Here is a 57,671-nt window from a genome sequence, read left to right on the forward strand (position 1 = left end):
ACATTGTTGATCAGTTCCGACAGATTTTGACTGCTGAGATGAATGTTGGACAGAAAATGGCTGAATTCCTCAGGCAAATCAGCATATCTCCGGGCTTTGCTCAACAATACCTGACTGAAGCCACTGATGGCATTCAGGGGGGTCCGGATTTCATGGCTCATATTGGCCAGAAACTGGGTTTTGGCAAGGCTGGAGGCTTCAGCCTGTTCCTTGGCTGAGAGTAACTTTCTGTTGGTTTCGAGCAATTGCTTTGTGCGGATGACCACTTCGGCTTCCAGGTTTTCACGATAGAGTTCCAGTTGCTGATCCCGGAATTGAATCTGGAAGAGCATCTCGTTGAAATGCTCAATGAGAACGCCGATTTCATCCTGACCGATCGGTGTGGCCCGAAGGGAGTAGTCCCGTTCTTCAGACACTGTTTTTGCAACCTCCGCCAGATTCAACAGTGGTTGTGAAATTCTTTTTTGTAGAAAAAAAGATAGCCAATATGCCGCAATCACTGACAACACAGTGGTTCCACCCGCAATGACAAGGTATTGCCTCAGGTTTTGATACAGGTGGGTCATATCGGCCTGTATAAAGATGGTCCCAATCCGGCTATTTTCAAAAAAAATGTTTCGATACAACAGGATGGCGTTGTCCTCAAACCACCAGGATTCTGGTTGAATTTCCGGCACAGGCATATAGGTCAGAAAATACGATGCAAAGGGTTGGTTTTGCTGGTCAAACAGAACTGAGCCTCTGATGTGAGGATCATCCTTGAGGGATTCCAGTATTTCATGCGCAATGTCCTTGTTTCCGGACATCAGTGCGGTTTTCGCGTTATTGGCGATCACATCGGCAAGGGTTGTGAGTTCACTGCTTTTCAATTCTCTGAAAGAGTGGATTTCATAGATGGACACGGCAACCATGGCCAGAATCAGTGCCAGAAACGTGGTTGAAACAATGACTATGGTTAATTTGTGCTGGATGGAAATATCATCAAATTTCTGCATGCCGATTTTGTCCTGTCATGGCCATAGTCGTTATTTCGCCGGTTTTCAGACGGTGGTCGATAAAGAAGATGCGCGAATCATCAAGGATAAATACTCTTTCGAAGAGGGTAGCATCGGGTTAGGTCCCGATGAAATTCCACATTTGCCTGATTATTATAAAATTTCCAAACCGAGGATTGTCAGATCATCTTCATATCTGCCAGTGGTCGAATGTTCACGTCCAATGCCATAGAGTTGCTCAATGATTTGCTCTACGGGTTTCTCGATATGAGGCAAAAGTTTGTTTCTGATTTGATAAGGGTGAAGCATTTCATTTTTATGATTGAGCGTTTCAGTCAGCGCGTCCGTGAACATGATAAACTTGTCTCCGGGAACCATCTGAATGGTTTGTTCCTCATATTCCGCAAGAGGGTAACTGAACGTTCCGACGACAGTCCCGTGTGTTTTCAGAAACTCAATCTTGCCCTGTTGCGGGCGTATCCATAAGTTTGCGGGCGTTCCGGCATTGGTGTAAGTCAGCGTGTTGCCGGAGGGATCCAGCAATGCGTAGGTCATGCAGGCAAACTTATGATTTTTCAGTTTTTCCTTGATGTAACTGTTCGTCAACGAGATGGCTCTGGCGGTTGATTCTCCGGATTGGCGCGCATAGGAAAAAGTGAACAGAAAGGTAAAGGCCAGTAACGACGCGGAAATTCCATGTCCCATGACATCGCCAATCACCAGGCCGACCTTTTGGTCATCCATCTGAAAAACATCATAAAAATCGCCGCCAATCAGATCTGTGGTTTCATATTTATGGGCAAAGTGGATGTTGGGAATTTGAGGAAATTCCTGGGGCAAAATCACCTTCTGGGTTTCACGAGCCAGTTGCAGTTCCTCCAGCATTCGGCTTTGCTGGCTGTGAATTTGTGCATGAGATAACTCAAGTTCCCTGAATTTTTCTTCCAGTATGAGTCGGGTCTGATTGAGTTCATTTTCATGCCGCATCCGCCGGAGTGTTTCTTCTTCCAGTTCAATAATCGTTTTTTTCAGTTCTACAGTACGCTGATCCACCATCTGTTCCAGGTTGATGCGGTTCCAGTGAGCTGTCAGCAACGCCTGGATCCTGGCCAGCAGGACAGCGCTATGGATGGGTTTGTTGACAAAATCTGACGCGCCAATGCTGAAACTTTGAGCAACCAGTTGTTCGCTGATGTCTCCGGTCAGCATGATGACAGGTATCTTTCCAAATTGAGGATGTCGCTTAAGATCCTGTAGCAAATTGAGTCCGCTGACACCCGGCATGTGGATGTCCAGCAGGATCAGATCAAACTGGTCTGATTGCAGAATCGGAAACAAAAACTCGGAACGGACAATAAATTTAGGAATGTAGTCATGATCTTTCAGCAAGGTGACCAGAAACTCCACCGTTTGCCGATCATCATCGACTACCAGAATTTTAGCTTTTTGAGGGGACATAGAGGCCTTTTTAATCCAGAACAGGAAGAAATGTTGAAACAAGGGTCTGAATTTTATTTGAGTCTCCAGCAAACACGGCGTCCTTCAACTCCAGTACGAAAGCCTTTGAAAGGCCTTTTTCAGAAGACAGATAGTGGTCAATTCGTCCAATGGATTCAAGCAGTGTTGCACCATCATACACAGGAATCTGCAAGAGATGATTCAGTTCCATACGTAGCTTCTGTTTGATTTCTAACGGCAGTGTGCCCTCCTGTTTCAGTGATTCCTGTTCAATGTCTGATCGTTTGAGATATTTTGCCAGTACAGGCATCAGCATGGCGTGATCTACCGGTTTGATCAGATAATCGTTGATTCCGGCTTCAAGTGCGGATTTTTGCTGTTCCACGAACGCATGGGCCGATATTGCCACGACAGGAATCCGCTGAAACTGGGGATATTGTCGGATAATACGGGTGGCCTCCAAGCCATCCATACCGGGCATCTGCATGTCCATCAAAATCAGATCAGGAATTTCCTGTCTTACTGCGGAAATTGCTTCGTGTCCGTTTTTTGCCAGCACAGGCTCAATTCCAAGATCACGAAAAAGCACCATCATCATTTCCTGGTTCATGAGGTTGTCTTCCACCAGCAGGACTTTGTTATCACTGGAAAAATGGAGGTCTGAAAATGAATTTTCAGAGGCCTTCATATCAAAAGCGCCCTTGGTCAGTGGCAGAAACACTGAAAAAGTTGAGCCTTTACCCACCTGGCTTTCCACTTGAATTTCACCGCCCAGCAAATCGACCAGCACTCTTGTGATGGAAAGTCCAAGCCCCGTTCCCTGAAAATCATCGGGTATGTCATGAATCTGCTCAAAATTTTCAAAAATGAGTTCCAGTTTTTCTTCAGGAATCCCTATTCCCTGATCCACGACCTGAAAGATGAGCCAGTCCATGTTGCAACTCACCACCAGCATCACAGATTTTCCTTCAGGAGTGAATTTCAGCGCATTGCTGAGCAAATTCATGAGTATCTGATTGAGTTTGGTGCGGTCGGTGATGATCACAGACGGCAGATCGGGCGCGATTTCATAGGTGAATTCAATGCCCTTCTGCAACGCGGTGGCCTTGTTGATGTGATAGATCCCCTGAATCAGCAATTTCAGATTCAACGGACCTGTCAGGATTTCCAGTTTACCAGCCTCAATTTTTGCCAGATCCAGAATGTTATTGATCAATTCGGACAGGTTTTGTCCACTGGTCCGGATGTTTTCCATGTATTGTAAAATCTCTCCGGGCAAGTCATATTCTTTCGCTTTTTTGAGCACAATTCCGCCGAATCCGATGATCGCGTTCAGTGGCGTTCGGATTTCATGGCTCATGTTGGCCAGAAACTGTGTTTTGGCGTGGTTGGCTGTTTCCGCATGATCTTTGGCTTGTTGAAGTTTTGCGGTCATTTCATGCAGTTGCCGATTCAATATCTCAAACTGCCGGGCTTTGTGAGTGATCAGGGAAAGCTTGTCGCTGAGCACAACCGCAAAAATTCGGTAAAACAGGCTTTCCAGTGTATCTACAGCAAGATTGGTGTATTCCTGAATATCTCTGACCTGAATGCTGAACAGGTCTACCGGGGTCTGGGCAACTACGGTATTCACGGAAGGGCGGGTTGAGATCACCGCCATTTCTCCAAAAATATCCCCTTTTCTGCGCAGATGCATGAGCAATTCACCCAGCGAATAGACACTCACCACACCTCGATTGAGCAGGAAAATACGATCATTCAAGGAGCCTTCTTCCATCAGCACCGTGCCCGCTGGGTATTTCTCGAGCCTGGAAAGCGGGACAATCTGTGCAAGAAAGTCTTCAGGAAGGTTATTGAACAACCTGGATTCCTGAAGATATTTGAGAACTTCCAGGTTTTCCTGAATGAGTTTATCGGATTTATCAGGCATCATAGGCACTCACAGAATTGCTAAAGTTATCCAGAGGGTAAACATGAAATGGAATCATATTTCCGTACGCAAGCAGGTTTTCAGGATTGACATCAATTGACTGGATTCTAACGGTTTGGTCAAATAGTAATCGGCACCGCTAAGCATGGCTTGTCGTTGCTGATCTGTGAAGGCATCTGCCGAAAGGCCAATGATCGGAATTGTGATGAACATATCCATGGCACGAATTTTTTGAATGGCCTCCAGACCATCCATCACAGGCATGTGCATATCCATCAGGATAACATCGGGTAATATTCCTGAATGGGAAAGTTCATGCAGTTTTTGGATTCCGGTCTGTCCATTATCAGCAAGTACGATTTCCAAACCGATTTCCTCAAACAGTGCTTTGATCACTTCCTGGTTCATCAGATTGTCTTCACACACAAGAATACAGTTATCTTTCGCAAACGGGACATCCCAAATTACATCCGCCTCAATCGTATGCTCCGGGACATCTGCGGGAATGAATGGTATCCGCAGGACAAAGGTGCTTCCACCACCGGGAGTATCTTCCAGTTGAATATTGCCATTCAACAACCGTGTGATTTTTTCCACAATGGTCAATCCAAGGCCTGATCCGCCAAACTTGCGGGTGATGGTTCCATCGGCCTGTTCAAAAGGCAGAAAAATCGTTTGTTTTTTTTCATCCGGGATCCCCATCCCCTGATCAATAACGTGGAATATCAGCCATCCTTCATTGACTTTTGTTGTCAGACAGACTCGTTTTCCATCAGAGGTGAATTTGATCGCATTGCCCAGCAAATTGATCAGAATCTGGCGTAATTTACCTCGATCGGAATGAATATATACTGGAAAGTCCGGATCAATCAGGTTTTCATACCGTAAGTGTTTTTCACTGGCCTGTAGATGATGCAGTCCAAAAATTTCGTTGATCAGCGCCTTCACGTTGAAGGCTTCAGATTGAATCTCCATTTTACCGGATTCAATTTTGGTCAGATCCAGAATGTTGTTGACCAGTTCAGTCAGACCGATACCCGCTCGATAAATATTATCCAGATAATGCTGAACTTTCCCGGACAGGCCCAGGCTGTCTTTTTGTTTCAACAGGATACTGCTGAAACCATTGATTGAATTCAGCGGAGTTCGGATTTCATGACTCATGTTGGCCAGAAAAATACTTTTTGCCGCATTGGCTTTTTCAGCGTTTTCTTTTTCGGAAAGTAATTTCTGATGGGTGAGTTGATGCTGGGAAACTTCTGTAAGCAATGCTTTTGTCCGTGATTCTATCTGTTTTTCCAGGTTTTCATTGAAACTCTTGAGTTGCAAAGAACTCTGATGCAATTGTTTAGACAATGTTTCGACTTTCACAAAACTGGAGGAAAATTTCTGTGAAAGCAAATGAGCCTGACTGAGAATCAGAAAAAAAACACCCACAGGTCCCAGATACATGGTGTGAATGATTTGATTTGCATGGAGAGTGTCCTGAAGGAACGCCAGAAAAGCGGCCAGAAACCCCATAAAAAAAATGAAGGAACCCTCCTCTCGCTTGCGGATAATTCCGAGCATGAGCTTGATATAATAGATTCCCGCAACCAGTACGATCATTTCAAACAGCAATGGCCCCCATGAATAGAGAACTGGAGGCATCAGGATAATGCTGGCAGTAAAAACAATGGAAATCCCGTAACACCATTTAATGATCCGGGATTGGGGATGTTCTGGAAAAACAGAATGGAAAAAACTGAGAAATAATGGAAATGAAAAATACATGGATACATATTCCATAGACAGTTGCAGTTCCCATGGAATGTCTGGAAACATCATGGTGATATAGCGTTCTCCGGTGGAAATGTTGCGTATTGCCACCACCAGACAGAAAATTGCGAAATACAGTGCTGATTTATCCTTTCTGCGCATGTAAAATAGTCCAAAGTGATACATGAACATGATCACCAGTGCTCCCAGCAGAAACAGATGAAGCGCAATGTTCATTTCCCGGGCGTTGTTTATCTGAGAAGAAACACCCAGTTCCAGTTGTTCCCAGAGTCCACCCTTGCGGTAATGAAAGTTGGAGACATGAATCACGATCTCCAGTTGTGACGAAGATTCAGGAATATGAATAACATGAGGGCGAAAATCAGGTGTTGAATTCTTTTCTGAAAGCCCCGGGGATCCATTACCTGTCAGAAAGTTTTGATTCACGAACAGGGAATAAGCGGTAGACGCGTTCATCAGTTTGAACGATAAATCAGGATAGGAATGTCCCAACAGAATCACCAGACGGTAAGTCGCGTATCCTGTTCCACCTACAGTATTTCCGGAAATCCTGTGGTCATTCCATACGCCTGGAACTTTCATCATTCCAGTTCTTTCCGGAGGGGATCTCCGGTGGAAATCTTCAGGCATGATGAACTGTTCATAATAAAATTCCCAGTCTCCATCCAGATTGATATTTCCCTGGTTTTCCAGATCCCAGTCCCTCAGATCAAGCACACCATTCACAGCAACAGGATGAGGCGAGACGGTTCCCTGTATCTGGGCAAACGCAGACAACGACAGTATCGTGAAAAAATGGCAGAAAAGGAAAAATACATGGAAAAATAATTTCATGATCCAAATGAATGAGAAGGTTACCCTGCGAAACTCACTAAAATGATCTGAATCTCCGTGAGTCTGTATCATCTGGCAGGAAATTCATCAACTATAGTTGCTGATATTTTATCATGGAACGCGTCAATAACGGTGAGAACCTGATCGGGTGTGATGTCCGTCATGCATTGCAAGGGTGGAGTCAGCTTACAGTGGCCTTTACCCGTTTTGCTACAGGGACGGCAGGGCAGTTGAGATTCAATCAACCGGCTTTGCAGTAAAAAGGGCGCAAAGCCAAATTCCCGGACGGTTGGGCCGAAAATGAGCATTGCCGGAGTTCCTACCGCTTCCGCCATGTGTCCCAGGGACGTGTCATTGCTGACGAGAAACCGGGCATGTCGCAATAAAGCGGCTGTTGCCAACGGCGATAGCTTCCCGGAAAGATTGATCACCTGTTCGCCGAAATGAGCTTCCAGTTTTTCTGCTTCAGGTTCTCCCGGGCCACCGATCAACACAATCCTGTCCTGGCGCATGAGGAGATTCCGAATCAGTTCCTGAAAATATGCCAGCGGCCATTGTTTCAAGGGAAACGATGCTGATGGTCCGGCACAAACAAACGTGCCTGTCCGCAGACCATGTTGCCGCATCAGCTCCTGAATGGTTTGACGATCCTTGTCTGACGGATAAAGTTCGGTATGACTGGCCAGGCGTGATCCCGTTTCACGTTGAAGCGGTTGCAAATAATATTCACGTTGGGAAAGGGCGTTTTTGAGCAGGTTGATTCGGGCATGGACCAGCAGGTTCCGTTTCAGGTTCCGTTTGGGAAATCGCCAGACTGTGACATCATGTTTTGTGCCGAAACCCCTCAAATTCCAGCAGATCCAGCGACTGCGAAGAGAGCCATGCAGATCATAAATCAGATCAAATTGTTGTTGTTTCAGGCGTTGAATGAGTTGCTGTAGCTCTGACCAGGATTCTTTGCGTGGATGAAACAGGTAGTCATCAATGTAGGGGTTGTTGCACAGGATTTCGCCAAAGCCCCGGGAGGTGAGCAATGTGACATGGCATTCAGGCGCAATTTTTTTAATTTCACGAAACACCGGAGTTGTCAGGACAAGGTCTCCGAGTGAGCTGAAGCGAATGACAAGAATTCTTGCAGGAAATGAGGAGGCTCTGTTTTTCATAAAATTTGCATTAACTCCAGCCATAGTGGTTGCCATAGTCAAACATGGCAAATTATTCACCTCAACTCAGGTACCATCATGGATATACGACATCTTCCGCTCCATCCGCTGCCCGGAAAAAGTTCTGTGACCTCAAGCTGGCAAAATCTTTCTGAAAATATGGGACAGGGGTTAAGCCTTGATCAAATCAAACAGTTTCGCAACGACTTTGAAAAGGAATCCACTGCGCTTCATCAACTGGACACCGGAGAACATCAGGCCTTGCTGGTCACCATGTATGAAGGCACAGAAAAACTGCTGAATAAAAATATCAGTCCCTTTGAAGTGACGTCCTATCTGGAAAATCTGAAATCAAATGCCAGGGAACTCCACCAGCAGGGCGTTTCCATTCATGAATTCAGACACTCACTCAACTGGCGTTCCCAAAGCACCCTTGCCGACATGATTCATAAAACTTGAATTCATGCCTGCTGTAAATAATTTGGTGATGAAATCCTGTGATCCGCCACGATGTCATCCCCGTGAAAACGGGGATCCAGGAGTGCGCCGATGGATTCCGTGTCAAGCACGGAATGACACCGCGCGATGGCTTGAATCGGTTGCCGTCACCAGAAAATTTACAGCAACAATTCATGCGCCACTGATAGACATTTTTTCCACCTTGAATGCCGGTGCAAGAATAGAACTGCGGTCATCAATTTCATCGGCAATCATGTGGATATTTCGTAGCATGTCCATGAAAGTGCTGGCGATGGTGAATTCATTGACCGGTTCCGCCAGTTTTCCATTACGAATCCAGATTCCCTGCGCCCCCCTTGAATAATCTCCTGTGGTCAGGTTGGCCCCCTGACCTGACATGAAAGTCAGGTACAATCCATCTTTCACACTTTCAATCAGTTCCTGTTCTGTCACATTGCCCGGTCGCAACAGCAGATTGGAGATTCCGCTGGCATGGCCGGTGGTGGTCATTCCCATTTTTTTTGCGGAATACGTGGACAGCATGTAATTTTTCAGGGTGCCTTCCTCAATCAGCACCAGCGGTTTGGCTTTAACACCCTCACTGTCAAAATAACGGCTCCCGAGTTTTTCAGGCATCAGTGGATCATCCATCAGATAAATTTCTGAACTCGCAATGGATTCATTGAGCTTGTCCGCCAGAAAAGAATGTTTCCGGAACACATTTTCTCCCATGAGCGCGCCCGCCAGATTGCCAATGAAACTGCGTGCCATTTCGGGGCTGAAAACCACTGGAACTTCCGTGCTCTTTGGCTTGACCGCTCCGATTTTTCGCAAAACCCGTTCACGGGTGATTTCCGCGATTTTGTCGAGAGAATCCAGTTTGTGATAGCGGCGATTGCAACTGTACCAGCCATCGGTCTGTTTCCGTGCGGTATTGATTCCCGCGGGATCATGGTCTTCCACAAAGGCCGAGATGCCGATATTGAAGATGTTTTTGGTGTTTCCATCCGCAAAACCGTTACTGTCCGCATAGACCGAATGAGAGATACTGTCGGTGTAATAGGATTGTTCGGAATTGAGACGCGCATCCAGTTTCAGCACTTTCTGTTCGAGTTCCATCGCCTGCCTGATTTTTTCTGAGGCCTCATACGACTCATAAGCAGGATCCACAAAATCCAGATTGCCTTCCGCACGACCCTGGAGTTCTGGATCAGGCAGGCAGTAAAACGGATCTTCGCCCATAAAGGGCAATGATCCGAGGGTGTCAATGATCAACGGTTTCAAGACCTCAATTCTTAAATCATTGGATGAAACGGAGGATCGTTTCTGGTCTTTTGCGACAATGACATGGACGCCGGTTGAGCGTGCGTCTTTCAGCAATTCGATTTTTTGTTCCCTGATTTCAACCTGAAACGACACCGCGCTGCCCAGCGTTACGGTCACCTGTTCCGCACCCTGTTTTCTTGAAAACTCAATAATTTCCCGTGCCAGTTCCTTATATTCCGCAATCACATGCCTCCTACTGTAAGCTCTGAAATCAATACTGTTGGCAACCCGACACCTACCGGAACACTCTGTCCGTCTTTTCCGCAGGTCCAGATGCCTTCACTGAACGCGAAATCATTTCCGACCATTGTTACCCGTGACATGGCGTCAGGACCATTTCCGATCAGAGTAAAATTTTTGATGGGGTAGGTCATTTTCCCGTCTTCCACCATGTACGCGATGGTGGGAACAAACACAAAATCTCCATTGGAAATATCGACCTGCCCGCCATTGAACGATTCACAATAAATCCCGCGTTTGACGGAAGCAATGATGTCCTGCGGTTCAGATTCGCCATTTGCCAGATAGGTCACAGTCATGCGTGGCAACGGATAGTGCGCATAGGATTCACGCCGACCGTTGCCGGTTGCGGGTGTGTTGAAATGAGCTGAACTGATGCGATCATGCATGTATCCCCGCAATATGCCTTTTTCAATCAGCACGTTTTCTCCGGGCAAATTGCCTTCATCGTCCATATTGATCGCGCCTCTGTCAAACGGAATGATTCCCGCGTCATAAATGTTACACAATTCAGAGGCTACTTTTTCACCAAGACGGCCACTATAGGCCGAGGTGCCTTTGCGGTTAAAATCAGCTTCCAGCGGATGTCCGACCGCCTCATGCAACAGAATACCTGATTGTGCGGGACCTAAAATCACGGGCATCATTCCGGAAGGGGCCTGTTTGGCGCTCAACAGCAACAGTGCTTTTGAGGCGGCGTCACGGGCGATCAATGTTGCATGATCTGCCTCTTCCAGAAACTCTGTGCCATAGCGTCCACCGACTCCGGCACTGGCGGACTGGATATGTTTGTCTTCCTGGGCCACACAATGGACATTCAACCGGAACATCGGCCTGGAATCACGGACAATCAAGCCTTCAGACGTTGCGATCTGGATCAATCTCAGGGTGTCAGACACGGATGCCGTCACTTTGATAATCCGTGGGTCATGATCATGGGCAATTTCTTCGGTGCGTTGAATCAGTTTGATCTTCCGGGTGAGGTCCATGTCTGTCACTGAATGAACCACCGGATAATAATTGTGTGGAATTTTTTCATTGAAGCGAAAGGCGTTCGCCAGGTTGACAGCACCGCCGGAAGCAATGGCGGCGGCGGAACGCGCGGCCTCCAGCATCGGTTTGATATCCAGCGATTCACTGTAGGCATAGCCGGTCTGATCGCCTTTCAGCACACGGATTCCAACCCCTGTGATCACGGCTCTGGAAGAATTTTTAATGATTCGTTCTTCCATGACGACTGAATTACGGAAGGTATACTCAAAATACAAATCAGCGTAATCACCACCATTTCTCAAGGCCTCTGACAGAACACGGCGCATCACAGCGTCATCAACTCCCATCTGTTTTTCAAAAATTCCTGATGGAGAATAGGACATTAACGGGTTTTGTGATAACAACGCTTCATTGGACGCCATGACTGGTCTCCTGAAAAAAGGTCTGTTAAACGTTGGTGGAACTAGATAGTTTTTCCGCATGATCAAGAAATTCAATCATGCAGTCGGCGGAACGTGAATAAGCGCCAGTTTCGCCGAGTACATGGCGAATCTCCTCAAGACTTCCAATCATAGTTTGCCGGTAATCCCGGTCTTCCAGCAGTTGGACCACCTCATGGAACACGGCCTCGGCTTTGAGATCGTTCTGAAGCAATTCCTCAACAATTTTGCGGCCGGCAAGAATGTTGACCATGCCAATAAATTGGATTTTAGCGAGTTTTTTGGCAATCCAGAAACTCAGGGCGGAAACCTTGTAAACAATCACAAACGGAATCCTGGCCAATCCTGTCTGAAGTGTGGCTGTTCCAGAACAAACGACCGCCGCGTCCGCGCTATAAATACATTCCAGAAATTTTCCCGGAAGCACGCTTACCGGTAAAGACTTGTTTTCGAGATATTGCTCAATCAGGGAAACTGGCAGTGTCTCAGAAACCGGGAGCAGGAACCGGACCTGACGGAACCGTTGATGCAACAGAACCATGGCCTCTGCCAACACAGGCATGATTCGGGTGATTTCACCGGGACGGCTTCCCGGCGCAATGGTGATCAGTGGTGAGTTTCCACTGGCATGGAACGGTTCCCTGAACTGTTGCACCTGATCCTGTGGGATCCCTTCATCCAGCAGGGGATGACCGACAAAGGTGACATTCATGCCCAGTTTCCGGTAAATTGGTTCTTCGAAAGGAAACAAAACCACCATCTTGTCAACCACCTGCACAATTGTTTTGAGGCGGCCTGCTCTCCAGGCCCAAACCTGGGGACTGTTAAAGAAAATGACAGGAATGCCGATATGTTTGATATGTCCCGCCAGTTTTAAATTAAACCCGGGATAATCGATAAGAATGGCCGCCTCCGGTTTTTCGAAGGACAAGGACTGTTTCAGTTGTTTGAGAATACGGAACATGCGGGGCAGATGCCGCAAGACTTCAATCAGTCCATGGACCTGAAGTTGATTGATCGGCACAATGGATCGAAATCCGGCCTGGATCATTTTGGGACCGCCCACACCATAAAATTCCAGTTGAGGCTGTCGTTGTTTCAATTCACGAATCAGAGCGGCTCCATGCGAATCGCCGGAGGCTTCACCCGCAACCATAAACAGTTTCATAAAACCTTGATCAGTGTGATGTCATGAATGCTTCAGATCCGGAAATGAGCTTGAAACAACTGGATGAATTGCTCTCACATGAACTGGAAAGATTGATGGAGTCTCCGGAAATCCGGATTCCTGAACAATTCCGTCATGAAGCCCGGATATTTCAAAAACATGGTGTTTTATGGGCAGAAACCCTGGAGCAGGACCGCAAGTTGTACAGCCGGTTTTTTCAGGAACATCCCCCGGTTTACCTCAGTGAGCTGCGTCAACAGGCCGAAACCCGCAAACAACTGGATCCGGTCATGGTGGATCAGCATTTGAGATTTTACCTCAAACAAAAAAAACAGGATACCTATCAAAATCATCTCCTGTATCTGGCAAATCTTTGTCTGCGTCTGGCTAGAAATGTCAGGAATTCACAACAGCAGATCAACTGGGTATTCAGGAGTGTTGATTTTTTAAGAATGTATCAACAGTGTGATCATAAAGCGATTGATATTAAGGTTTCCGCTTTAATAGTCCATATTTTTTCTGTGTTTCCGGAAAAATACAGTGAAAAATTTGATAATGAACAAAAAATTCATCAGGAGTTACGTTATCTTTATCACCGACAACAGCGTCTATCTCATACAGGTGCCACCCAGAACGACCAACCGGTCGCGCGTTTCCGGCTGGGACAACACTATCTGAAACAAAAATGTTTTTATGATGCGTTTGTTCATTTTTCATTTGTGTTGGATTACCTGGAACAGAGACCACCGGCTCATTCACGAGGGATATTCAGTAAAATGAGAGCGCATTCCGCACTCGGCCATTTATTCCAGGAAATGATTCACTTCACGCAACCTGGCAATGCCACACTCCTGAAGCATTTCGTAGACCGCTATAACCGGGATTTCTCAAATGAGGGCGAATGGGCAATCACGCCCTTCAAACGAAACGATGTGGTCGCGATGCGAAAAACAAAGGAAGATCTGGTCAGAATGGCCAATCATCATTTTCAGCAGATTGAAGGCACCGGCCAGCACATGAAAAAGGGCGGTATCCTCATCACGGATGCGGTGCTGAAATTTTTAGACGATTTTCGCTATCCGGCAGATGTGGTGCGTGCCATGAGGCAGTCCCGAAAAGAACAGTTTTTGTCAAGAAATCAGTTTCAGTCTGTCATGGAAAGTTCTTTGTCACAAAGCCTGTCCGAAGAATTGGTGAAGGAACTTTGGACGCTGCTGTTGAAAGACAGAGACAATCAAACGTCATTGTCATATCTCAAACTGAAGCATCATCCACACTGGAAGCCGCTTTATTCGGACGCATTGCATCAAATTGCCAGAAATTATGAACGAATGGGAGCCGGAGACCGGGCCTTGGCGTATGCGAAACAGGCGTGTCAGGTTTTGCCCGACAGTAAAGAAAAATATGTTCTGGAACAAAAACGATTGTTACTGACGTATATCAAACAACTCTGCCATGATCAGGAATTGATCTTTCGCCATCATACTGGCTGGAAGCGTTTCAAGGAAGGAACAGACGCGTTTATTGAAATCACCAGTATCAATGAACACCTTCAACAACAGACCAACTGACCCCAACCTTATCCTGCTTGCTCTCTAAAAACTTTTCTGCCAGAATGGTGACAGCTTTTTATAAAGCACTAATCATATCCGAGCCGATTGCTCGGGTTACGTCCCGGTTCCTTCCCGGGGACGTAACCCCGAGCGGCCATTAACAGTCCTCCCGAGTCTTTGGGATTTTATTTTTTGCAATGCTATTGAGGAACCATGACTGACGAGGAACTCAAGGAACTGGTGGCCAGTCTGGCCATTGCCCAACAGGAAACAGATCGCCAACTTAAAGAAAAATTTGGTGAAACAGATCGCCAACTCAAAGAAAAATTTGGTGAAACAGATCGCCAACTCAAGGAATTATCCAAAAATATTGGTGGTTTGAGCAACAAATTTGGCACCTTTACCGAAGCCATGGCGTTTCCTTCCATGTCCAGAATCATGGAAGAACAGTTTGGCATGGATACCTTCACAACAAGGTTGAAACGCAAAAAAGCTGGAGAACACGCTGAAGTGGATGCCATTGCCTACACCAACGGCAAAGTCAATGAACTGTATGTCATCGAAGTTAAAAGCGCGCTGGATAAGCGCGAGGTGAAACAGGTGATCAAAACCCTGAAACGCTTTCGTGAGTTTTTTCCTGAATTCGCAGAAAAAACCATTAAGGGCGTGGTGGCGTATGTGGACGCGCAGGAATCCGCCAAGGATGCTGTTTTGAAAGCTGGTTTGTTTCTGGCCGCTATCCACGATGGCCTGTTTTCCATGGAAACCCCTGCCGATTTCAAACCGCAACTTTTCTGAGGATCATAATTGATGAAGTAAAGCATCATTCTTCAATCTGGTAATTTTCCAGGGCCTGCTCCAATCGAGTACGGTAAACTTCAATGAGTTCTTCCTGTTTTTCCTCACTCACCTCACCTTCCAGCAGATGAATGGAATGAACCGCATAGGTTGCTCCTGCCATATTGATGGCGGAGGCAATCAACGCGGGGCTGTAACTTTCCTGAAGCTGATTGGCCAGTTCAATAAAGGCGTTGGTCAGATGGTCATGAATTTTGGCGATTTGCTGATGTTCTGGAGTCCATGTAGTCATAAAAAATTGCTAAAAAATATTTAAAAAACAGGCACCGTTCAAAAGTAGTTGACACTTTGCTGTCGTTCCAGCGCAGACAGATATCCAGTCCATCTCACCGGCAAAGGACTGGATACCTGCCTGCGCTGGTATGACATTGAAGGGCAAATTGTAAGGCACGACAAAAGAATAAGTTGTAAAAGATGGAACGGTTACGAACGTCCCGTTCGTAACCAGAAAGTTTTCCATGTTATTTTTTGTGCGTTCCCAAGTTAGAACTGCGTGGTTGATTTTCAAGATTTCTCGCCTTCGGCTCGAAAAAATCTCTTTTGCACACGGTAGCCCCGGAACGTAACCCGTGGCTATCATTCCCGGTACTGCCTTGTATGGTTTTCCCCGATCATTGGCAAAACGATGACCATAGTCAAACGGTGAGGTGCCTGCGTCTCATCGGGAATCGTTCCATAATGCACCTCCGGTGCCATTTCACAGACCAGCGGAATGCCCTCAGAGGAAGGATTGGGAGGAGCCTCACTGGTGGTAGGGAACCAGCGTCAACGTTTCCCTTTCACAAGCGTAACGAAAACATCATGGCTGGGTCTGAACCGCCGGGGAATATTCAAAACACAGTAATGTAATGTCATCATCCCAAGGAGTATTGGGGGACCATTTTTTGAGATGGGATATCAAGTGTTCACTGAGTTCCTGAAGGGAAGAATTCTGGTGTTGTTTGAGAAATCTGATGAGGCGTCGCCTTCCAAATTGTTCGGTTTGGAGATTTTGCCATTCGGTGATGCCATCCGTATACAGAAAAATTCGATCGCCTGGCATCAGATGATCGGATTCTTCCTGATAATCAAAGGCTGGATTGTCAAACATTCCCAAAGGAAGCCCGCCTGTTTTCATACTTCTTTCCGGAGAGCCATCTGCCGGCAGAAGAATCAATCCGGGATGTCCGGCATTACATGTCTGCAATCGACCCTCCGGGAAAATTCGCAGATAGATTCCTGTCACGGCTTTTTCGGCCTTTGTTTTTTTAAATAACAACCTGTTCAGGAGTTGGAGCGTTTTGTTTGTGGAGAGGTGAGGAGAAATACTGTCTAGTCCGATTTGGGTTATCATGGTCATGAAGGCGGCAGAAATTCCATGACCGGTAGCATCTCCGATAAAAACATTCACGGCACCATCCCGGTTTATGGAAAAATCATAGAGATCCCCTGAAACCTCTCTTGATGGGAGATATAGGGAATAAAAATTCAGAAAGGATACCTGTGGAAAGGAGGGCAGTACTGCTTTTTGAAATTCAGCCGCCAGATGCAGTTCGGCTTCCATCAATTGAGTTTTTTGTTCAAGCTGTTTCTGGAGAAGTTTGCGGTTGGTGATATCGCGACTCACACCGATGATTTCCACATCTCCAAGCGAATTGCGAACAATATTTGTGGTCACTTCAGTATTGACGATGGAGCCATCTTTACACGGTTGATCTACTTCTGTTGAGGTGATGTGACTTTTCAAATTTCTGGTCAGAAATTTAGTCATCCCCTCACGTAACGTAGTTTCTACGACCTTCTGTGATTCTGGAGTCAGTGCCTCATTTACGGGTTGAACCATGATTTCTTCCGGAGTGTATCCTCTTAATTTTTTTACGGAAGGGCTGACATAGGTGAACTGTCCCTTATAGGGATCCATCGTCCAGATGACGTCAGCCGCATTTTCAGAAATAAGCCGATAACGTGCCTCACTCTGCTGTAGAGCTTCTTCCACCTGCTTGCGCCTGGTGATATCATGGGTAACACTGATAATATGGGGATTCCCTTGCAAATTAATGATTCTGGCGGACATGATTCCGATGAAATGACTGCCATCTTTGCTTTGGAACTGGAACTCCAGATTTTGAATTTTCCCTTTGTCTTTCAAGGTTTCAACCGTCTTCTGCCGATCTTTTGGATTCTTCCAGATATTCAACTCCAGGGCTGTTTTGCCAATCACCTCAGACCGCGAAAATCCAAACAATGCGGAGAATCCATCATTGACACTTAAAATATAGCCATCATCCAGACGTGTCACCAGGACGGAATCGGGGTTGGTATTGAAAAACAGTTCCAACTCTTCCTTGGATTCCTGAATTTCCGCAGTCAATCGTTGATTGACCATTAAAATAAAACCAAAGATCCATAGGGTACTGGTGATCAAGGTTACCATAAAGGTGGTGACCTGAACTTCTGAATCACTAAAGAGGCCACCGTTTACACCGCCCATCAGAGGTGTTATGGCCCGCAAGCTAAATAATCCCCCATTGATCAAAAACACTACGATGAGGAACCGGGCAGACGTTGTGAAAGAATTTTTTTTGTAAAGCCACAGGCTTCTGACAATCAGAAAGCAAACCAGGGCTATCGCAACGGATATGTTGATGCGGCGAATCGTTAAATCATTTTGGATGTAGGTGAAATAAATTGTGATCAGGATCGCCAGAGTAAAGAACAGAAGGAGGGGCCGACATTGCTCTCTCTGATCCATAAATCGAAGGAATCCTGTATGGATAAACAGAAAGCCCCCCAGGAACAGGATGTTATTTGAAACTATCGCAATCAAACCAAAGTTAGGGTGATGGCGCAAGAGATTGAAGACAAAACCCACTGATAACAGGGTCTGCCCTAGCGCCAACCAGCCAGTTCCCTGATGGGTTTTATTGATCCGATATTGGGCGACAAGGACAAGAACCTGCAAGATATTGATAATGCCATGGATAAACGCAAGAGTTGGAAGGTCAATAGGCATAAGCATGTTTATCCTGAAATCCCTGTATTAATGACGGAATAGCCACTGATAGTGGTCCAGATAAGTTTTGTCCAATGGCCTGATTTTTACAGGGTAGCCATTCATCCGTAAAACAGGGAAGAGATGAGATGTGAGAAATGAGATCCCGGAGTCCGGATCTTTCCCTCATTTCTTTCGTAAGTGTCAAGAGACTTTACCGATAATCCTGTAGAACGTATCAGACGACTAGTGATTCTTTTGCCGTTCCAAAGGCTCAGTGTTTTCCGGGAGGTTCAGAAAACCGGGATTGAGTTGAGGATACTTATAGGTCACTATGACTTCCGCACCTTCCTGGGGAATGGCGGTTCCAAAAAATGTGATCGTTCTGCTTGCGAAATTATATAAAAAGCCGTTTTCACCACTCAAGGGAAGTATTTCAACACCATTGACGGTGACCTGGATGCGGGAATAGGGAACATCCTTTTCGGTTAATTGATAACGTCCGCCTCGTGCCTGCTGGATAATGATATCCAGTGTTGCGCCATAATCAGCCTGGCATATGTTGCCATAGGTTCCACCTGTTTTATTGACCAGCTTTTTATAGTCTTCACTGCCTGAAGCATTTCCCCCCGTCCCCGAACAACCTGTGTCAGGATCTGCCACAATCGCATGTGCCAGATAACCATTGTCGACAAACAAATTTGACTCAAAATTGAAGGCGGCATTCGAACCGTAGGATGAATACTGATCTCGTTCATCGCTGATAAAAATCACGGATAGCGTAGCGCCTGACCGTGGATATCCTGCCGTTACCACAGTCCCCCCGGCTAATAGCGATTTCTCGGCAAAGTATAGTCCGGACTCGATTCCCGAGCCGTCAATACCAACTTTAACCGCTGTCTCAAAACTGGCTTTATCCTTGGTGAAACCTGTTCCGCGCAGAATGTCTCCATCCAAATCAATTTCTGAAGCGGCTTTGTATGTTGGACCCGTAGTGATCACACCGATCATGAAATCCAGTCCGGCATTGGCCAGCTTGGTGAAAAAATTAGTGGCATTGTTGGCCACGGCCACTTGTTCTTCGTTCATGCTTCCGGAGTTATCAACAACCATGAGAAAATCCGCTTTCTGAATCCGTTCTCCAGCAGTGAAGATATTCCGGGTTGTCTTCAATGTGATTCCATAATTAATGATATTTGTAAAATTGACGGCTCCATTGATCAGGCCCTGATAAACGTCATAATTTGTGGTTGGAACAACCGCCGCGGCAAGGAGTACGTCGGCGGCGTTGCGATAAAGCAGCGAGACTTGCAAGCGGAAGGCTTGAGTGGCAGAACCATTCACGACAGTGCCGGAAACCTGAAAGTTTTTTATGCCCAGAGATTCCAGAATTTTGAGGACAAGTTCATGACCGGTTGTGGCTGTGGCCAGAGGAACCGAGTAGTTTCCATTCACGGCACCGCCAGTTGTTTTACCAGCGCTTGATGTGGCTACAGCGACAGCGAGGATGCTTTCTCCCGAGGTGATCCCCAAAGACTGTTGCAGTGTCGGGATGATCAGATCCATGGCTCCACTGGCAGTTGTCGCGGCAGTCGCACTCATATCCAGGGTTGTGACAAAACCATGAACATGCCCGCTGGTATCCTGAAACAGGGCACCATCCACAGTGTCGCTTACAATCGAAAGCCGGGTTATGTTTTCCGGAATCAGATAGGTGCTACCATCCTTCATGCTTATTTTAAATGCGTGGTCAGAACTGGTTGTGGTTGTTGTCGAATTTGAGTCACTGCTTGAATCCGAACAGGATGGAATTCCTGACCAAAGGACAAATAAACAAATCAGAAATGCTGATGAGCGAAAAAATCTGCGATAATTTTTATATTTTCCGGGCATAACAGACCTGTGGTGGATTTTTAAAATCGTTTAAACACGGCGATGGGGCTTCCCCCTGTAGCGGATTTATAGACATCAAAATAAGAATCTTCTCCAAGGGTGTAGAACGAATAGAAACCTGAGCCTGACAACCCCGGTAAATCGCTGATTTTGCCATTGCATCCGTTCAGGGAATTGTCACCTCTGAATTCCAGATAGACTTCCAGACGGGTTCCCTTCATTTTTGAATGAAACACACCGGAAATCACTTCCCATGTTCCCCTGTTTTCGTCAGTCACGTTGCCACGATTGTAGATATCAAAGGTGCCGGTCGGATCATAGTGATGCGTAATATTGCAACCATAGTCCACTTCATAACCGGAAGTTTGTTGCCAGTTTCCAGGTAGAATATCCAAGCCATCCTGCCTGGAGGTTTCTGCTGAATCCCGCTCAGAACATCCGGTTAGCATCATGATGAAAATAACAGACAAGAACAGATATTTCATGAAACCTCATGCATGATTCAAAGAATGAAACAGTCATATATCATGGAATGGTACCTTGCCATTCTCATAATCTTTTGAAGTTTTTTACATATTGGAAAGCTCTTCGCAAGAGATGGATGTGAAGAAATTATGAAATAATTAAATAAATCATTTTTTAGGGTTCCTATCTTTAATATTGCAAGGTCATAATGGCTTTGCTAGAGCTATATTCTGACCTCATGAAATTGTTAACGTCTGGAGCAATCGAAAAATGGAATCTGAAATCAGAGAACTGGTAGAGGCTTTTGTCGTAGAGAGCCGCGAAATGATGGAAACCCTTGAACCCATTCTGATCGGTTTGACATCTGTAACTTCCACGGAAGAAATTGAATCGGGAATCAACAATGTATTCCGCTTGTTTCATACCATCAAAGGGGGGGCCGGCTTTCTCAATCTGAAATATATTGAGCGTCTCACCCATCGTTCAGAAAATATTCTGCAGGTCTTGCGCAAGGAACCCCGGAAATTTAATCCTGATTATGTGGATACACTCACAGAATCCTGCGATCTGATGCATAAGATGCTGGATCAGACGGAACAGCAATATTCCGATCAGGGATTTGAAGATGAAGTTGGCACACTCATTCAACATCTTGAACAAATTTATGCGGGACTGCAGGACGAAAAAATCATACAGGTTGCTACAGGAATTCCTCAAAAAACAAAACCAGCGCCTAAAGAGCCTGTTGCTCAGCAGGTTCCAGCGACGCAACCCCAAAAAAACCAAGTCCCACCCGCACCAAAACAAGCTGTTGTTCAACCAATCGCCGGGACTCAACCTCAACAGCCACAAATAAAGTCCTCAACGCAGGCGGACCTGCCACCTGAATGGATCGATATCGGCAGTGCTGACATTTCCATCACACCAGAAATGATGGCCAGTTTTATTCAGGAAGGTGAAGAACAACTTCAGTCACTTGAAGATATCCTCATGGTCATGAAACAGATTCCAGGGGATACGGCAGAACATGAATTCATTGAAACAGCGTTTCGCAATGTTCATACGCTGAAAGGAAACGCGGGATTTCTAAATGTACAACCGATTGAATCATCCAGTCATCGTGCTGAAAATTTGATGGGAGAGGTGCGTGAGGGCACACGAAAAATAGATGAGGCCGCCATTCAGGGATTGCTGATGTACGTTGATGTAATCAGACAGGGTTTCAAACAGATTGAGTCCAGAAAACAGATCAATGCCGCCCTTTTCAGACCATTGGAAGAACATCTGGAAGCGCTCATTGACGGCAGGCTTCCGGATCAACATGACGCGTTTGATACCAGTTCTGTGCAATTGCCAGATAATTCAGAGAAGGAATCGTCGGAACATGGGGACGGTGACGAACAAGAGGCAGAATCACCTGCTGTAACCGTTAATAATGATCAGCCGATTGTTGAGTATAAAGTAACCATCACGCCGGAAATGAATCAGATTTTTGTGAATGAAGGCCTTGAACAACTCCAGTCTCTGGAAGATGCCATGCTGGTCATTTCGCAATTGCCTGAGGATGATTCCGTGAGTGCGTTTATTGATACGGCGTTCCGTAATGTTCACACCGTGAAGGGCAATGCCGGTTTTTTAAATGTCTCGCCCATTGAATCCTTGAGTCATCATGCCGAAAATCTGCTGGGAAACATACGTGATGGAAAAATCATTATTCATGAAAATCATATTCAGGCCCTGCTGAAATATATTGATGTGATACGCCAGCATCTCAAAAACATGAGCCAGGGAATCAATCTGAACGCATCCCTGAATGTTGATACAGAACAACAGCTTTTATCCGCATTGCAGGGAAGGCCTGACAAACCGGAAGCGTCAGCAACTCCACCAAAATCTGTTCCATCGACCAGGTCTGCGCCAGCAACAGGGACTCAACCTACGGAAAATAAACAACCGGCGCAACAGAAACCTGCTGAACCTGTACTCAATGTTACAGAAAAAGAAAAAACTGTTTCGTCAGGAAAAGCTCAAACGCCACCGTCATCATCTGTCGCACAGGCAACCAGAGAATCTGCTGTGGAGCACAAACATCCGATCCCCGTAGCCGCAACGAAAACCTCGACGGTTCGCCAGGAAATTCGGGTGAGCACAGACAAGATTGATCAACTGGTCAATTTGATTGGAGAACTCGTGATTGGTGAGGCCATGCTGGCCAATCATTTGAACAATATCGCAGGAAATGAATATTCAGAACAGTTTATCACCCAACTCAACAAAAACATCAGGGATTTACAGGAAGTCGCCATGTCCATGCGGATGATTCCGGTTTCCGGTGTTTTTCGCAAAATGATCCGCGTGGTTCACGATGTTTCCAAAAAAGTGAATAAACCTGTCGTGCTTGATCTCGTGGGTGAAGAAACAGAAGTGGACAAGACGGTGGTTGAACAAATTGCGGATCCTTTGCTTCATATTGTACGGAATGCGGTGGATCATGGAATTGACACGCCTGAAGAACGAAAAGCCGCCGGAAAACCGGAAACCGGCAACATCCGTCTGGAAGCCAAACATGCGGGCAATGAAATATTGATCATCATTCAGGATGATGGGCGTGGATTGAATGAAGAACGAATCCTGGCCAAAGCCATTGAAAAAAATATTGTATCTCCTGAAGATCAATTAACACCCAATGAAATCTGGAATCTGGTGTTTGCACCGGGATTTTCAACCTCCGAGCAAGTGACGGATCTCTCTGGTAGAGGCGTTGGGATGGATGTCGTGAAACGAAATATTGAACAACTTCGCGGGCGCATTGATATTTTTTCAGAAAAGGGAAAAGGCTCACGATTTGTACTCCGGCTGCCTTTGACACTGGCAATTATTGACGGCATGCTGGTTAAGGTAGGAAACTCTGTTTATGCGATTCCCATTGTTGAAATTCAGGAATCTGTCAAACCCAAAGAGACAGATATCACGCGGATGTCTGATGGAACAGAGGTCATACAGATCAGGGAACAGTTGTTGCCCGTCATTAGACTCCATCGACTGCATCATATTCCGACTCAGATCACCGACCTGAATGACGGTCTGTTGATAGTCATTGAGTCGGAAAACCGCAGATTGTGTCTGTTTGTGGATGAACTCATCGGACAACAGCAGATTGTGATCAAAGCTCTGCCTGAATATTTGGGTGATTTACCATATCTGTCAGGCTGTACCATTCTTGGTGACGGCAGCATCAGCATGATTTTGGATACCTCGAAATTTTTTATGGCACTGCAATAAAACGCTTTTATCCCGGGCACTCGAAGAGACGCGTTATACATGTCTCTACAGCTCTGAGACGTGGGATTATTCCAGAAAATTGACAAAGGATTGAGGATACCAGTCTACGGAACGGATGGAATTGATTTTAATGACTGCGGTTTCACCTGTGCCGGTATTAAAGCCGATTTTTCTTCCCCGTTTCCCGCCGACTTCCTGAGAGGTCACAGAAATATTCTGTTTATCAAGTATTTCCATTCCAATTCTGGCATTTTGTTCGTGAATATCCGCTTGGTACAATTCATGTTCAGGATTGCAGGCTCCTCCAAAAATTTGAGCTTCAATGTCTTCTCTGCAAGCCCCAAGACTCAGCATTTCCTGTATGAGCGAAATGATCGCAGGTGCTGCATAATAGGAGGTGGAGGGTTTTTCCGGTTCCCGGCAGGGAAAACAGTAATAGGTCATTCCACCCAACCGGACTCTGGAATCATATAATGTGACCACAATCCCGGAACCCACCACCGCAAAGAGGGTTTCCGGTGTCTCAGGGATGTAGCCATACCCCGGTTTGAGATAAGGGAAATCAGTTACTGTTCTAACAATCATGGGTGTCCGAATCGTTAAAAAATAAAAATCAGACACATTTTTGCATGTTCTATACCGTAATGACTCCGATCACAATCACTCAAGATTCGAATCATGACAGGATATCGTATCATTTTTAATTGTGTGCCTACTCTTGTTCACAGGACGGTAGCGGTTTTTTCATGAAACTGTGCCCGTGAACATGGCAGTCTGGTTCATGACTGTCAATGTCCGCAGGGGCATGGTCTCCGCAACTGCATGGATCAAACAGTTCCTTGGCGAGCAGTTTCCTGACTTCTTCAGGCAGAGGTGTTGTTTCATCCGCAAGTTTCCATTTATGCGTCAAGGCGGTTCTGACAGATTCTTTTTGTAAATGAAGTCGAACCAGAGGCGGCAATTCCCGACGATAAAGATAGCCACAATCTGGACACGTGCATTCTACTGGTGCATCTTCATCCTCAAAATAATCCATTTCCTTGTCAATCTCTTCAACTGTTCCACAGTGCGGACACAGCACATCAATCATTCGTGGCATTCTTTACTCCGCTAAGGAATGTTCAAAAATAACATGGAAAACTTTCTGGTTACGAATGGGAAGTTCGTAACCGTTCCAGTACCCAGCGGTGGGTGCGAAGCTATACTTCGCATGAGGGAGACATGCCCTCGGGACGTAGGGCATGAGCAAACTTTTACAACGTATTCTTTTGCCATTCCTTAGCTATATTTAAGCCTGTTGGGTGGTCTGATTTAAAACAAATAAGCCAGTTCCAGATCAAGTTGGGATTTCAGGTTTTCCAGACCGTCAGCGGCTTTTTGATCAGACATCCAGTAGCTTGCGCGGGAAATGAGTTTTTTGGCGAGAGTGTAGGACAGACCAAGATAGATGTTCTGGACATTGATGGTGTCCACTTTCCGTTGTTCGATGGCGAACGTGGTGCCCAGATTGCGGGTCAGATCAATGTCGATACCCAGATTGACATCAGCGACATTCTTGATTTCACCGGCACCATCATTCACACCGGAACTACCCAGATTCAGGAACGGGGTGAGGCTTTGGGACAGGAAGGTGAAGGACAGTGAAAGGCCAAGATAGGATTCTGTTTTCTTAACAGCATTTTTCGCGCCAGTAGCATCCACATTGAAATCATTGTCGGTGAAGGATTTGGCTTCATATTCCAGACCAAAATCAAAGAAATCAAAATCCACTTTTCCTAATAAATTGGCGACACCAATATTGCCCTGATTATCATCGGCCGCAACAGATATATCTCCGCTATGCGTGCTATACGCCAGTGAAATTTCTGCTTCGGAAATGGGGAAAATGCTGACCTCAAGATTGGGTTGGGCATGGTCATTGTTACCGTAGGATCCCTGATGGGTTTTGCCTAGTTCTGTCATGAATTCATGGCCTAAGGCAATTCCATTTCGACCACCAACGTCAATCAAGCCCATTCTGGTTCTGAACATTCCTTTGGACAGTTCGCCATAGGCTTCGTAGGGGGCTGTACCGGTAGTGTCACTCAACAGTGTAAGTTTTCCACCAATGCTGAGTTTATCCTGCTCATTCACCACCAGCGAATCCTCCAACGTCAGATATGCCCGATAATCCATCAAGGTTTGGGAATAGCCCTGTTTCGAGTTTTCAGGAGTCAGGCTATGCAATCCGCTGTAAAGCTCACCGCTGATTGCGGGAGTTCCAGCAGAAGCGGTGCTCACTTGCCATGAAAGGAAGAGGATAGACAACAATAGACGTTTTTGGAATTTCATAAGGCTGGCTGTTAAAAAAGATTGATCATCATGAGTTACTCTTAACCCTGTTACCCAAATTAATATTCAGTCCCACACTGATGGAAGCTTTGTCTGATCCTGACGACCGTTTACGTGAAACGATTGCGTCGACATCGCCATTCAACAATCCCTGATCAATCACGGATTGCAAAGAGAGTTCCTTGCGTTGCGCGATTTGAATGGCCTTTCGCAATTGATCCAGAGAATTCAATTGCACATAGCATTCACAAATTTCCGTAAAGGTAAAACCTGTATGCAACGCAAGGATTTCACATATCCGGTCTGTGAGAAAGTCTCCGGTTTTAAATGATTTTTCTGCCATGAGTGTTTGTCCTGAAAAAGAACTTAAATGATTTTCTTGGCGAAAGTTAATGGCATTTGCGCGCGCAATTCACCAAACGTATCGCCTGAAAAGGTCCAGGTATTTTTCCCCAGACAAGAGCGCAAGGGATCCCCCAGCATGACTGTCTTTGGTTCATTTTCTGCCATGATCACTTCCAGATCACAATCCAGGGGAACTGTCATATAGGACTCAATCAGGAAAATCATGAGTCTGCATTCCTGGGAACCATTGAGCAAAAGATGAAACCTGTCATAGGACACAGGCCCAAGGGTGATCGTGATTTTTCCATTGCTGTCTTCTGTTTGTTCACCAACAATCGAGTTTTCACCCAATTCACAGTTGACCATGCCCAATTCAAATTTTTGTTTGGGATGCACAGGAACTGTACGTCTGACACATTGGGTGATGTTCACCTTGACGCCCTTCAGGGCATCTTCCAGAAGGGTTGTGAGGCCTGTTGCGGATCTTGGTTGTTGACGATATAAGGCAATGTATCGCAACATCTGAAACGGATCAGGTAAAAACCGTTCGAGCTCAACCTGATGAATTCCCAGTAAATCAAACAGCATCCAGGAATATTTAGGAGATTGAACTTCAATGACCTGCTGGAGCAGTTGGTATTTTTGCGAGGAACGATAGAACAGGGTGTATAAACGTTGATGCACCACATCCAGCAGAACTCTGGCAAAATTTTTATCTTCCAATTCAGCGGACAACAGATCTTCGGTGTACCATGAGGGCAATGGCGAAGAAATGCCATACAAACCCAGAATCGTGGTTTGAAGGTCAAAGCCTTCACCATCCTGCGTTTGGTCGATGGACGCAATATCCGATTCAGGAAAATCCAGTGACAGTTGCGGACGGATTCTGATTTTTCCGGAATCCTCCAATTTTTCACCGATGACTCTTTCCAGCAGACGAATCGCCTGATAGTAAGAAAATTTTCCGGGATTTTGCAACAACTGGTCTGTTACAGAATGGGACGTGTTCCCAGACGAGGCTGCCATTGAATTGTCTCCCATTTTGCGGTGTCTTCAAAAGTTAGTGCGGTGTAAGTATTAAAACTGGCATAGGTCGCAAAAAAATAATCCAGAATCGAGCCGAACAGAAACATGTCGCCGAGACTGGCAAACTGATCACTTCTTGTTTTGATATGGATGGACTGCCCACGATAAACATCCCGTTTGAACAATCGTTCTTCCGGAGTCACTGTCATCTCATACATGCTGTTGACTCTGCGTAGATTGGCTATTTCCCGTGGTTTGTCCTTGTTGTCCTGAATAATGTAGTGATTCAGCAAGGCGGTGAGACTCTCTATGGTTGACAGTGAGTTCGTATTGATAGAGAGGTCGGCCAGCAATTTCCAGAGTAAATTACCATACAATGCCGGAGCATGGCTGAGGGTTGGTGGAATAAGATTTTTGAACGTTGCCAACTCAGGCGTGTTGCTCGTCGGTTTTGAAATATCTCCGGCCTGTAAACCAGCGGGTAAATCAGCGTTGGTGCAAGAAATACGTGCCATCATGATTTCGGAATCGGTCAGGGTTTCACCCGGTGGATAGGCCAATGACAAAAAGATATCCGTTTCGGAGCTTCTGATTGAAGGACGGAACACCACCTGATAGACCGGCGCATTCTGGCGAAGTTGAAAATCCGTGAAGGGAATGAATTGTCGTTTGCCCGGTGTTCCTCGCATCAAACCAGATACCTGGTCCACTGAATAAATCTGATATGTTCCCGGTTTCATTCCTGCGGGCGACAGCAGGACTTCTTTTTCCTGATGCGTGAGTTGCACAGGTGCCGCGTCATGATCAAACAGATTGATGGCTGGAACTGTGAAGAGCTCAAAAGTATCTTTGTTGATTTTAGGCATCACAAATGGAGGAATTCCGCATTTGAAAGAAACGCAGAACTGATTCCCCATGCCTCTGTCGCTCCATTGATCAAGCGCCAAATCAAGAAACAAAAACTTTTCCGGAAACATGAAATATTCATTAAGAATCCGGTAGGATGGAAACAGATTGGACGGATAGGGTAGCAAGGCATCGGCAGGATCAAAGCCAACAGGTGTTAGTTGCCGGCGATCCAACGAGGATGTCGCACCTGTCTGTTTATTGACAATATTGATTCCCTTCATAAAATACTGCAAAAGAAAATAAATATCGCAGGCATTTCCAAAGGGTCCACCCAGATAAAATCTGAGTCGTTTCTGTTGCCAGTTATCCAGTGTGGTTCCATATAATTCAAAAGAAATTTTCAGTTCCACCTGATCAACTGTAATTCCGTCTGATTTGAGTTCCTCGGTTTCAAAACCGGTAATTTTCAACGGCAATAAATCCACATCCTGGCATGTTTTGAAACGACAGGTATTGCCACCCACGGCAAGCGAGTCAATATAGGTGCCCGCAGGAATACGCAACGTGTCACTCAAGTTGTTTTTCGGAGTGAATTTAATGATGGTTGCGGCCGGAACAGGGCGCAGATATTGAGGATTGATGATCTGCATCAACGACTGTACAATTTCCGGGAACTCATCGTTGATTTTTTGATTAATATTGGCGGTTAAAAATGCTGTTCCTTCCAGCAACCGTTCAACATCCGGATCATTGGAGGTCCCATTGAGCAATGGTGCCAGAACCGGATGTTCATTGGAAAAAGCTTCCCCGGTTTCATGTAATTTTTTTAATTCATCTTTATACAAATCCAAAAACATAAGAGATTCTTCCTCCAGGTGGTCAGGTTATAACACCATTTCGATATTGAATGTGCTGTCAGATCGCATTCTGGTACGCATACGAAATGGAATAATATGTTCCATATGGTAAATCGTCGCAGACAAGCCAAACTTTAATGCCATTTCTTGTCCTGAGGACCCCTCAAAGGACACCGCCACGTCTTTCAGTCGCGGTTCATAGGTTTCAATCAGTTCTTTAATTTTTTCCTTGATCGCTTCTGTTTCCGGCGAAATAAAATTTCCGGGAAGGTTTGAAAAGTCCGGCAGACCATATTCCGGATCGCCTGAAACGGTGCCTTGTTTGGTGTTGAGCAGACGGATCAAGTGATTGGAGACAGAGCTTCTCAAACGCTCCACATCATTTTTGACAAATCGTGGTTCCAGGTCTTGACTCTGGTTGATCAGACGCTCAATCAATCGTTCTTCACGCATAGATCATCTCATTCAGAGGAAGTCCAGGTGTCCACATACTCAATACCATCCGGCACCCAGGTCCATGTTATTTTTTCATAAGTAAAGGACACACGTTCCATATGCGGGAGCATGTTTTCGTAAGGTTCAGATCTTGAATAAACCTGCCCCTGTCCATTGCCGGAATCAACCTTGACCTGATGCCAGGAAGCATGTTCCACCAGTTCCCGTCTGTTTTGAATCCAGGGTCTGACATCCACAATGTTGGCATTTTCAAGCTCTACCTTGTAAAATAATTCCGGACTTCCCGCTCTGACAAAACGATGCCAACTGAACGTCACGGTTTTTAGCTTTTCACAGGTACACAGGGCTTGATACAACTTGGGCGTGCTTCTGTCAATTTCCTTATAAATAATAATGGGACGATGGATTCTGATGCCAGTGAACAAACCAGTGCTGGTATTTTGAGGAATTTCAACATTGTGTTCAAACGAATACAGTTCAATGGTTTTTTCAAAATCCTTTTTAATGCAGGAGCCTTCAATGACCCCTTGACTTTCACCTTCAATTTCCATGAAGCCGGGCATAGACATAAGGAATTCTCCAGATTAAGAGTTAAAAAATGATTACAAATCAAGTGAACAGATTTTTAAACATCACCCAAAACGGTTCTCGCTTCAAGGCCTGAAAATGAGCATTGTTATAATTATTCCAACCGGATGAACAGATTTGTTTTTCAATAAAATGTATCACTTCCCGACTGAAATCAGCCCCCAGATTTTCAGAAACAACAACATTGGAGTCCTGATATGTGCGGATCACTTCCGGGTCATATGGAATGGTGCAAAGGTGAGGAATGTCCCATCTGCGTTGCAAATACTGTTCTATCTTGTCCGATGGCAAAGAGTTTTTATTGATAATGAATCCCAGACACTGTGAGTCTGAGCCAACGATTTTTCTGCCATCTCGCAGTGATTCCACCAACTGATCTGCCATCTGCCAGGAAGGCTTGTCCAGTTCTGTGATGATGACATAGGAACTTGCTGCCAGCGCGGACCCCACATTGCTGACATCGGTTCCCCCTCTGGTATCCAGGATGACATAATCGAAAGAATGCTGTTCCTTGATTTCTGACAAAATACCAGACAAGCGATTTGTGAAGGTTTTCAAATCTTCGTAACGTGAAGTCATGGTAAGGTTGATCCGGTTTGTCTCTCTATTCACCTGACTGGGCAAAATATAAAGGTTCTCCCTCGTAAAAGGTTTTTTCAGGAGTATCGGTTCAATCATGGCTTCAGGGGGATTGTCCGTGAAATAATCGGGCAATGCCTGTGTGCCTGATGGGAGCTTGCCGGAAAACGCGAGAAAAGTGGCTCCATGAGTGAAAAAATCCATATCCACAATCAGCGTTTTAAAACCGCACCGGGCGAGTAAATGGGCAATAGAAGAGGCCGTAGCGCTTTTGCCACTGCCTCCTTTTCCACTGAGAACAGCAAAAACACTGGTATTGGCATCTTTCAGGGACGGTCTGACCTGTTTTTGACTGTCTGAAAATAGGAGTTCCAGATCGGGTTGATTTTTTTCACGCCATTCATAGACCCACTTGAAACTTGCGAGACTGAGCAAAATGGTGGCCATACTGATCAGGATTGTCCAGGTAATCCCTCTTATCCAGGTAGTCTCCGCGATTTTTTCAGCAAATCCCGGCGGCTTTTTTTCGGCGGGAGCTATCTCCTGATCCATTTCAGGCATATCCTCAGCAAGATCCTGTGCCGCCACAGTGGTTTCAGGCAAGAACTCCGGAGTGCTCACATCATTCAGTTCCTGCGGTTGGTCTTCGTCAAGAGACATTTCGCCGATATCGCCCTGATCGTCATCAGACTGTTCCGGCACAAGCTGTGTTTCAGCCTGTGAAGCACTCTGGGCATAAAGAAAACAGGGTGTTAGCGCAAACAACAACACCATCAGAAAGGGCATCACCGTTGATGCCATGAGCCGTGAACAATTCATGCAAATCAATTTCAAACAAGTTGATCAAGGCCGCAGAATATGGGTTGATAAAATATTCTAGCGGATATTGTAGACAAATTCTTTTCTGTCATTGAAAGAAATAATGAGTTTTGTAAAGCCAATTTTTGAATTTTGATGTTCCAGGATCCGAATCGACATCTCAGGCAACAGGGTGTGAGTGATGATTTCATCAATTAAACGCGCACCTTTGGCGATATCTTGATTGAACGCCTGAATATAATCAATGATCTCATCATCAAATTTTAATTCGGCCTGATGATTCATTTTGAACCGTTGTTTCACCTTGGCCAGTTTGAGTTGAATGATATTCCGGAAATTGTCGCCGGATAAAGGATAGTAGGGCACTGTGACCAGACGTCCGAGAAAAGCAGGATTGAATTTCCCGAGAAGCTCCGCACGAATTTTTTCCTGGATGATGTCAATCACAGGACGTTCAACACCGCAAGCTTTGAGAATTGTCTGACTGCCGATGTTGGAGGTCAGAAAAATTATGGTGTTTCTGAAATTTATAGGAATGCCCTCACCATCTTCCATGAAGCCTTTATCAAAAACCTGATAAAAAACCTCCAAAACATCAGGATGCGCTTTTTCCACTTCATCAAGCAACACAATGCTGTAAGGATTTCGGCGAACCGCTTCTGTCAGGATTCCACCTTTGCCGTAACCGACATATCCGGGAGGTGAGCCTCTCAATGTGGAAACCGTATGCGCTTCCTGATACTCGGACATATTGATCACCACCATGTTCTGCTCGCCACCATACAGGAGGTCTGCCAGTGTGGCGGCCGTTTCAGTTTTGCCGACCCCGCTGGGTCCTGTGAGCAGAAACACTCCAATCGGTTTGTTCGGATCATCCAGTCCTGCCCGTGAAGTCTGAATGCGTTTCACAATCGTTTCCAGCGCATGATCCTGCCCGATCAGACGGGTGGCCATTGTATGTTTCAAATCCAGAATCGTTCGTGTTTCCTCAGCCAGCATTTTGCCCATGGGAATACCCGTCCATCCGGAAATTACAGAGGCTACAACCTGTTTGTCAACACACAGGGGGACCAGTGGCATTTCGCCCTGAAGAAGCACCAGTTTTTTTTCTGAAGAATCCAGTTTGTGACGCAGACTCTGATATTTTTTCTTATCGGATGCAGGTGTCTCTTCCAACTCTTTATGAAACTGGCTGATCTGGGAAACCAGTTTGAGTTCCTTCTGCCAACGATTGTTTTGTTGTTTCAGTTCTTTTTGCAGGGCATTGAGATTTTTCGCCAATTCACTGATGGGTTTTTTATGGTTTTTCCCTTTAAACTGCTCCCCTTCCAGAATTTGTTTTTTGAGTTCATATTCAGCCATCGTCCGCTGAATATCTTCAATTTGCGCCGGTGTGGCATTTTGTCCAATCGCGACTCTGGCACAGGCTGTATCAAGCACACTGATCGCCTTATCGGGCAGATGTCGTCCGGTGATGTAGCGATGTGATAAATGCACTGTATCCTGTAGCGCTTCGTCCAGGATCCGAACCTTGTGGTAATTTTCCAGGTGTGATTTCATACCTCTGAGCATGGAAATGGCGACATCCTCAGCAGGCTCGTCCACTTTGACTGGCTGGAATCTGCGGGCCAGGGCCGGGTCTTTTTCAATGTATTGTTTATATTCACTCAGGGTTGTCGCGCCAATGGTTCTCAACTCCCCTCGCGCCAACGCCGGTTTGAGCAGATTTGCCACATCTCCCACGCCTTCCGCTCCACCGGCACCAATAATGGTATGTGCTTCATCAATGAACAGAATGATGGGTTTTGTCGAATTCTTGACCTCCGCGATCAGGGACTTCATCCGTTTCTCAAACTCGCCCTGAATGCCAGCCCCGGCCTGAAGCAAACCAATATCAAGAATCCTGAGCGATATATTTCGGAGTGGTGGTGGAACATCGTCCTTGACAATGCGCAGGGCAAACCCTTCAACAACCGCGGTTTTGCCAACACCCGCCTCACCAATGAGGATGGGATTATTCTGCCGTCTTCGAGTCAGAATATCCACCAGTTGACGGATTTCTCCACTACGGCCATGAATCGGGTCAATTTTTCCTTCCTGTGCCTGCCGGGTCAAATCAATGGTGAACTGATCCAGAAATGGTGTACTGGAGTGGCCTGTTTCCTGTTCATTCTCTGTGAATGATTGGTCCTGACCATCAGCAATTTCAGGGTTTTCCAGAGAATTTCTGGTGATCTCATGCATGTTTTTTAATAGAGATTCGGGTTCCATATCCAACAGCACAGACGCGCCATTATGCAAGATCTGGCGATAAATGCGATTTTCAACCAACGCAAGCAGGATATGACTCGATCGAATGGTCCGGGTTTTGAAAGTAAGTGATGCGATCAGCCAGGCTTCCTGAAAAATTTCGATAATTTGTGACGACAATGACGGAACCCGACTGCAACCACGCTTGAATTTTTCAAGTGTCATGGCTAAATCCCCAGACAACCGTTCTGAGGACAGATGATAATATTTTACCAGATACTCGATATCAGACGTGGGTACTTCCAATAATTTCATTAAAAAATGTTCAATCTCAATGTGGTAATGCGTCTGAGCAACACATAAGCCTGCGGCCGACTCCAGCGCGTGCTGACACACCGGAGAAAGTTTGGCAATGATAACATCGAGTTCTGGTTTTATGGGCATTTGATCAACACTGTATGTTTGTGAAGAGACTGATAAATGGCGGAGACCCGTAGGAATCGAACCTACCCAACGGGGATTTAGCCCGTCACACACGGGTTTGAAGCCCGGGGGGGCCACCAGTACCCCATGAGTCTCCATGAATTGAATTTAGACGCTATCGGCGTTCCACGCCCACATGATCTGCTTACAACTACTGACAATTTGACTGGTTAAATACAAGAGAAAAAATGCTTCGCATAAAAATTTCCCAAAGGCTGACAACGTGACTATCGTTGTCAGTCGCATGAATTTTCCAACGTAGAGACAGGTTTTAAACCCGTCTCTACTGGTTATTTCTTTATGCGCTCTTAGCATTAATATGGGATAATATCAAACAAGGCTTTCCAAATTAAAAAATATTGCATATATACCACAAAAAAAGATTTGCTGAGCTTCTGTTCAGATCATCTGATGACCTGAGCGGTGCTGATTTACCCGATTTCAAAAAAGGGAGACAAGGCCATGGAACTGGTGCAGTTGGTAACATTTGAACTTGCTGATGAAATGTATGGGATTGATGTGTTCAAAGTGAACAGTGTGGCACGTTATCAGAAAATCAATCACATGCCGGACTCGGCAAACATCATTGAAGGTGTGATTGATCTGCGTGGAGACGTGATTCCTGTCGTAGATTTACATAAACGTTTTCATTTGGAACCGCCTGCCACCTACAAAAAAACCAGGATCATTATCACGGAATCCAAAGGCTATCTGTTTGGTTTTATTGTGGGAAAAGTTCATGATGTGTGCTCGTTTTCACTATCAGAATTTCGCTCGGTACCACCCGGGGTGAATCATTCCAGTGCCGAGTTCATGGTGGGAATCACACATAAGGACCAACACTTACTCACATACCTCGATATTGATCAGGTTTTGGATATTGAACAACTTCTTGGCCATCAAACCGCTCATGGATAGTACTGAATTGAAGGAACAGGTTTCCGATGCTGTTCAGCGTCGTGAATGGCTCAAGCAGATGAAAACCACACATCAGCATGAGTTCGTCCATGACACTCAAAAAGATTTTATTGATCTGATAAGCTTCCGGTTGATGAACGAAATTTATGCGATTCCGTTGATACAATTGCAGGAAATTTTAAAGGCGGTCAACATCATGCGTGTGCCCCGAAGTCATCCTCACCTCAAAGGCATTATCAACGTCAGAGGCAGTATTCTGACTGTGATTGATGTTCGAAAAAGATTAGGGATGGATCCCGGTGATATAGACGCGACAACCCGCATTGTCATTGTTTCTGAAGCCGGTCGTGCTGTCGGATTGCTTGTTGACGCAGTGCTGGAAATCCTGAGAATTGAAAAACACCAGATGGAACAACCACCTCATGGTATCCCGGATCAGAAAAGACAATTCATAGCACATATATTCAATGATCATGATCAATTCATCATCATTCCGGATCTGGGCAAACTATGTCAGTTTTCGCTATAGGAAAACCATTCATAATTTATTACGCGAGTCCGGAGTTGAAATTTATTCATTAATATCAGTACTCCTTTAGTGTCATCTCGACGTCAGGAGAGATCTTTCAACGCTCAAGGCCTTAAGATTACTCCTGGTGTCGAAATGACACAGACGCAACTCCGGATTCACCTATTTATTCAGAGGATCATCATGAAATGGAAGATGTCACTAAAAAATAAAATTTTATGGGCTTATATTTTTGCTGGATTTGGTCCGTTCATCGGTTTGGGCCTCGTCAGTTATTTCAGCGCATCCAGTTCACTGGAGATGGTTCAGCAAAGTGGTGTTCAGTCAATGATCGAGCAGACAGAGCAGCACCTGAAATTATTGAGAGACCTTCATAAAGCTCATATTCTGAGCTATTTCAAAGAAGTGGAACATGACCTGGAGTTTCTCCGTGAAACTCCAATGAACCTCATCACCTATCGGGCGTTCCTGCGAAGTTTTGAAGAACTCCATGGAACCGGACAAGGACTGCAACTTCTGGCCAGCCCAGTCTACCAATCTGTTCATCAGCAGTTCCATCCAATGTATAAATCTTTCGTTCAGCACATGAACTATGGAGATTTTTATTTCATTGACCAGCAGGGACACGTCATTTACTCAGTGAATAAACAAAAAGATTTTTCCGTCAATCTCATGACCGATGACATGACCAATCCGGCACTGAGTCGAGCGTATCGAAAAGCACTGGGTGGTCAGATGGCACTGGTTGATTCCGGTATTCCTGCCAATATTGAAAAAAGCGTTGCCGCATATATGGCTCTGCCTATGAACAACGAACAGGGCGTTCCTGAAGGGGTGTTGGCTGTGCAAATTATGGCCGATGAAATGTCCTCTGTGAACAAGGATATTTCTCTGGGAACAACGGGTAAAAGCTATCTTGTTAGCAACGATTTTACCTTGCGGTCTCATATTCAACAGATGCGGAATTCTTCCATGTCGGGCGGCGCAGACTCCAACCGCATTGAATCCGGGGCTATCCGTAAAGGTCTGGACGGGCAGGATGGGATTGAGAAACATAAAAATTATGAAGGTCTGGATGTGATCAGCGCTTACACACCTGTTCAAGTCAAGGACCTGCATTGGGTGTTGATCGTGGAAATGGATGATGCGAAAGCACATGATGCGGCACTTGAGTTGGCCCGGGTTCATGGAAATGACATTGAATGGGCCAAGCGGAAAATACTGTTCTGGATTGGCGGCGTGACAGGCGCCTCCGCGATTCTGGGATTTGCCATGTTCTGGGTTGTCATCATTTCCATATCCCGTGTGATCGCCCGCATGGATGAAACGGTAGAGCAGGTGACGACCGCAACCCAGCATCTGTCTTCAGGATCTCAGGTCCAGAGCGCTTCTGTGGAAGAAGTGGTGGCTTCTGTGGAAGAACTGATATCCTCCATTCATGACGTGGCTCGCAATGCCAGTGACGTTTCCAATGACGCCAATGAATCCGCTGAACAGGCAACCCTGGGTGGTGAGGCTGTCAAGCAGTCACTTCAGGCAATGGCACGGATCAACGAATCTTCCGAAAAAATCACGGAAATCATTGATGTGATCTCAGACATTGCGGAACAAACCAATTTACTAGCGTTGAATGCCGCCATCGAAGCCGCAAGGGCTGGCGAACATGGCAAAGGATTTGCGGTAGTGGCGGATGAAGTTCGTAAACTCGCAGAACGCAGTGCCAGAGCAACCAAAGAAATCACCCTGTTGATTCGGGAAAGCAATGGCCGCATCCAGGAAGGCACTCAATTGTCAAACAAGGTTGGGAACATGCTGGAGCTGATTGTTGAGCATGTCAGAAAAACAGCGGAAATGGTGGAACAGATTTCTGCGGCTACAGAGGAACAGGCGGCCACCTCCAATACTATCAAAAACAGCATCGAGGAAATTTCCAGCAAAGTCGAACAAAACGCTTCAGCGGCAGAACAGCTTGCGGCTTCAGCCTTGAGTATGAAGAACAGTCTTCAGGAAATCATCCGGGGTGTTTCGGAAGAAACCTCCCATGCCCATCATTTTGATCGGGAGTCTGCCACTGACGATGATCGTAATTCTGAAAAATCTGAAACAACCGCTGAAACACAGCACAAGCTCACCTTCTCCAAAAATTCAGGAGATGAATATCTCAACTGGTAACCCATAATTTGTTGCTGTAAATTTTCTGATGACGGCAACCGATTCAAGCCATCGCACTCTGTCATTCCGTGCTTGACACGGAATCCATCGGCGCACTCCTGGATCCCCGTTTTCATGGTGATGACATCGTGGCGGGCCACAGGATTTCATCACCGAATTATTTACAGCAGGCATAATTTTATAAGGGACGTTCAAAAAATAACATGGTACCTCAACTGACCAACCAGGAACTGGAGCAATTTGCTGAAATAGCCTACAAAGAACTGGGTATTATAATCTCTAACCAAAAACACGCACTGCTTCAAAACAGGCTTGGACGCAGATTGAGAGAGCTTGGACTGCGAAGCTTTCGGGAATATTATCAGTATTTACTGGCCCACAAAGCTGAAACACAGGAATTCATCGAAGCAGTCACCACCAATGAAACCTATTTTTTTCGATGTCCCAAACATTTTCACATGCTGGGACAACAAATTTTCCCCAATATCAAATCAGAACTGATCAATATCTGGAGTGCCGCCTGCTCCAATGGCTCTGAACCTTATTCACTGGCGATCGTCGCTCACGAGCGTCTGCCGGATTTTGAAAAGCGTAGTGTGAATGTGTGGGCCAGCGATATTGATCTTAAAATCCTGAAAAAAGCTGATGAAGGTGTGTATGACACTCATCTTCTACGACTGGCACGGGAAGATGTGTTGCATAAGTATTTTATCCAGATCAAACCACAACTCTATCAGGTGATTCCTGCTTTACGTGAAATGTTGCTACTGGGACAGCACAATCTCCAGCATCGTTTCAACAAGGCCAAAATGGATGTTATTTTTTGTCGTAATGTTCTGATCTATTTTGACAATCAGAGCAAGCAGACGGTTTTTCAAAATTTGATAGAAGCTCTCAAGCCAGGTGGTTATCTTTTTCTCGGAGAATCAGAAATTATTCCTGATTTACCTGGAATGCACCGGATTGACGCTTCTGTCGCGGTAAAGAAATAAGAAGATTATGCCCAAAGTTGTTCGAGTCGCGATCGCAGGTGTGGATACCGCTCAAAATGGGGATCTGCTTTCTACTGTGGTGGGATCATGTATCGCCATCATGCTTTATGACAAAAAGACCCGTATTGGTGGCATGGCTCATATTATGCTGGGATATTCGGATGGAAAAACGGATACTCCCGGAAAATACGCTGACACCGCAGTGCCGCATTTAATCCAACTCATGGAGCAGTCAGGCGCTCAGGCATACCGGTTGAAAGGTGCGAAAGTGGCTGGAGGAGGTGAAATGTTTGATCATTTCAGTCCTGAATTGAATGTCTCAAAGCTTAACATTAAAGCGGTTTATGACATATTGGCCAGACATGGAATCAAAATCATCGCTGAAGATCTGGGAGGGAAAACCGGAAGGCGTGTGACGCTTGATACTGAAACAGGAAAAGTCCAGGTGGACGTGCATGGAGAACAAACCAAAACTTTATAATCAGGCACCCGTACTGCCAAAGCCTCCGTCATTCCTTGCCGTCGATGACAGATCTGTGACATCTTCAATCATACAAGGTTCAAGCTTCCTCACCAACAATTGCGCAATCCGGGTATTGATTAGCTTTTGCGCCGCCTGGACTGGATCACCAGTACCCACATAACGTAAAGGAACCATGATGATTCCACGATAATCGGGATCAATCACCCCCACACTGTTGGCCATGATAAAATCTGTTTTGGTGATACTGGACCTTGGCACAACCTCAATGTAATACCCTTCCGAAATTTCCACTGAAATTCCTGTATTGAAAAAGAACACACGATCGCGACGAGGTTCAACACCTACGGCGACAATATCAATTCCGGCATCTGTTGAATGGGCTTTGGCTGGTAGGGCCAACTCCGGAGAGTGGCGTTTGATTTTAAGGATTGCGGTCATTGGTTTGCGGCCTTTGCTTCAGCATGGACAACCAACGTCACCTGATTGCCTTTTTCATTATAGATCAATTCATTGACAAACTGCTTTTTTGTGAGAACAATACCGCGTCTGGAAATAGCCAGTGCGTTGGACACGAGGTCCTGTTTCACCAGTTGAGGTTTGAATCCGGGACCTTCATCGGTGATACAAACACGTATCTCCCGCCTGGAAAATTTGAGTTCAACTTGAATGATCCGGCTTTCATACGGAGTTTGTTTCGATCTATCTTCAAAAAACTCCCAGTAGGTGTCTTCTTCCAGCATTTTTTCTTTGAGATCCCCGTCAATCTCAAGATTTCCATGTTCAGAGGCATTGATCAGCATTTCGATCAATCCCATCTGCAAATGATTGAGCTGGAGTTCAGTATAACCACCCTGCTCACGACACACGGAAACAATGGCCTCAGCACTATTTTCCAGCACAGAAAGTGTGTTGGGCAGATGAATCGCTATTGAAAAACTATCAATAAATTGGTCAGAAATATCTAAATGCATAAGCTTTGCTGTTATATTTGCGAGACCGCATCATCCATTGAGGGAAATATCTGTAGAAAATCATCCAGATGGGTTGATGTGATGATTTCCGCGACAATTCTCTGGCAATCACACAACGCAAATTTTCCGCCCCGTTTGAGAATGGTTTTGGCGCTGGCGACCAGAAAGCCAATTCCTGACGAATCCATCAGATTCACGTTTTTCATATCAATGATAATTTTGGTAATTGCCACATCTTCCACAGCGGGTTTGATATCCGTTTTAGCCACTTTGACACCTGTCAAAGCCAGATTTCCATTGAGGTGAAAAATTACAGCACCATTTTTTTCTTCACGAGAAATTTCCATAAATATTAGTCCTTTCCAGAATTTATCAGCTCTGACCTAGACACCATGTCTGTCATATATTTCCAAGATATTCAAAAGCGATAACTGTCACATCGTCATCGTATGTTCCAAAAGTGAATTCATCCAGTGTCCTGACCAGATTTTTCACAAGGGTTTGCAGTGGTAATTCACGGTTCTGCGCTAAAAATGCGCATAGACGTTCTTCACCGAACAGGTTATCTTCGCCATCTTTGGCTTCATTCACACCGTCAGTATAAAGAAATCCCCTGTCACCTTTTTTCATGGTATAACGTTCTTCGGTATAAGAAATCCAGTCATTTGGAAACAATCCGAGAAGCTTTCCCTTGAGGTTTAACAAAACGGGAGGCTGGCCATCCGCCGGGATAATGATCAGTGACGGATGTCCGGCATTGGCCGTTGATAATTCTCCTTTGCTGTTGATGCGGGCACAGATTGCGGAAATAAAACGGTCATCAGGCATTTCTTCTTCAAACGTCTGATTCACATGCTTGAAAACATCTTCAATGTTGGGACTGTCAATGCTTTGATCCAGTAGCATTTTTGCCATAATCGTCGAAAGTGCCGCGGCTACACCATGACCTGTGCCATCTCCCACAAACATATTATAATAACCGTTATGCCCTTCCTTCAGATAATAAATGTCACCTGAAACATGAGATTGAGGATTGTATTGAACGACAATATCCAGAAAAGTCGGCGGCTTGTAACTGGTAATCAGTTTTTTCTGAACATCCTCAGCCATTTGCAGATCTTCTTCCATCTCCAGTTTCTGGCCCTTGATGGTGCTGTAAGACGCACTGAGCGCCTCTTCCGCCATATTGCGCGCCATGATTTCCAGTCGAAGATCCTGCATGCTGCGATGACGTTCCAGATAGCCCATGGTCCGGGCTTTCAGTTCCTGCATGATAAAAGGCTTGGTCACATAATCCGTCGCACCCAGTTCAAAGGCCTGAATCTTGGAATTGTTATCCGTGATGCCTGTCAAAAATAATACGGGAACGGACGTATTACCCAGAGTTGTGCGTAGTTCCCTGATGAACATGAGTCCATCCATCACAGGCATTTCCATATCTGTAATGATCAGGTCTATTTCTTCTTTTTTGGCTATTCGCAAGCCTTCCTGTCCATTGGACGCTTCGAGAAAAGTGAAGACACAGGGAAGCGGTTGAAAGGCCTGTTTGATCACCATTCTGACAAATTGGCTGTCATCAATGATCAGCAGGCAATAGTGCGGCTGTTCGGGCATAAATGAGGGATCCAATGGTGTTATTCACGAATAAGAAATTCTATGTATTTAATCACTCTGTTTTCACCCTCACCTTCATATTCAGTGTGGATGCCACGGATTTTATTGCTGCTTGAATATTCCCGAATCAGAGTTTTCACCATGGGATCATCTGCAAGAAATTTGCGTCTGACCAGTTTGGATGGTGGTGAAGATGTTTTTTTTTCTACCGGCATGATGTTTCACCTTAGATTTAAATCCCTGCAATAAATTCTTGTATGAAAGAGCCTTAGCAACTGTAAACAATATTCTTTCCCCATTCAGGTAGCTTGACAATCGCAACAGCATATCGTTTTTATGCTTAACTTCTCTATATATTTTTGTCAAATACTGTTTTGAGATCCTTTGTGGAAAAGCAATGTCTTTGAAAAAAACAAATTATTGAAATTAATAAAAATGGATTTTATGAGGGGATTATGAAACTGAGAAAAACCAATATCGAACGCTTGAAAAATGAGTCCTTTGATGTGCTGATCATTGGCGGCGGAATCAATGGTGCTGTCTCCGCGGCATCTCTGTCTGGCAAAGGCGCAAAAGTCGCGCTGATTGACCGTGTTGATTTTGCCGGATTCACCAGCATGCAGTCCTCAAATCTGGCATGGGGTGGCATCAAATATCTGGAAACGTATGAATTCGGACTGGTTCGCAAACTCTGCATGTCACGGAACCATTTGATGCGCAGTTATCCCTCCACAGTCCAGGAAATCCGGTTTTTTACGACACTGGCCAAAGGCTTCCGATACCCTCCATGGTTTCTGTTCTGCGGAACACTGTTCTATTGGCTCATGGGGAATTTTTTCACCAAACCACCACGCTATCTGACACCTTCCATCATTAATAAAGAAGAACCTGTGGTCAACACGGACAACAGCAATGGCGGAATGGAATATTCAGACGCGTACCTGCATGACAATGATGCCCGGTTTGTATTTAACTTCATTCGAGGTGCCTTGAATTATGGCTGTGCCGCGGCCAATTATGTGGAGTCACTGGGAGCATCACAGAATCAGGGTTTATGGAAAACAAAAGTGCGTGACACGGTTTCCGGAGAAGAATTCACCATCACTTCCAAAGCGTTGATCAATTGCTGTGGTCCCTTTGTGGATGAACACAACCAGATCACCGGTCAGAAAACAGAACATCACCATGCGTTTTCCAAAGGCATCCATCTGATCGTAGATCGTATTACTCCCAACAAAAGAGTACTGACTTTCTTTGCGGATGACGGACGACTGTTCTTTGTAATCCCGATGGGCCCCAAAACATCGATTGGGACAACCGACACCAAAGTACAATCTCCAAATACCGAAGTGACTGCGGAAGATCGGAAATTTGTGCTGGATAATATCAACAAACGCCTCAAACTGGAAAAGCCGATCACGGAATCCGATGTGATCGCTGAACGTTGCGGAGTCCGTCCGCTGGTGGTGTCTGGTAATACTTCAGGAAATCAGGACTGGTTTCAGCTTTCCCGCAAACACGTTGTCGAAGCCAACGTCAAGGATCGTCACATCAGTATCTTTGGCGGAAAACTGACTGATTGTCTGAATGTGGGCGAAGAGGTTTTTCATGAAGTTCGAAAATTTGGCGTGGAATTTCCGTTCCCCGATAAAAAATGGTATGGTGAGCCACCTGATGCGGTGAAAGAAGAATTTTTTCATCAGGCCAGACTGATGAATCTGGATGCGAGGACCCCGGCGACCTCTTCCGAAAAACTCACATCCAGATTATGGAGACGTTATGGTGCTCATGCACTCGGGATGTTGGAAAGTATCCGACGTGAACCTGAAATGGCAGAACTGCTGATTGAAAATTCGGAATATCTGCGGTGTGAAGTCGAAGAAGCCGCGCAACGGGAGATGATCACCAAACTGGATGATTTTCTCCGACGTCGTTCAAAAATCACTCAGGTCGTTCCTCATGACGTCGTGCGTGATTCCGCAGGCTTGAAAGACGCTTGTGTCATATTTTTCGGTGATCAGGCTGAAGAACGTTACCAGGAATATTTCAGGGAACATCAGTGATTGCAGACGAATAAAAAATGGAGTGTGACTGTGAACAATGAATTCAATCTCGTCCTGGCGAGTCCTCGCGGTTTCTGTGCCGGTGTGGATAGAGCCATCACCATTGTGGAAAAAGCGCTGGAACTTTATGGTCCGCCGATTTATGTGCGGCATGAAATTGTGCATAATCCACATGTCGTGAACAGGCTCAAAAAACGTGGTGTGATTTTTGTGGAAGAACTGGATACCGTCCCTGAAAACGCTCATCTGATTTTTTCAGCACATGGTGTTTCTCCCGCAGTACGGGATGCCGCATCACAAAAAAATCTGGCTGTGCTCGACGCGACGTGTCCGCTTGTCACCAAAGTTCATCTGGAAGCACAGCGTTATGCCCGAGAAGGATATATCATCATCATGATCGGGCACAAAGACCATGTGGAAGTGGTCGGAACCCTTGGTGAAGCTCCAGAAAAAATGGTCGTCATCGGGAAGGTTGAGGAGGTAGAAACACTGGAGATCCCCTCGGGGCAGAAAATCGCGTATCTCACTCAGACGACGCTGTCACTTGATGACACAGCCAGTATCATTCAGGCTCTCAAAGCAAAATATCCTGATATCGAAGGTCCCAAAAAAGATGACATCTGTTATGCGACCCAGAATCGTCAGAACGCGGTAAAAAGTTTGGCACAAGCTGTTGATCTGATTCTGGTCGTCGGGGCGCCCAACAGTTCCAACACAGTGCGGTTGGTGGAAGTTGCTCAAGGCGCGGGAATTCCCGCCAGAAGAATTGAGTCGGCCGATGAACTGGAGAGGGCATGGTTCCGTTTCGGTATGCGGATCGGCATCACCGCTGGAGCTTCCGCACCGGAAGATATTGTTCAGGGAATAGTTTCCAGACTTGAAACCTTTGTGGACCATAGCTCCATTGAAGAATTGACGCTTGTGGAAGAAAACGTCACTTTTGCGCTTCCTGCCGCTTTAAAAAATGTCTGAACCGTGTCGCCGCAATGTGCCGCATGGAGACTCGATGTTTTTCTTCAGCGGTCATTTCGGCCATTGTTCGGGTTTCACCAGCAGGTTGAAAAATACAGTCCCAGCCAAATCCGTTACTGCCTCTTGGTGGAACAATCGTTCCCTCCAGTGTTCCCTCAAGCACATGCATGGTTTCGCCATCCTCAGAATAACCGAGACAACATACGGCTCTTGCTGATTTATCTGGAAAAGCGCTGAGGGCCTGAACCAGCCCCTGCATTCCCATATTTTTCTCAAACCATTTGATCAAAACCCCGGGCAGTTCATTCCATGCGTTAAAAAACAGGGAGGTGTCTTCCACCAGAACAGGTTGCTGAAGTGCGGAATAGGCTTTTTGTGTCTTGTCACGAACCAGTTCATGAAGATTCGTGGTCTGGATTTCATGCAGATCCAACGCTACGTTTTCCAGAGGAATTCCCAGGAGTTCACGCATTTCACGGAGTTTGTTCAGATTGGATGTTACGAAATACAGCATTTAATCCAGGGGTTTAATGAGTTTGAGTCCCGATGGCAATTTGTCTCCAAACAACCAGTCATTTGACGTAGCGGAGGAAAGGTTTTCGTCAGTCGGCACTTGCAGTATTTGTTGCAAGGCCTCTGTTCCTTCCTTTTTTTTGAGAAAATCAATAATTTTATTACGGGTTCTGTCACTGATATCACGAGAACGGTCTTCGGTAAGCTGTCCCATTTTTGAGAGGATCAGCGGTAAATCCTGATAGAAAGTGATCTCGGGGGACAAACTCAGCAACCAGTCGATCCAGGATTCTACCGTAGAAACACTGACCGCGTTGACCGGACTTCCATAAACAGGCACTCTGCCGCCTATACGTGCCAGACACCAACCTTCAATTCCTGTTGCTTGCCCCAGTTTGACCTGACTGATCAGTTCATGCCCCAATTTCAATTTTTCCTGCGGTGGCAGATGTTCAAGGCTGGCCAGCAGTCTCCATAGTTCATTGAGTGCCGTTGGTGACGCTGCGGCAGTGGTTTTTCCACCTTTTTTACCAGTTTTTCCGATCGTGCCTTTACGAGGTTTCATTGCGGATTCCCTGATTTTTTTCCACCCCATGTCCAGCAGAAGTTGCTGATTGGCTGTTGAAATTCCACCCGCGATTCGTCGACACATCACCCACCATTCAATTTCAATGGCGCGTTCTTTTCGAAAATGAGGGCCACCCGGAAACAATTCCATCACCTGTCGCATTTTGAGTTCATCGCCTCTGCAACCATATCCCGGTCGCAGACAAAAACCCGCAAGTTTCAGCCAGTTCAATTCATGATTGACCGATCGTGTTCTTCGTCCCATGCCCTCATACAGAAATGGCCATAAGCCACGTAACAATGGGATCGACCACTCCTCACGGGGCATTTCCAGAGCTTGTTCCATTTGCCGGTAAATGCCGCCACTGACGGAGCCTTCAGCATTTCGTCCGAACCACTCCTGAAGGCAGGCTCTGGCAGGGAGCAAATCTTCTTCTGCTAATGTAATCAAGGATTCATCGTCCGTTTGTGCCGCAGTGTTTGCCGCACGCAGTTGAAACGCCAGTTTCCATTCCTGGTTCCGTTGCGCGTCTACACAAAACAAACTCAGGGTTCCGATTTCGTTCAATATGGCTTTGAGATGAATTTCCAGTTCCAGTGTCTTCTTTTTAACGAGTTGACGATCAGGAGTGATCAAGGTCTGCAAGGGCGGCAATTCAATAAATTCCCGCTCTTTTTCTTCCGCGTTCAGCAACAGGATAGCTCCCGCCTGATCCTGAGGACGATGAATGGAGGACATCAACTGAAATACCACAGGCTGATTCACTCTCAGCATGATGCCCGTTTGAAGAACAGTCACAGGTTGTTCGGGAACAATGTGCTGAGGCAAAATACAAAGCCACGCTTCTTTTTTGTCTGATTCTGATAATTCCAGATGGACATGGATATAATAAGACCGTGCGCTACCACCCTTGATCAGAATACCATGCCCCTGTTGCGCCATTTGATAATACGCGGCACCGCGAGCAACCGCCAAATGCAGATCGTGGTGTTCCAAAGGCTGAACAACCGCTGGTCTTCGTGATTCATGGCATTGTTCACGCCAGGTTTCCAACTGAGTCAATAAACGGGACCTTACCACAGCAGGTGACAAAGCCCCTCCATTGAACAAGACCTGATCGGGAAATTTCAGTTGTCCGTGATCTTCCAGTGAGCGCTTTAAAAACGCATGAAGATGTTTGGTGATCGCCGCATCCTGAGCATAGGGCAAGCCCATCTGTTTCAGACCGACATTACGATTTTTGATCAGGGCGGCATCCCATGAAATGACAGGAAAAAATCCCTCAAGAACGATTTGTTCCAGCAACCCCCTGTTTAAAGCAACGGTTCGAGTATTTCCCATCAATCGACTGCCTGAACCACTGATGGTGACAGGAATCTGTTCATGACTGCCTGAGAAAACAGTTTCCTTGGCGAGTCGACACTGCTGAACCAGTGAGTCCCATAACCGTGGTGCCAGTTTTTGACTGTTTCCTGCCAGTTCGGATTCAAAGTGATGCGCGAGGGCCAGATCCATGTTGTCGCCTCCCAACAGCAGATGATCACTGACTGCGATGCGTTCAAAATCCGGAATCTTTCCGGCCTCAGTTGCAGTGGTATGAATCAGACTGAAATCAGAGGTTCCGCCGCCAATATCAATCACTAAGGTTACATGCGATTCATGAGACAGGGTTGAGGCCTCCTGATCCGCAATCCAGGAATAAAACGCGGCCTGGGGTTCTTCCAGCAAAGAATAATTTTTGAGCCCGGATGATTCCACGGCACTGAGTGTGAGTTCACGGGCGATTTCATCAAATGAGGCAGGAATGGTGATGACAACCTGCTGAAGTTCCAATTTGAGAGCACTGTTTTGGGCCGCAAAATGATGGTCCCAGGCATTTCGGATGTGAGCCAGAATCATGGCGGTCGCCTCGACGGGAGACCAGAGATGGGATTCAGTATTACCTAAGGGCAGAAACGCAGAGAATGGATCAATTCCATGGTAACAAAGCCATGATTTTGCGGAACTGATGGTTAAATGCGGTGTACGGAATTGTTGTTGCCGGGCATAGTCCCCCACAATCAAGGGGGCCGAAGAGGACTCCCATGAGTGTTTGAAAATGCCGGAATTCAGTTCTTCAACGTTGGGAAGGTAAAGGCATGAGGGGAGCACCGGATTCTTATGAAGACGCCCCTTGTCCACCCATTGCGCAATATCAAACGGATGAATCGTGTGTGTCCAATCCTGCTGATCTACATAAAACACTGCGCAATTGCTGGTTCCAAGATCTATTCCAACCAGATATCGGGAATTATTTGCCATTCCTCACTTCTTCATATTCTTCGTCATCTTCATCTTCATCGTCATCGTCATACTCTTCATACTCTTCATATTCGTCTTCGTCTTCATAGTCATTCTCGTCGTCCTCATCAGGACCATTTGAGTTTGACTGATTTTCCAGCGTGAAGTGCAAAGCCATTTCAAAAGCCGCTCTTGTAAACTCAAGGACTTTGGCGAAGCCTTCATCCGACAGCTTTCGGGCCTCATCCCGACTGCGGAAAATATTAATAAATTCACGTTCGCGCTCAAAATGATGTGGAATACGCCCTACCCCCCAATCCTGCAAAATCCGCCAGGCTTCCGGATTGTAGGTGCGTACTGATCTCAGAATAAACGGGACCGGATCATGGCGTGCCAACAGTGCGGCCAGACGCAGGGTTAATTCAAACGAAAGCGTGGCTGTTCCATTTTCTACCGCATCCAGCAATGTCTGGTCAGAAAGATCAAGAGCATCATTCAGATCATTGATGGTCATTCCGGCCACCTGCCGCAAGTCACGCAACGAAGCGCCCATTTCCTGCAGGGCGAGAGATCTGTCAGCACCGGGGATCAATGCTTTACCGACTCTGATGGATTTTTCTCCTGTTTTTGCGACAGCCTTGAACGCCGCATTGGTCATTCCTGCCATCATTCGAATCAGCGAACGTTCCTCTTTAGGATACATTCGGATCACATCATCAGAAACTGCCTGAGGTAATTCAGCAGAAACGGGTTTATTTCTGGCCATAACATCCTGTCCGTTAAGGTTTTAAAGTTAGCCGCTACCGGCGATTCTATGCCTCATAGAAATTCAGATCATTTTCAACTTCATGTAAGAGGTCCTTCACCATTTTATCACCAAATTCCAGTTGAATTTGCAACAATTTCTGGACCCGTTTCAGATTTTCCAGAATCCATGGTCGAGGTAACTGAATATTCAGGAGATGAACAGAAGTTTGAATGAAATATCGCAGAACACTGGCATATTCGAGCAGAATAGTGAGTTCGTGCCCTTTCTTCTTCAGAGAGCGCTTGCTACTGCCGGTACGTCTCAGGGCAAGGCCATAAAAGTGATAGGTTTTTTTAAACAATTCCTGAATATCTTTTCTGATTTCCTTCCCGATTGCACCCGCACGAAAGCGATTGACCATGTAGGTCATCTCACTCATATAAACTCTGGCCTTCAAAAAATAGCCCAAAGAATTATCCTTGTCATGAAGCACAAATTTATCAGTGATGTCAACCGCATAAGTTTGTAGCAACAGATGAAATCTTAAAAAATGGATGATGGCATAGGCTTTGACATATAAATGTTGTTTGAGTTCAGGCTTTGACTGATCGCTGTTGAGTTGCCGTTCAATGTCATTGATATCAAACATTTCGGTGAACATATATTTGGAAAGCTCAGTCGCTTTAGCCGCATGGGTCATGTATTCCTGAATCACACGGATGTTTCTGTTGATCACGGCTTTCAACCGTTCCAGTGTTTTGATTTGCTCTTCTGTTCCTGTGGCTTTTTTTGCCAGAAGAATTTTGTTTTCTATTGTTCGGACATCATGCCTGCATTTAGCCTGAAGTTGGTTCAAATAGGTATTCTGTGCCCATAAAGCCACCTGAATTCCGGGAATACTGAACACACCAAAGGTATTTGCCACAGTCGATTGCAGTAACATGGTTCGATACACTTCCACAGGAAGTTCACGCCCTGTCTGGCCCAATAACGTGACAAGAGCAATACGCGCCTGATAATCCATAGGATCCGTTTTCAAACGTTCCACCAGGTCTGTGGCAGTTTTGGTTGGATGATGCTGTGCCAGATCTTCTCCAGTAACCCCTTCCCAGTATAGTTTGCCGAACTTGCCACCGAGCATGGCTTTTGCCCTCATGATGAAGGTTGCGTTTTTTGCTTTCAATATTTCATCATGCCTTTTTTTAATATCCCCTTCCCAGTGAGTCACCAGTCCCGGAATGTTACCAATATTCTTGGCAATAATCTTGAGATGCGTCAGTCCCTCTTTAGGGTCTGAGCTTTCCCAATCCTTGCCGAAAATATCTTCATTGATAATTTGTCCTTCTTCCTTTTTCTTCTCAGCCATTCATCCATTATGGAAATTAGGGACAATTAAAGGGTTCCAGCCCCCCAATAAATTTTAGGCACACTAAAATAAATCAATAAAAACTTCAAACATTACTATACATGCCACGGTTTTATCAAAAAAATCGAGTGCAACTCCACGGCACAGACAAAAAAAATAAATAAACCATTTGACCTCTTTGAAATGAAATTGCTATGAAGAATTGAACCAATTATTCCATAATCATTCATTACAAGGAGCAATATGACACAAAAAATAAAAAAAATAATGACCGTCACCCTGATGTTTTTATTCATGGCTCAGACCGGAGCCTCCTTATATGCTCAAGAAACGCCCCCCGCACAAAATGCGGAAACAGACGCCGCGGCGGTAAAAAAAATCAATCGCGATGATCTGATCAAATACAGAAATTATGTCATGACCATCAAAGGCAATCACACCCAGGCCTTGAGGTTGCTTGTCGCTAAAAAAATCAATATGAGAAATCAGTTTATTGCCCATGCGGAAGCCTTGAGTGCCTTGTCCTTTGAAATGTTGCGACTGTTTCTTCCGGGAAGCATGGGACCAAAATCACGAGCCAAAGCGGAAATCTGGGACAAAGATGGACGGTTGAGCAAAAAATTCGTGGAACAAACTCAAATCATGGAAAAAGAAGCACGCCAATTGGTGGATGTCTCACGCTATGGCGATCTGGATGCTATCAAAAAACAACTTCGTTCCTTTGAAAAAAATGGTTGCAAAGGCTGTCACTCTGAATTCCGTGGTGAAGGAACACCGGATCCGATCGCGTCGTATGAAGATGAGGAATAATCCTTAAACCATTTAAAAATTTTTGAGGAGTAGGAATATGAATAAAGTATTAACCGGAGCAGGGATATTATTACTGCTTGTGCTGGGCTTTTATTTGATAAGTGGACTGTTTGAAAAACCAGATGAAGTGGTAACTCCAGTCACACAGACAGAACCGGAACAAGAGGAATTGACTCTTGAAGAGCCGACCATCACACCAGTCACTGTGGCGCCAAAAACAGAAACGCAACCCCAGGTTGTTGAGAAAACAGAAGAAGCTCAGGACAATCAGCAAATCCTAAAACAAGGTGATCAATTGATTCAGGCCAAACTTCAGGAGATTGCCACAGATTATGCGCATAACCTGAAATTTCCGCCATATGCCACACCTTTGAATGAAAATAGTTATGAGTATTTGAATCCAAACGCGTTTATTCCTTTCAGACTTAAGATGCCAACCGGTGAGCCATTCTCATACGAGATCATATTGCCATCATCTGTATTATTTAAAGGCATTCCTATTGAAGGGACTTTCCGCATCTATGGAGATCAATCTGAACCGCTTCCCCAGGTTCTGGATGTCAAGGCTGAAATTCTCAACAGACAAAAGGTTTTGGCTTCAACACAAATGACGATGACTCAAAATGATGAGATGGAAAAACACTTCAGCTTTACGATTGAATCCCCAATCGAGGAAAGCAAAGATTGGCCTGCGGAACTTCAGATCAAAGCGGTTTTTCTGCTGAGTGGTTATGGAGAACAAAGTTATATCCTGCCCTTCCGTCTTGAAGAATCAGTGGCAAAAGTGGATGGTCTCGGACAAGAAACTGTTGATGGCCCTAACTTGCTCATTCCTGTCAATATTACAGTAAATAATTCAGGGACATACCGTGTAAGCGCTAATTTGTATTCCCAAACGACTGGGAGTCCTCTTGTACATATACAGGGACAACAAAAAATTGAAGGAACATCAGGCACAGTTATATTGAAAGCGCATGTTTCCGCACTGAAGGAACGACAGGATACAGGGCCTTATGTCGCAAAAACTTTTCTGGTTGCTCGTCATTCCGAGAGTGGTGGCGCCGATCAGTCAGGGAATGCCGGGAATGCCGAATTTGTCATTCCTGGACATGATTTTAATGAGTATAAAGATGAACCTTATGTTGATATGGGGGAACAGGAGAAACTGAAAAGATTTAATCAAATTATTCAGAATTGGTAATTTTAAAAAATGGTTGGTTGTCTTGGAAACGACAACCAACCTTCCTTCCTTATCCCACATGCCTGTTTTTCTACATAACATGATCAAGAAAAATGATTGTAATTTGAGGACAACTTACGACATTCCCCTCTTGGAATGATTTAAGATTATTAAAATAAAATATTTCATAAGATCATTAGCTAACAATATGATATTATTTAAAAATATAAAATCTACTCGACTGGCGTTTTCTGAAGAAATTTTTGTGGAATGGGAATTTAACGACCTCGACGTTGCACTAATTGGAGAATGTAATACGCTTTAATCAAAATATTATTTTACTTACAGATGGTTTTTGGGGATCATCTGAATTTAATAACAATCATTTGTGGGGAGGGCCCAATGAAAAAAGTCATAAAAAAAATAATGATATCCTGTTTGGCATTAGGCGTAATGACCGCATGCCAACCAACCCAGGAAGAGAATCAATTGAATGTTAGCGCTGATAATCAGCAGGGACAGTCTCTCAGTTTTGATAAGTCAATCAGTGTAGCAGATTCCAGTGAGCGATTGTCTGTCAATCCAGACCTGATTTTTGTGGAAGGATTCAGCAATGGTTTTATGAATACCAACAGTTTTTATACATTAATGTCTCCCTTGAACAGTATGCTAGGACTCTTTGGAACCAGTGTTGAGGAAATTGTGAGTTCTGTTGCTGGAATCGATTTATCCAGTCAGCCAGGTTATGCGAAGTGGTATTTCTCAAAATATGCTGACGCATTCCTGGCCCAAGGAAAGGTCAATAAAGTGGGTTATCTCCATTGGGATACGGGTTATAGAATTTTAAGAGATGGATTAATAAGCCAAATGGAGGATAACTATAATGGAGCTGGGGCGCCTGGATTACACACCCGGATTCAGCGCATGATGAATGGGACTTATACGGCAAATGATGTGAAAAATTTTGATGCATATTGTCCTGGAGCAACTGAAACAGTTACAGAATTTGGCATATCAAATGTTAAAAAATGTAACAATGCCGCCTATAAACTTTGTGCTAATGGTTGTATTTTCATGACACACTCCACAGGAGGTCTGGTTTTCGATCGGTTAGTTTATGAAGCTAATCAGGAGAAGCTATATCCGGGAACCTACCCTAAACTGGCAGGTGTGTGGGATAAAACCACCATGGCCATTGAAATTTCTTCAGCCGGTGGAGGAACCGAGTTTTCGAACACAGTCATCAACCTAGTGGTTACTATGTGTAGTGGCGGCACCCAAACGGATCAATTGGTTAACTTTCTTGTAGGAGCCTTGTTCCCGGAATATTCTTGTGTGTCAGGAGGGTTAGAAACCAACAGCCAAAGGGCTGGTGCAGGTAGAGACTTGATGCCTGCGATTGCTCGTGATGCGACTAATGGAACAAAAGCCAGCTTTGGACGAACACCAATTCTTCATATTGCGGGAAATGGAAACATGATGCCAGATGTGGGGATTTTGAGACTGGATTGGATTATTTCTAACAGTTATGGCGGTGCAGGCTATGGAGATGGATTGGTTCCTTTAGCTTCTACCTGTGGTGCTAATACGGCAACACCTATCAAGAGTTGTCATCCTAAAGTGAGCCCTACTGGTACAATTGGAACCTATAGCGCTCCTGCTGGATTGTATACAAACCATCATCCCTTTATCATGACTGGAGAAGGCCATTTGAGCGAAATGAACGCAATTTTCGAAGCTTTGGGTGTGGATGATAGTAACTGGGGAACTTATGTGAATCCAATCAACTATGTAGAAGTAGCTTTGAAATCCGGTAATTTGGAGCAAAAAATGGAACAGAGTTTCAGCAATAGTGTAGTAGAAGTTCTGGTTCCGCCTCAAGGCTGGGGAAATCCAGAGGTAATGAGAACACAATGTTGGTATGAAACCGGATACGCTGGTGCGGATACAGCACTGCATACAAATTTGGATACATCCAGTAATTATGGCGGCATGTCCAATCAGGTTGATGACATCACCTGGAGAGGAACCAATACTCGCTATGATTTTTGGGATTGTGGTGGAAATAAAACGGATTGGTATTATTCCATTACCCAAATGAGCCTTGAAGGGGATGGCGACAGAATGTTCCACCTGTTGAGTAAAAAACTGGACGCTCGCATGCAACGGGGTGATACGGGACAACAAAACAATATGCAGGTTCAATAAATGAATCAATCAGGCCATTGAGTTCGAATGCGGTTTCTGATCATAGTATTAGAAACCGCTTTTTGTTTTAAAGGAATGGCTCATCAATAACATTCCCAACTATAAATAGTCTTCTCCATAGCTGTGCTTTGGCTGGTTGGAGGCAAATGGGTAAGTTATTTCTGTGCGATTCCAAAGTGGGTTCCATTAGGACTTTTTACGACACAACTTTCTCCAATTGTCAGATTGGATGAAATCTGGAACACTTAACACTGCACCATAATACACTGATATATATCAAAAAATATTAAAATAAATTGAGAGGGAATTGTTAAAGTGTTTGGTGTAAATATTTTCACGACAATCAGGTTGCACAAATAGCAATTAAACACTAATTAATAATTAAAAGATTATTTTTCTTACGAAAGACGGTTATGGGGATCGTCTATAAATCCAAATTTTTCTCTGGAGGGCACAATGAGAGTAATAATCAAAAAAATCATTATAGCAGGTATTGCCTTGGGATTCATGACCGCATGCCAACCACCTCAGGAGCAGGAACAGCTCAATGTCGCAGATGTTCCTCAACAGGATCAGACAATCAACTTTGACAAAGCTCTGACTTCAGAAGATTCCTCACTTCGTTTGGCTGATTCAGTCAAACCTGATATTATCTTTGTAGAAGGGTTTAGTAACGGGTTCATGAACACCGATAGTTTTTACACATTAATGTCGCCATTAAACAGTATGCTTGGACTGTTTGGAACCAGTGTTCAGGGATTATTAAGTTCTGTTTCTGGAATTGACACATCCAGTCAACCGGCTTATGCAAAATGGTACTTTTCAAAGTATGCCACTGCTTTTGAAGCTCAGGGCAAAGTCAGTAAAGTGGGTTATTTGCATTGGGATACCGGGCACCGAATTCTGAGAAGTGGTCCACAAACAAGTCAAATGGAAGATAACTATGATGGTAAGGGTAATCCAGGACTGCATACCCGTATTAAACGTATGATGAATGGTACTTACACCGCAAATGATGTGAAAAATTTTGATGCGTATTGTCCGGGTGCGACAGAGACTGTTTCAGAGTTTGGATTAAGCAATGTCAAGAAATGTAATAATCCGGCTTATGCATTGTGTACCAATGGCTGTATGTTCATGACACACTCTACTGGTGGACTTGTTTTTGACAGATTGATTTATGAAGCCAATCAGGAAAAACTAGTCGCTGGTTCCTACCCTAAATTGGCTGGTGTCTGGGATAAGACAACAATGGCCGTTGAAGTTTCTTCAGCAACTGGCGGAACAGAGTTTGCCAATACCGTCATTAATCTTGTTGTTGCCGCATGTAATGGTCCAAGTCAAACGGATAAACTCGTGATGTTTTTGGTACAGGCACTGTTCCCACAATATGAATGTAATCAGGCAGGACTGACTTATAATGAAATGAAGGCTGGTGCTGGTTCAGACTTAGTACCAACTGTAGCTCGAGCGGCAAATACAGGTTCTCAATCAAGTTTTGGACGAACCCCGATTCTGCATATTGCTGGAAATGGAAACATGATGCCTAACGTCGGCATTCTGCGACTTGACTGGATTATCGCCAATAGTTACGGCGGTGCTGGCTATGGTGATGGTTTGGTGCCTTTAGCATCAACATGTGGAGCCAACTCAGCAACACCTATTAAAAGTTGTCATCCCAAAGTAAGTCCTACAGGATCTGTTGGTAGCTATAGTGCTCCCGCTGGATTGTTCACGAATCATCATCCCTTTGTCATGACAGGGGAAGGTCACTTGAGTGAAATGAACGCGATTTTTGAAGCATTGGGCGTAGATGACAGCAACTGGGGAACCTATGTAAATCCAATCAACTATCTAGAAGTAGCTTTGAAATCAGGAAATCTGGAAGAGCGGATGGAGAAAAGCTTCAGCAATAGTGTCGTAGAGGTTTTGGTTCCTCCACAAGGTTGGGGTAATCCTGGACAGGTACGTGATCAGTGCGAACTGGATAGCGGATATGCCGGAGCGGATTCTGCATTAGCAACCAACTTGGACAGCGTGAGCGATTTTGGTGGAATGTCCAACCAAATGGATGGTTTTACATGGAACCGTGGTGCTGATGTCGGTAATTGTGGAGCGTTTGGATGGTGGGATAAGTATCGATATACTTATACCGTTACCAGTATGAGTTTGGAAGGTTCTGGTGACAGAATGTTCCATCTGTTGAGCAAAAAACTGGATACACGAATGCAACGTGGTGATACAGGACAACAAAATAACATGATCGTCCAGTAAGTTTTCGATCAATTTCTGATTCTACATGATTTTTGAAGCGGCAATTTCCTGAGTTTGGAAGTTGCCGCTTTTTGTTTATGCACTATTAGGGGTTGGTCACATTTTCGACAGTATGTCAGAAAACAGTCTTTGATTTATCACCTGGTTTGGGTTTTGTTCCGTAGGGGCAGACCTGTCTGCCCGGATCAGGGCGAACACACAGGTTCGCCCCTACAATTTGTGGCCGAAAATATGATCCACCCCTACGTATATTCCATAATCCTGACTTTATGAGGATTCATTCTGATTCTGTCTTTCCTCCATGCCCATCCTGATTTTTTCTGGTCTATGTTTTCTAATCTGAAAAAAACTCTTGTTAAGGAACATTCGAAAAATAACTTGGGACCTTTCAAATTCCGGTTGACAGTTTGTCATCTCGACGAAGGAGAGATCCGGTTCGCCACGCTTGAAGATCCCTCGTCGCTCGTACCTCGCTCTGTCGGGATGACACAGGCAAACTGTAAAGTACTTTTTGACTGATTTTGAAAGGTGCCCGGCATGACACAAAAACACAGTTTCGCGACAGCGACTAAATAAGGATGTTGCTGTCAAACAAGTAACTCATTCTCTCTCCCACTCT

47 protein-coding genes and 1 tRNA gene (2 of these 48 only partly in view) are annotated in these 57,671 nt (G+C 45.2%); 15 read left to right on the plus strand and 33 right to left on the minus strand.

What is annotated here, in order from left to right:
* From HQM11_00700 to HQM11_00720, 5 genes are all read right to left on the minus strand, one after another.
* Nucleotides 1-995: the 5' end (the start) of a response regulator gene (locus HQM11_00700; GenBank protein MBF0349516.1), read on the minus strand. The gene continues 1,231 nt to the left of window position 1, outside the view; the window shows 995 of its 2,226 coding nt (coding positions 1-995); it begins with the start codon at nt 993-995; its stop codon lies beyond the left edge, outside the window.
* Nucleotides 996-1,148: 153 nt separating this feature from the next.
* Entirely contained in the window at nt 1,149-2,453 is a 1,305-nt protein-coding gene (locus HQM11_00705; protein MBF0349517.1) for a SpoIIE family protein phosphatase, read from the minus strand.
* Between the two features lie 10 nt (nt 2,454-2,463).
* On the minus strand, nt 2,464-4,386 hold the full coding sequence (locus HQM11_00710; GenBank protein MBF0349518.1) for a response regulator: 1,923 nt from the start codon (nt 4,384-4,386) through the stop codon (nt 2,464-2,466).
* Between the two features lie 51 nt (nt 4,387-4,437).
* Complete coding sequence (locus HQM11_00715; protein ID MBF0349519.1) at nt 4,438-6,996, minus strand: response regulator; 2,559 nt, start codon at nt 6,994-6,996, stop codon at nt 4,438-4,440.
* A 68-nt stretch (nt 6,997-7,064) separates the two neighbouring features.
* Nucleotides 7,065-8,159, minus strand: a complete 1,095-nt coding sequence (locus tag HQM11_00720; protein ID MBF0349520.1) for a glycosyltransferase family 9 protein — start codon at nt 8,157-8,159, stop codon at nt 7,065-7,067.
* Nucleotides 8,160-8,237: 78 nt separating this feature from the next.
* On the opposite strand from HQM11_00720, the gene HQM11_00725 reads away from it, so the two are divergent.
* On the plus strand, nt 8,238-8,618 hold the full coding sequence (locus HQM11_00725) for a hypothetical protein (protein ID MBF0349521.1): 381 nt from the start codon (nt 8,238-8,240) through the stop codon (nt 8,616-8,618).
* Nucleotides 8,619-8,789: 171 nt separating this feature from the next.
* Here the strand turns inward: HQM11_00725 and HQM11_00730 are convergent, their stop codons facing one another.
* The 3 genes from HQM11_00730 to lpxB form a co-directional block, all read right to left on the minus strand.
* Nucleotides 8,790-10,130 (minus strand): TldD/PmbA family protein, encoded by a 1,341-nt coding sequence (locus tag HQM11_00730; GenBank protein ID MBF0349522.1) that lies wholly within the window; start codon nt 10,128-10,130, stop codon nt 8,790-8,792.
* Nucleotides 10,127-11,560: a metalloprotease TldD gene (gene tldD, locus HQM11_00735; GenBank protein ID MBF0349523.1), complete on the minus strand. Its 1,434-nt coding sequence runs from the start codon at nt 11,558-11,560 to the stop codon at nt 10,127-10,129. The genes HQM11_00730 and tldD overlap by 4 nt, the downstream gene beginning before the upstream one ends.
* A gap of 64 nt (nt 11,561-11,624) precedes the next feature.
* Nucleotides 11,625-12,785, minus strand: coding sequence for a lipid-A-disaccharide synthase (gene lpxB, locus HQM11_00740; protein MBF0349524.1), 1,161 nt, complete (start codon nt 12,783-12,785; stop codon nt 11,625-11,627).
* 23 nt (nt 12,786-12,808) lie between these two features.
* Here lpxB and HQM11_00745 point away from each other — a divergent pair, with 23 nt between their 5' ends.
* Both HQM11_00745 and HQM11_00750 read left to right on the plus strand, forming a co-directional pair.
* The gene (locus HQM11_00745) at nt 12,809-14,356 is read left to right on the plus strand and encodes a hypothetical protein (GenBank protein ID MBF0349525.1); all 1,548 of its coding nucleotides are present in this window, start codon (nt 12,809-12,811) and stop codon (nt 14,354-14,356) included.
* A 195-nt stretch (nt 14,357-14,551) separates the two neighbouring features.
* The gene (locus HQM11_00750; GenBank protein MBF0349526.1) at nt 14,552-15,136 is read left to right on the plus strand and encodes a DUF3782 domain-containing protein; all 585 of its coding nucleotides are present in this window, start codon (nt 14,552-14,554) and stop codon (nt 15,134-15,136) included.
* Nucleotides 15,137-15,161: 25 nt separating this feature from the next.
* On the opposite strand, the gene HQM11_00755 is transcribed toward HQM11_00750, so the two are convergent.
* From HQM11_00755 to HQM11_00770, 4 genes are all read right to left on the minus strand, one after another.
* A complete protein-coding gene (locus HQM11_00755) occupies nt 15,162-15,428 on the minus strand; it encodes a DUF3144 domain-containing protein (GenBank protein MBF0349527.1) in 267 nt (88 codons plus the stop codon).
* A gap of 567 nt (nt 15,429-15,995) precedes the next feature.
* Nucleotides 15,996-18,194 (minus strand): PAS domain S-box protein, encoded by a 2,199-nt coding sequence (locus HQM11_00760; GenBank protein MBF0349528.1) that lies wholly within the window; start codon nt 18,192-18,194, stop codon nt 15,996-15,998.
* A 219-nt stretch (nt 18,195-18,413) separates the two neighbouring features.
* Nucleotides 18,414-19,898 (minus strand): VWA domain-containing protein, encoded by a 1,485-nt coding sequence (locus tag HQM11_00765; protein ID MBF0349529.1) that lies wholly within the window; start codon nt 19,896-19,898, stop codon nt 18,414-18,416.
* Nucleotides 19,899-20,080: 182 nt separating this feature from the next.
* Entirely contained in the window at nt 20,081-20,545 is a 465-nt protein-coding gene (locus HQM11_00770; protein MBF0349530.1) for a hypothetical protein, read from the minus strand.
* 250 nt (nt 20,546-20,795) lie between these two features.
* Here HQM11_00770 and HQM11_00775 point away from each other — a divergent pair, with 250 nt between their 5' ends.
* Entirely contained in the window at nt 20,796-23,807 is a 3,012-nt protein-coding gene (locus HQM11_00775) for an Hpt domain-containing protein (protein ID MBF0349531.1), read from the plus strand.
* Nucleotides 23,808-23,873: 66 nt separating this feature from the next.
* On the opposite strand, the gene HQM11_00780 is transcribed toward HQM11_00775, so the two are convergent.
* From HQM11_00780 to HQM11_00830, 11 genes are all read right to left on the minus strand, one after another.
* Nucleotides 23,874-24,392: a chemotaxis protein CheD gene (locus HQM11_00780; protein ID MBF0349532.1), complete on the minus strand. Its 519-nt coding sequence runs from the start codon at nt 24,390-24,392 to the stop codon at nt 23,874-23,876.
* 127 nt (nt 24,393-24,519) lie between these two features.
* Nucleotides 24,520-24,906, minus strand: coding sequence for a hypothetical protein (locus HQM11_00785; GenBank protein ID MBF0349533.1), 387 nt, complete (start codon nt 24,904-24,906; stop codon nt 24,520-24,522).
* Nucleotides 24,907-25,118: 212 nt separating this feature from the next.
* Nucleotides 25,119-26,138, minus strand: coding sequence for a hypothetical protein (locus HQM11_00790; GenBank protein MBF0349534.1), 1,020 nt, complete (start codon nt 26,136-26,138; stop codon nt 25,119-25,121).
* Nucleotides 26,139-26,166: 28 nt separating this feature from the next.
* On the minus strand, nt 26,167-26,481 hold the full coding sequence (locus HQM11_00795) for a hypothetical protein (protein ID MBF0349535.1): 315 nt from the start codon (nt 26,479-26,481) through the stop codon (nt 26,167-26,169).
* Nucleotides 26,482-26,504: 23 nt separating this feature from the next.
* The gene (tssG, locus tag HQM11_00800; GenBank protein MBF0349536.1) at nt 26,505-27,509 is read right to left on the minus strand and encodes a type VI secretion system baseplate subunit TssG; all 1,005 of its coding nucleotides are present in this window, start codon (nt 27,507-27,509) and stop codon (nt 26,505-26,507) included.
* Nucleotides 27,473-29,215, minus strand: a complete 1,743-nt coding sequence (gene tssF, locus HQM11_00805) for a type VI secretion system baseplate subunit TssF (protein MBF0349537.1) — start codon at nt 29,213-29,215, stop codon at nt 27,473-27,475. The genes tssG and tssF overlap by 37 nt, the downstream gene beginning before the upstream one ends.
* A gap of 27 nt (nt 29,216-29,242) precedes the next feature.
* On the minus strand, nt 29,243-29,668 hold the full coding sequence (gene tssE / locus HQM11_00810; protein ID MBF0349538.1) for a type VI secretion system baseplate subunit TssE: 426 nt from the start codon (nt 29,666-29,668) through the stop codon (nt 29,243-29,245).
* An 8-nt stretch (nt 29,669-29,676) separates the two neighbouring features.
* On the minus strand, nt 29,677-30,240 hold the full coding sequence (gene hcp, locus HQM11_00815; protein ID MBF0349539.1) for a type VI secretion system tube protein Hcp: 564 nt from the start codon (nt 30,238-30,240) through the stop codon (nt 29,677-29,679).
* A 40-nt stretch (nt 30,241-30,280) separates the two neighbouring features.
* A complete protein-coding gene (locus HQM11_00820) occupies nt 30,281-31,657 on the minus strand; it encodes a ParA family protein (GenBank protein ID MBF0349540.1) in 1,377 nt (458 codons plus the stop codon).
* A gap of 57 nt (nt 31,658-31,714) precedes the next feature.
* On the minus strand, nt 31,715-34,351 hold the full coding sequence (gene tssH / locus HQM11_00825) for a type VI secretion system ATPase TssH (GenBank protein ID MBF0349541.1): 2,637 nt from the start codon (nt 34,349-34,351) through the stop codon (nt 31,715-31,717).
* A 37-nt stretch (nt 34,352-34,388) separates the two neighbouring features.
* Nucleotides 34,389-34,487 (minus strand) — tRNA-Sec (locus tag HQM11_00830).
* A gap of 365 nt (nt 34,488-34,852) precedes the next feature.
* Here HQM11_00830 and HQM11_00835 point away from each other — a divergent pair.
* From HQM11_00835 to HQM11_00855, 5 genes are all read left to right on the plus strand, one after another.
* Nucleotides 34,853-35,308, plus strand: a complete 456-nt coding sequence (locus tag HQM11_00835) for a purine-binding chemotaxis protein CheW (GenBank protein MBF0349542.1) — start codon at nt 34,853-34,855, stop codon at nt 35,306-35,308.
* A complete protein-coding gene (locus HQM11_00840; GenBank protein ID MBF0349543.1) occupies nt 35,301-35,837 on the plus strand; it encodes a purine-binding chemotaxis protein CheW in 537 nt (178 codons plus the stop codon). Before HQM11_00835 ends, HQM11_00840 begins: the two co-directional genes overlap by 8 nt.
* A gap of 195 nt (nt 35,838-36,032) precedes the next feature.
* The gene (locus tag HQM11_00845) at nt 36,033-38,009 is read left to right on the plus strand and encodes a methyl-accepting chemotaxis protein (protein MBF0349544.1); all 1,977 of its coding nucleotides are present in this window, start codon (nt 36,033-36,035) and stop codon (nt 38,007-38,009) included.
* Nucleotides 38,010-38,212: 203 nt separating this feature from the next.
* Complete coding sequence (locus HQM11_00850; GenBank protein ID MBF0349545.1) at nt 38,213-39,001, plus strand: protein-glutamate O-methyltransferase CheR; 789 nt, start codon at nt 38,213-38,215, stop codon at nt 38,999-39,001.
* 7 nt (nt 39,002-39,008) lie between these two features.
* Nucleotides 39,009-39,482 (plus strand): chemotaxis protein CheD, encoded by a 474-nt coding sequence (locus HQM11_00855; GenBank protein ID MBF0349546.1) that lies wholly within the window; start codon nt 39,009-39,011, stop codon nt 39,480-39,482.
* Here the strand turns inward: HQM11_00855 and dut are convergent, their stop codons facing one another.
* The 5 genes from dut to HQM11_00880 are packed head-to-tail and all read right to left on the minus strand — an operon-like array spanning nt 39,483 to nt 42,285.
* On the minus strand, nt 39,483-39,923 hold the full coding sequence (dut, locus tag HQM11_00860) for a dUTP diphosphatase (protein ID MBF0349547.1): 441 nt from the start codon (nt 39,921-39,923) through the stop codon (nt 39,483-39,485).
* Nucleotides 39,920-40,456 (minus strand): ATP-binding protein, encoded by a 537-nt coding sequence (locus HQM11_00865; GenBank protein ID MBF0349548.1) that lies wholly within the window; start codon nt 40,454-40,456, stop codon nt 39,920-39,922. The genes dut and HQM11_00865 overlap by 4 nt, the downstream gene beginning before the upstream one ends.
* Nucleotides 40,457-40,467: 11 nt before the next feature.
* Nucleotides 40,468-40,803 (minus strand): STAS domain-containing protein, encoded by a 336-nt coding sequence (locus HQM11_00870; protein MBF0349549.1) that lies wholly within the window; start codon nt 40,801-40,803, stop codon nt 40,468-40,470.
* Nucleotides 40,804-40,855: 52 nt separating this feature from the next.
* Entirely contained in the window at nt 40,856-42,070 is a 1,215-nt protein-coding gene (locus HQM11_00875; protein MBF0349550.1) for a fused response regulator/phosphatase, read from the minus strand.
* 20 nt (nt 42,071-42,090) lie between these two features.
* A complete protein-coding gene (locus HQM11_00880; GenBank protein MBF0349551.1) occupies nt 42,091-42,285 on the minus strand; it encodes a hypothetical protein in 195 nt (64 codons plus the stop codon).
* Nucleotides 42,286-42,522: 237 nt separating this feature from the next.
* Here HQM11_00880 and HQM11_00885 point away from each other — a divergent pair, with 237 nt between their 5' ends.
* Both HQM11_00885 and ispH read left to right on the plus strand, forming a co-directional pair.
* Nucleotides 42,523-44,133, plus strand: a complete 1,611-nt coding sequence (locus HQM11_00885) for a glycerol-3-phosphate dehydrogenase/oxidase (GenBank protein ID MBF0349552.1) — start codon at nt 42,523-42,525, stop codon at nt 44,131-44,133.
* A gap of 30 nt (nt 44,134-44,163) precedes the next feature.
* Nucleotides 44,164-45,105 carry a 4-hydroxy-3-methylbut-2-enyl diphosphate reductase gene (gene ispH / locus HQM11_00890; protein ID MBF0349553.1) on the plus strand — a complete coding sequence of 314 codons (942 nt, stop codon included), beginning with the start codon at nt 44,164-44,166 and terminating at the stop codon, nt 45,103-45,105.
* On the opposite strand, the gene rdgB is transcribed toward ispH, so the two are convergent.
* From rdgB to HQM11_00910, 4 genes are read right to left on the minus strand one after another with little or no spacing between them, the layout of a single operon-like run.
* Nucleotides 45,068-45,619 carry an RdgB/HAM1 family non-canonical purine NTP pyrophosphatase gene (gene rdgB / locus HQM11_00895; protein MBF0349554.1) on the minus strand — a complete coding sequence of 184 codons (552 nt, stop codon included), beginning with the start codon at nt 45,617-45,619 and terminating at the stop codon, nt 45,068-45,070. The two genes, ispH and rdgB, sit on opposite strands and share 38 nt — an antisense overlap.
* On the minus strand, nt 45,620-48,487 hold the full coding sequence (locus HQM11_00900) for an Hsp70 family protein (GenBank protein ID MBF0349555.1): 2,868 nt from the start codon (nt 48,485-48,487) through the stop codon (nt 45,620-45,622).
* Nucleotides 48,477-49,232, minus strand: coding sequence for an XRE family transcriptional regulator (locus HQM11_00905; protein ID MBF0349556.1), 756 nt, complete (start codon nt 49,230-49,232; stop codon nt 48,477-48,479). The genes HQM11_00900 and HQM11_00905 overlap by 11 nt, the downstream gene beginning before the upstream one ends.
* A 46-nt stretch (nt 49,233-49,278) precedes the next feature.
* Nucleotides 49,279-50,580 carry a hypothetical protein gene (locus tag HQM11_00910; protein ID MBF0349557.1) on the minus strand — a complete coding sequence of 434 codons (1,302 nt, stop codon included), beginning with the start codon at nt 50,578-50,580 and terminating at the stop codon, nt 49,279-49,281.
* Nucleotides 50,581-50,823: 243 nt separating this feature from the next.
* Here HQM11_00910 and HQM11_00915 point away from each other — a divergent pair, with 243 nt between their 5' ends.
* The 4 genes from HQM11_00915 (at nt 50,824) to HQM11_00930 (ending at nt 57,052) form a co-directional block, all read left to right on the plus strand.
* On the plus strand, nt 50,824-51,390 hold the full coding sequence (locus HQM11_00915; GenBank protein MBF0349558.1) for a cytochrome c: 567 nt from the start codon (nt 50,824-50,826) through the stop codon (nt 51,388-51,390).
* 37 nt (nt 51,391-51,427) lie between these two features.
* Nucleotides 51,428-52,591, plus strand: a complete 1,164-nt coding sequence (locus HQM11_00920; protein MBF0349559.1) for a hypothetical protein — start codon at nt 51,428-51,430, stop codon at nt 52,589-52,591.
* A gap of 381 nt (nt 52,592-52,972) precedes the next feature.
* Nucleotides 52,973-54,778 (plus strand): hypothetical protein, encoded by a 1,806-nt coding sequence (locus HQM11_00925; GenBank protein MBF0349560.1) that lies wholly within the window; start codon nt 52,973-52,975, stop codon nt 54,776-54,778.
* A 456-nt stretch (nt 54,779-55,234) separates the two neighbouring features.
* Nucleotides 55,235-57,052: a hypothetical protein gene (locus tag HQM11_00930; protein MBF0349561.1), complete on the plus strand. Its 1,818-nt coding sequence runs from the start codon at nt 55,235-55,237 to the stop codon at nt 57,050-57,052.
* A gap of 600 nt (nt 57,053-57,652) precedes the next feature.
* Here HQM11_00930 and HQM11_00935 read toward each other — a convergent pair.
* Nucleotides 57,653-57,671, minus strand: the final stretch of a protein-coding gene (locus HQM11_00935; GenBank protein ID MBF0349562.1) for a hypothetical protein. 212 nt of this gene lie beyond the right edge of the window; the window shows 19 of its 231 coding nt (coding positions 213-231); the start codon falls outside the window, past its right edge; it ends in the stop codon at nt 57,653-57,655.

The sequence above is a fragment of the SAR324 cluster bacterium genome (assembly GCA_015232315.1).
Lineage (GTDB): Bacteria > SAR324 > SAR324 > SAR324 > NAC60-12 > JADFZZ01.

What these genes read in the sequence shown, in the direction of transcription:
- HQM11_00705 (MBF0349517.1), bottom strand. Translation starts at nt 2,453, where the DNA reads ATGTCCCCTCAAAAAGCTAAAATTCTGGTAGTCGATGATGATCGGCAA.
- HQM11_00710 (MBF0349518.1), bottom strand. Translation starts at nt 4,386, where the DNA reads ATGATGCCTGATAAATCCGATAAACTCATTCAGGAAAACCTGGAAGTT.
- HQM11_00715 (MBF0349519.1), bottom strand. Translation starts at nt 6,996, where the DNA reads ATGAAATTATTTTTCCATGTATTTTTCCTTTTCTGCCATTTTTTCACG.
- HQM11_00720 (MBF0349520.1), bottom strand. Translation starts at nt 8,159, where the DNA reads ATGAAAAACAGAGCCTCCTCATTTCCTGCAAGAATTCTTGTCATTCGC.
- HQM11_00725 (MBF0349521.1), top strand. Translation starts at nt 8,238, where the DNA reads ATGGATATACGACATCTTCCGCTCCATCCGCTGCCCGGAAAAAGTTCT.
- tldD (MBF0349523.1), bottom strand. Translation starts at nt 11,560, where the DNA reads ATGTCCTATTCTCCATCAGGAATTTTTGAAAAACAGATGGGAGTTGAT.
- lpxB (MBF0349524.1), bottom strand. Translation starts at nt 12,785, where the DNA reads ATGAAACTGTTTATGGTTGCGGGTGAAGCCTCCGGCGATTCGCATGGA.
- HQM11_00745 (MBF0349525.1), top strand. Translation starts at nt 12,809, where the DNA reads ATGAATGCTTCAGATCCGGAAATGAGCTTGAAACAACTGGATGAATTG.
- HQM11_00750 (MBF0349526.1), top strand. Translation starts at nt 14,552, where the DNA reads ATGACTGACGAGGAACTCAAGGAACTGGTGGCCAGTCTGGCCATTGCC.
- HQM11_00755 (MBF0349527.1), bottom strand. Translation starts at nt 15,428, where the DNA reads ATGACTACATGGACTCCAGAACATCAGCAAATCGCCAAAATTCATGAC.
- HQM11_00760 (MBF0349528.1), bottom strand. Translation starts at nt 18,194, where the DNA reads ATGCTTATGCCTATTGACCTTCCAACTCTTGCGTTTATCCATGGCATT.
- HQM11_00765 (MBF0349529.1), bottom strand. Translation starts at nt 19,898, where the DNA reads ATGAAGGATGGTAGCACCTATCTGATTCCGGAAAACATAACCCGGCTT.
- HQM11_00770 (MBF0349530.1), bottom strand. Translation starts at nt 20,545, where the DNA reads ATGAAATATCTGTTCTTGTCTGTTATTTTCATCATGATGCTAACCGGA.
- HQM11_00775 (MBF0349531.1), top strand. Translation starts at nt 20,796, where the DNA reads ATGGAATCTGAAATCAGAGAACTGGTAGAGGCTTTTGTCGTAGAGAGC.
- HQM11_00780 (MBF0349532.1), bottom strand. Translation starts at nt 24,392, where the DNA reads ATGATTGTTAGAACAGTAACTGATTTCCCTTATCTCAAACCGGGGTAT.
- HQM11_00785 (MBF0349533.1), bottom strand. Translation starts at nt 24,906, where the DNA reads ATGCCACGAATGATTGATGTGCTGTGTCCGCACTGTGGAACAGTTGAA.
- HQM11_00790 (MBF0349534.1), bottom strand. Translation starts at nt 26,138, where the DNA reads ATGAAATTCCAAAAACGTCTATTGTTGTCTATCCTCTTCCTTTCATGG.
- HQM11_00795 (MBF0349535.1), bottom strand. Translation starts at nt 26,481, where the DNA reads ATGGCAGAAAAATCATTTAAAACCGGAGACTTTCTCACAGACCGGATA.
- tssG (MBF0349536.1), bottom strand. Translation starts at nt 27,509, where the DNA reads ATGGCAGCCTCGTCTGGGAACACGTCCCATTCTGTAACAGACCAGTTG.
- tssF (MBF0349537.1), bottom strand. Translation starts at nt 29,215, where the DNA reads ATGTTTTTGGATTTGTATAAAGATGAATTAAAAAAATTACATGAAACC.
- tssE (MBF0349538.1), bottom strand. Translation starts at nt 29,668, where the DNA reads ATGCGTGAAGAACGATTGATTGAGCGTCTGATCAACCAGAGTCAAGAC.
- hcp (MBF0349539.1), bottom strand. Translation starts at nt 30,240, where the DNA reads ATGTCTATGCCCGGCTTCATGGAAATTGAAGGTGAAAGTCAAGGGGTC.
- HQM11_00820 (MBF0349540.1), bottom strand. Translation starts at nt 31,657, where the DNA reads ATGAATTGTTCACGGCTCATGGCATCAACGGTGATGCCCTTTCTGATG.
- tssH (MBF0349541.1), bottom strand. Translation starts at nt 34,351, where the DNA reads ATGCCCATAAAACCAGAACTCGATGTTATCATTGCCAAACTTTCTCCG.
- HQM11_00835 (MBF0349542.1), top strand. Translation starts at nt 34,853, where the DNA reads ATGGAACTGGTGCAGTTGGTAACATTTGAACTTGCTGATGAAATGTAT.
- HQM11_00840 (MBF0349543.1), top strand. Translation starts at nt 35,301, where the DNA reads ATGGATAGTACTGAATTGAAGGAACAGGTTTCCGATGCTGTTCAGCGT.
- HQM11_00845 (MBF0349544.1), top strand. Translation starts at nt 36,033, where the DNA reads ATGTCACTAAAAAATAAAATTTTATGGGCTTATATTTTTGCTGGATTT.
- HQM11_00850 (MBF0349545.1), top strand. Translation starts at nt 38,213, where the DNA reads ATGGTACCTCAACTGACCAACCAGGAACTGGAGCAATTTGCTGAAATA.
- HQM11_00855 (MBF0349546.1), top strand. Translation starts at nt 39,009, where the DNA reads ATGCCCAAAGTTGTTCGAGTCGCGATCGCAGGTGTGGATACCGCTCAA.
- dut (MBF0349547.1), bottom strand. Translation starts at nt 39,923, where the DNA reads ATGACCGCAATCCTTAAAATCAAACGCCACTCTCCGGAGTTGGCCCTA.
- HQM11_00865 (MBF0349548.1), bottom strand. Translation starts at nt 40,456, where the DNA reads ATGCATTTAGATATTTCTGACCAATTTATTGATAGTTTTTCAATAGCG.
- HQM11_00870 (MBF0349549.1), bottom strand. Translation starts at nt 40,803, where the DNA reads ATGGAAATTTCTCGTGAAGAAAAAAATGGTGCTGTAATTTTTCACCTC.
- HQM11_00875 (MBF0349550.1), bottom strand. Translation starts at nt 42,070, where the DNA reads ATGCCCGAACAGCCGCACTATTGCCTGCTGATCATTGATGACAGCCAA.
- HQM11_00880 (MBF0349551.1), bottom strand. Translation starts at nt 42,285, where the DNA reads ATGCCGGTAGAAAAAAAAACATCTTCACCACCATCCAAACTGGTCAGA.
- rdgB (MBF0349554.1), bottom strand. Translation starts at nt 45,619, where the DNA reads ATGCTGTATTTCGTAACATCCAATCTGAACAAACTCCGTGAAATGCGT.
- HQM11_00900 (MBF0349555.1), bottom strand. Translation starts at nt 48,487, where the DNA reads ATGGCAAATAATTCCCGATATCTGGTTGGAATAGATCTTGGAACCAGC.
- HQM11_00905 (MBF0349556.1), bottom strand. Translation starts at nt 49,232, where the DNA reads ATGGCCAGAAATAAACCCGTTTCTGCTGAATTACCTCAGGCAGTTTCT.
- HQM11_00910 (MBF0349557.1), bottom strand. Translation starts at nt 50,580, where the DNA reads ATGGCTGAGAAGAAAAAGGAAGAAGGACAAATTATCAATGAAGATATT.
- HQM11_00915 (MBF0349558.1), top strand. Translation starts at nt 50,824, where the DNA reads ATGACACAAAAAATAAAAAAAATAATGACCGTCACCCTGATGTTTTTA.
- HQM11_00920 (MBF0349559.1), top strand. Translation starts at nt 51,428, where the DNA reads ATGAATAAAGTATTAACCGGAGCAGGGATATTATTACTGCTTGTGCTG.
- HQM11_00925 (MBF0349560.1), top strand. Translation starts at nt 52,973, where the DNA reads ATGAAAAAAGTCATAAAAAAAATAATGATATCCTGTTTGGCATTAGGC.
- HQM11_00930 (MBF0349561.1), top strand. Translation starts at nt 55,235, where the DNA reads ATGAGAGTAATAATCAAAAAAATCATTATAGCAGGTATTGCCTTGGGA.